This window comes from Pedobacter cryotolerans (genome assembly GCF_005116475.1).
In the GTDB taxonomy this organism is placed as follows: domain Bacteria; phylum Bacteroidota; class Bacteroidia; order Sphingobacteriales; family Sphingobacteriaceae; genus Pedobacter; species Pedobacter cryotolerans.
Genome location: NZ_SWBO01000001.1, coordinates 519042 through 576712, shown reverse-complemented (window position 1 = coordinate 576712; position 57671 = coordinate 519042). Strand labels below are relative to the sequence as shown.

At 36.1% G+C, this 57671-nt stretch carries 57 protein-coding genes (2 of these 57 cut by a window edge); 21 read left to right on the top strand and 36 right to left on the bottom strand.

From position 1 onward, the window contains the following. From FA045_RS02620 to FA045_RS02610, 3 genes are all read right to left on the bottom strand, one after another. A protein-coding gene (locus FA045_RS02620) for a hypothetical protein (RefSeq protein WP_136874141.1) crosses the window boundary here: on the bottom strand, nt 1–452 show its 5' portion. The gene continues 307 nt to the left of window position 1, outside the view; only the first 452 of its 759 coding nucleotides appear in the window; the start codon lies at nt 450–452; the stop codon falls past the left edge of the window. A 360-nt stretch (nt 453–812) separates the two neighbouring features. Next, complete coding sequence (locus FA045_RS02615) at nt 813–1001, bottom strand: hypothetical protein (RefSeq protein ID WP_225871245.1); 189 nt, start codon at nt 999–1001, stop codon at nt 813–815. 218 nt (nt 1002–1219) lie between these two features. Continuing rightward, a complete protein-coding gene (locus tag FA045_RS02610; RefSeq protein ID WP_136874139.1) occupies nt 1220–2125 on the bottom strand; it encodes a hypothetical protein in 906 nt (301 codons plus the stop codon). Nucleotides 2126–2394: 269 nt separating this feature from the next. Here FA045_RS02610 and FA045_RS02605 point away from each other — a divergent pair, with 269 nt between their 5' ends. The 3 genes from FA045_RS02605 (at nt 2395) to FA045_RS02595 (ending at nt 4135) form a co-directional block, all read left to right on the top strand. Then, nucleotides 2395–2775 carry a hypothetical protein gene (locus tag FA045_RS02605; protein WP_136874137.1) on the top strand — a complete coding sequence of 127 codons (381 nt, stop codon included), beginning with the start codon at nt 2395–2397 and terminating at the stop codon, nt 2773–2775. A gap of 91 nt (nt 2776–2866) precedes the next feature. Next, nucleotides 2867–3430: a cyclic nucleotide-binding domain-containing protein gene (locus tag FA045_RS02600; protein WP_136874135.1), complete on the top strand. Its 564-nt coding sequence runs from the start codon at nt 2867–2869 to the stop codon at nt 3428–3430. Nucleotides 3431–3754: 324 nt separating this feature from the next. Continuing rightward, nucleotides 3755–4135 carry a DUF6520 family protein gene (locus tag FA045_RS02595; RefSeq protein WP_136874133.1) on the top strand — a complete coding sequence of 127 codons (381 nt, stop codon included), beginning with the start codon at nt 3755–3757 and terminating at the stop codon, nt 4133–4135. Between the two features lie 44 nt (nt 4136–4179). Here FA045_RS02595 and FA045_RS02590 read toward each other — a convergent pair whose 3' ends face one another. Continuing rightward, a complete protein-coding gene (locus FA045_RS02590; protein WP_136874131.1) occupies nt 4180–5547 on the bottom strand; it encodes a RagB/SusD family nutrient uptake outer membrane protein in 1368 nt (455 codons plus the stop codon). Between the two features lie 10 nt (nt 5548–5557). Next, nucleotides 5558–8620, bottom strand: coding sequence for a SusC/RagA family TonB-linked outer membrane protein (locus FA045_RS02585; protein WP_262709601.1), 3063 nt, complete (start codon nt 8618–8620; stop codon nt 5558–5560). On the opposite strand from FA045_RS02585, the gene FA045_RS19025 reads away from it, so the two are divergent. Further along, nucleotides 8556–8762 (top strand): hypothetical protein, encoded by a 207-nt coding sequence (locus tag FA045_RS19025; protein ID WP_225871258.1) that lies wholly within the window; start codon nt 8556–8558, stop codon nt 8760–8762. The genes FA045_RS02585 and FA045_RS19025 overlap by 65 nt on opposite strands. Before the next feature lie 23 nt (nt 8763–8785). Here FA045_RS19025 and FA045_RS02580 read toward each other — a convergent pair whose 3' ends face one another. Further along, on the bottom strand, nt 8786–9430 hold the full coding sequence (locus FA045_RS02580; protein ID WP_136874127.1) for a TlpA family protein disulfide reductase: 645 nt from the start codon (nt 9428–9430) through the stop codon (nt 8786–8788). 627 nt (nt 9431–10057) lie between these two features. On the opposite strand from FA045_RS02580, the gene FA045_RS02575 reads away from it, so the two are divergent. Next, nucleotides 10058–10333, top strand: a complete 276-nt coding sequence (locus tag FA045_RS02575) for a helix-turn-helix domain-containing protein (protein ID WP_136874125.1) — start codon at nt 10058–10060, stop codon at nt 10331–10333. Nucleotides 10334–10406: 73 nt separating this feature from the next. Here FA045_RS02575 and FA045_RS18800 read toward each other — a convergent pair whose 3' ends face one another. Beyond that, the gene (locus FA045_RS18800; protein ID WP_169305005.1) at nt 10407–10553 is read right to left on the bottom strand and encodes a hypothetical protein; all 147 of its coding nucleotides are present in this window, start codon (nt 10551–10553) and stop codon (nt 10407–10409) included. A gap of 307 nt (nt 10554–10860) precedes the next feature. Between FA045_RS18800 and FA045_RS02570 the strand changes: the two genes are divergently transcribed. After that, nucleotides 10861–11955, top strand: coding sequence for a hypothetical protein (locus FA045_RS02570; protein WP_136874123.1), 1095 nt, complete (start codon nt 10861–10863; stop codon nt 11953–11955). Nucleotides 11956–12143: 188 nt separating this feature from the next. Continuing rightward, nucleotides 12144–13970, top strand: a complete 1827-nt coding sequence (locus FA045_RS02565) for an AAA family ATPase (RefSeq protein WP_136874121.1) — start codon at nt 12144–12146, stop codon at nt 13968–13970. Between the two features lie 281 nt (nt 13971–14251). On the opposite strand, the gene FA045_RS02560 is transcribed toward FA045_RS02565, so the two are convergent. Together FA045_RS02560 and FA045_RS02555 are read right to left on the bottom strand one after the other, a co-directional pair. After that, nucleotides 14252–14602 carry an asparagine--tRNA ligase gene (locus FA045_RS02560; RefSeq protein ID WP_136874119.1) on the bottom strand — a complete coding sequence of 117 codons (351 nt, stop codon included), beginning with the start codon at nt 14600–14602 and terminating at the stop codon, nt 14252–14254. A gap of 31 nt (nt 14603–14633) precedes the next feature. After that, entirely contained in the window at nt 14634–14843 is a 210-nt protein-coding gene (locus tag FA045_RS02555; RefSeq protein ID WP_136874117.1) for a DUF6965 family protein, read from the bottom strand. Nucleotides 14844–15144: 301 nt separating this feature from the next. On the opposite strand from FA045_RS02555, the gene FA045_RS02550 reads away from it, so the two are divergent. Together FA045_RS02550 and FA045_RS02545 are read left to right on the top strand one after the other, a co-directional pair. Next, entirely contained in the window at nt 15145–15330 is a 186-nt protein-coding gene (locus FA045_RS02550; protein ID WP_136874115.1) for a hypothetical protein, read from the top strand. An 87-nt stretch (nt 15331–15417) separates the two neighbouring features. Then, the gene (locus FA045_RS02545; protein WP_136874113.1) at nt 15418–15744 is read left to right on the top strand and encodes an MGMT family protein; all 327 of its coding nucleotides are present in this window, start codon (nt 15418–15420) and stop codon (nt 15742–15744) included. A gap of 83 nt (nt 15745–15827) precedes the next feature. Here the strand turns inward: FA045_RS02545 and FA045_RS02540 are convergent, their stop codons facing one another. From FA045_RS02540 to FA045_RS02530, 3 genes are all read right to left on the bottom strand, one after another. Continuing rightward, entirely contained in the window at nt 15828–16355 is a 528-nt protein-coding gene (locus FA045_RS02540) for a 4'-phosphopantetheinyl transferase family protein (protein WP_136874111.1), read from the bottom strand. 12 nt (nt 16356–16367) lie between these two features. Continuing rightward, nucleotides 16368–16580 (bottom strand): hypothetical protein, encoded by a 213-nt coding sequence (locus tag FA045_RS02535; protein WP_136874109.1) that lies wholly within the window; start codon nt 16578–16580, stop codon nt 16368–16370. Nucleotides 16581–16981: 401 nt separating this feature from the next. After that, the gene (locus FA045_RS02530) at nt 16982–18415 is read right to left on the bottom strand and encodes a hypothetical protein (protein WP_136874107.1); all 1434 of its coding nucleotides are present in this window, start codon (nt 18413–18415) and stop codon (nt 16982–16984) included. A 212-nt stretch (nt 18416–18627) separates the two neighbouring features. Between FA045_RS02530 and FA045_RS02525 the strand changes: the two genes are divergently transcribed. The 3 genes from FA045_RS02525 to FA045_RS02515 are packed head-to-tail and all read left to right on the top strand — an operon-like array spanning nt 18628 to nt 21028. Then, a complete protein-coding gene (locus FA045_RS02525) occupies nt 18628–19047 on the top strand; it encodes a LexA family protein (protein WP_136874105.1) in 420 nt (139 codons plus the stop codon). Nucleotides 19048–19050: 3 nt separating this feature from the next. Next, complete coding sequence (locus FA045_RS02520) at nt 19051–20295, top strand: Y-family DNA polymerase (protein WP_136874103.1); 1245 nt, start codon at nt 19051–19053, stop codon at nt 20293–20295. A 4-nt stretch (nt 20296–20299) separates the two neighbouring features. Then, nucleotides 20300–21028, top strand: a complete 729-nt coding sequence (locus FA045_RS02515) for an SOS response-associated peptidase (protein WP_136874101.1) — start codon at nt 20300–20302, stop codon at nt 21026–21028. 1131 nt (nt 21029–22159) lie between these two features. Here the strand turns inward: FA045_RS02515 and FA045_RS02510 are convergent. From FA045_RS02510 to uvrB, 22 genes are all read right to left on the bottom strand, one after another. After that, on the bottom strand, nt 22160–23440 hold the full coding sequence (locus FA045_RS02510; RefSeq protein WP_136874099.1) for a nucleotide sugar dehydrogenase: 1281 nt from the start codon (nt 23438–23440) through the stop codon (nt 22160–22162). Between the two features lie 283 nt (nt 23441–23723). Then, the gene (locus tag FA045_RS02505; RefSeq protein ID WP_136874097.1) at nt 23724–25832 is read right to left on the bottom strand and encodes a PAS domain S-box protein; all 2109 of its coding nucleotides are present in this window, start codon (nt 25830–25832) and stop codon (nt 23724–23726) included. Nucleotides 25833–26537: 705 nt separating this feature from the next. Continuing rightward, on the bottom strand, nt 26538–27398 hold the full coding sequence (gene rfbA / locus FA045_RS02500; protein WP_136874095.1) for a glucose-1-phosphate thymidylyltransferase RfbA: 861 nt from the start codon (nt 27396–27398) through the stop codon (nt 26538–26540). 106 nt (nt 27399–27504) lie between these two features. Then, nucleotides 27505–28362, bottom strand: coding sequence for a dTDP-4-dehydrorhamnose reductase (rfbD, locus tag FA045_RS02495; RefSeq protein ID WP_136874093.1), 858 nt, complete (start codon nt 28360–28362; stop codon nt 27505–27507). Then, nucleotides 28359–28904 (bottom strand): dTDP-4-dehydrorhamnose 3,5-epimerase, encoded by a 546-nt coding sequence (gene rfbC / locus FA045_RS02490; protein ID WP_136874091.1) that lies wholly within the window; start codon nt 28902–28904, stop codon nt 28359–28361. The genes rfbD and rfbC overlap by 4 nt, the downstream gene beginning before the upstream one ends. After that, nucleotides 28904–29956 carry a dTDP-glucose 4,6-dehydratase gene (gene rfbB, locus FA045_RS02485; RefSeq protein ID WP_136874089.1) on the bottom strand — a complete coding sequence of 351 codons (1053 nt, stop codon included), beginning with the start codon at nt 29954–29956 and terminating at the stop codon, nt 28904–28906. Before rfbB ends, rfbC begins: the two co-directional genes overlap by 1 nt. A 308-nt stretch (nt 29957–30264) precedes the next feature. Next, nucleotides 30265–30828, bottom strand: coding sequence for a DUF3109 family protein (locus FA045_RS02480; RefSeq protein ID WP_136874087.1), 564 nt, complete (start codon nt 30826–30828; stop codon nt 30265–30267). 81 nt (nt 30829–30909) lie between these two features. Next, nucleotides 30910–31680 carry a DUF3108 domain-containing protein gene (locus FA045_RS02475; RefSeq protein WP_136874085.1) on the bottom strand — a complete coding sequence of 257 codons (771 nt, stop codon included), beginning with the start codon at nt 31678–31680 and terminating at the stop codon, nt 30910–30912. Between the two features lie 88 nt (nt 31681–31768). Continuing rightward, nucleotides 31769–32284 (bottom strand): DUF2480 family protein, encoded by a 516-nt coding sequence (locus FA045_RS02470; protein ID WP_136874083.1) that lies wholly within the window; start codon nt 32282–32284, stop codon nt 31769–31771. Nucleotides 32285–32755: 471 nt separating this feature from the next. Then, a complete protein-coding gene (locus FA045_RS02465; RefSeq protein ID WP_225871255.1) occupies nt 32756–34834 on the bottom strand; it encodes a peptidylprolyl isomerase in 2079 nt (692 codons plus the stop codon). Between the two features lie 145 nt (nt 34835–34979). Then, complete coding sequence (locus tag FA045_RS02460) at nt 34980–35555, bottom strand: LptA/OstA family protein (protein ID WP_225871244.1); 576 nt, start codon at nt 35553–35555, stop codon at nt 34980–34982. Continuing rightward, the gene (locus FA045_RS02455) at nt 35555–36883 is read right to left on the bottom strand and encodes an outer membrane protein transport protein (RefSeq protein ID WP_225871243.1); all 1329 of its coding nucleotides are present in this window, start codon (nt 36881–36883) and stop codon (nt 35555–35557) included. The genes FA045_RS02460 and FA045_RS02455 overlap by 1 nt, the downstream gene beginning before the upstream one ends. Next, nucleotides 36864–37601, bottom strand: a complete 738-nt coding sequence (locus tag FA045_RS02450) for a type III pantothenate kinase (RefSeq protein WP_136874079.1) — start codon at nt 37599–37601, stop codon at nt 36864–36866. The genes FA045_RS02455 and FA045_RS02450 overlap by 20 nt, the downstream gene beginning before the upstream one ends. A 96-nt stretch (nt 37602–37697) precedes the next feature. Beyond that, nucleotides 37698–38678, bottom strand: coding sequence for a DUF6427 family protein (locus tag FA045_RS02445; protein WP_136874077.1), 981 nt, complete (start codon nt 38676–38678; stop codon nt 37698–37700). Nucleotides 38679–39202: 524 nt separating this feature from the next. Continuing rightward, the gene (locus tag FA045_RS02440) at nt 39203–40189 is read right to left on the bottom strand and encodes a glycosyltransferase family protein (protein WP_136874075.1); all 987 of its coding nucleotides are present in this window, start codon (nt 40187–40189) and stop codon (nt 39203–39205) included. A gap of 73 nt (nt 40190–40262) precedes the next feature. After that, nucleotides 40263–41114 carry a UDP-2,3-diacylglucosamine diphosphatase gene (locus FA045_RS02435; RefSeq protein ID WP_136874073.1) on the bottom strand — a complete coding sequence of 284 codons (852 nt, stop codon included), beginning with the start codon at nt 41112–41114 and terminating at the stop codon, nt 40263–40265. A gap of 590 nt (nt 41115–41704) precedes the next feature. After that, nucleotides 41705–43225: a DUF4394 domain-containing protein gene (locus FA045_RS02430; protein ID WP_136874071.1), complete on the bottom strand. Its 1521-nt coding sequence runs from the start codon at nt 43223–43225 to the stop codon at nt 41705–41707. Nucleotides 43226–43269: 44 nt separating this feature from the next. Then, the gene (locus FA045_RS02425) at nt 43270–43566 is read right to left on the bottom strand and encodes a hypothetical protein (RefSeq protein ID WP_136874069.1); all 297 of its coding nucleotides are present in this window, start codon (nt 43564–43566) and stop codon (nt 43270–43272) included. A gap of 133 nt (nt 43567–43699) precedes the next feature. Then, entirely contained in the window at nt 43700–46186 is a 2487-nt protein-coding gene (locus FA045_RS02420; RefSeq protein WP_136874067.1) for a glycosyltransferase family protein, read from the bottom strand. A 144-nt stretch (nt 46187–46330) separates the two neighbouring features. Then, the gene (locus FA045_RS02415; RefSeq protein WP_136874065.1) at nt 46331–46594 is read right to left on the bottom strand and encodes a DUF4834 family protein; all 264 of its coding nucleotides are present in this window, start codon (nt 46592–46594) and stop codon (nt 46331–46333) included. 231 nt (nt 46595–46825) lie between these two features. Then, nucleotides 46826–47029 (bottom strand): YwbE family protein, encoded by a 204-nt coding sequence (locus FA045_RS02410; RefSeq protein ID WP_136874063.1) that lies wholly within the window; start codon nt 47027–47029, stop codon nt 46826–46828. A gap of 80 nt (nt 47030–47109) precedes the next feature. After that, complete coding sequence (uvrB, locus tag FA045_RS02405; protein ID WP_136874061.1) at nt 47110–49146, bottom strand: excinuclease ABC subunit UvrB; 2037 nt, start codon at nt 49144–49146, stop codon at nt 47110–47112. Nucleotides 49147–49444: 298 nt separating this feature from the next. Between uvrB and FA045_RS02400 the strand changes: the two genes are divergently transcribed. Continuing rightward, nucleotides 49445–50569 carry an ATP-binding protein gene (locus tag FA045_RS02400; protein WP_205943080.1) on the top strand — a complete coding sequence of 375 codons (1125 nt, stop codon included), beginning with the start codon at nt 49445–49447 and terminating at the stop codon, nt 50567–50569. Between the two features lie 98 nt (nt 50570–50667). On the opposite strand, the gene FA045_RS02395 is transcribed toward FA045_RS02400, so the two are convergent. Then, entirely contained in the window at nt 50668–53076 is a 2409-nt protein-coding gene (locus tag FA045_RS02395; protein ID WP_136874057.1) for a M1 family metallopeptidase, read from the bottom strand. A gap of 10 nt (nt 53077–53086) precedes the next feature. Next, nucleotides 53087–53671: a HupE/UreJ family protein gene (locus tag FA045_RS02390; protein ID WP_136874055.1), complete on the bottom strand. Its 585-nt coding sequence runs from the start codon at nt 53669–53671 to the stop codon at nt 53087–53089. Between the two features lie 86 nt (nt 53672–53757). Between FA045_RS02390 and FA045_RS02385 the strand changes: the two genes are divergently transcribed. The 8 genes from FA045_RS02385 to FA045_RS02350 form a co-directional block, all read left to right on the top strand. Continuing rightward, nucleotides 53758–54279 carry a DUF6702 family protein gene (locus FA045_RS02385; protein ID WP_136874053.1) on the top strand — a complete coding sequence of 174 codons (522 nt, stop codon included), beginning with the start codon at nt 53758–53760 and terminating at the stop codon, nt 54277–54279. Nucleotides 54280–54354: 75 nt separating this feature from the next. Beyond that, a complete protein-coding gene (gene upp, locus FA045_RS02380; RefSeq protein WP_136874051.1) occupies nt 54355–54999 on the top strand; it encodes a uracil phosphoribosyltransferase in 645 nt (214 codons plus the stop codon). Nucleotides 55000–55007: 8 nt separating this feature from the next. Continuing rightward, nucleotides 55008–55325 (top strand): low molecular weight protein tyrosine phosphatase family protein, encoded by a 318-nt coding sequence (locus FA045_RS02375; RefSeq protein WP_136874049.1) that lies wholly within the window; start codon nt 55008–55010, stop codon nt 55323–55325. A 129-nt stretch (nt 55326–55454) separates the two neighbouring features. Beyond that, nucleotides 55455–55667, top strand: a complete 213-nt coding sequence (locus FA045_RS02370; RefSeq protein ID WP_205943079.1) for a hypothetical protein — start codon at nt 55455–55457, stop codon at nt 55665–55667. 2 nt (nt 55668–55669) lie between these two features. Beyond that, entirely contained in the window at nt 55670–55912 is a 243-nt protein-coding gene (locus FA045_RS02365) for a DUF2442 domain-containing protein (RefSeq protein ID WP_136874047.1), read from the top strand. Between the two features lie 31 nt (nt 55913–55943). Then, nucleotides 55944–56633: a YjjG family noncanonical pyrimidine nucleotidase gene (locus FA045_RS02360; protein WP_136874045.1), complete on the top strand. Its 690-nt coding sequence runs from the start codon at nt 55944–55946 to the stop codon at nt 56631–56633. A gap of 198 nt (nt 56634–56831) precedes the next feature. Continuing rightward, nucleotides 56832–57347 carry a DinB family protein gene (locus FA045_RS02355; RefSeq protein ID WP_136874043.1) on the top strand — a complete coding sequence of 172 codons (516 nt, stop codon included), beginning with the start codon at nt 56832–56834 and terminating at the stop codon, nt 57345–57347. A 37-nt stretch (nt 57348–57384) separates the two neighbouring features. Then, nucleotides 57385–57671: the 5' end (the start) of a hypothetical protein gene (locus FA045_RS02350; RefSeq protein ID WP_136874041.1), read on the top strand. 289 nt of this gene lie beyond the right edge of the window; 287 of the gene's 576 nt are visible here — the first part of the coding sequence; the start codon lies at nt 57385–57387; its stop codon lies off the right edge, out of view.

The window sequence follows — 57671 nt, the reverse complement described above, 5'->3', positions numbered from 1 at the left end:
ATCTCTGGCACATTCAATTCCACCAAACCCGATATACGATCAATATTAACCTGGCTTGCTACAAATAAGGTGTTGTTCAATGGTGCTGCTTCGTTAAAGTTGAAATCTTTCAACAACTCAAAGCTTGTAATCAATACCTTTCTTTCTCCACGTAGGGAAACCGTATCGGCCTTGATCATCTTAAATACCCTGCTTGATAAACGTGTTGCCATTTTTGGATCGTGGGTAAGCAAAATCATGCTACGCAGTACATCCCTGATTTTTTTTGAAGCACCGCTCACCTCCGTAAACTCAGCATTGTTTTCTCTGGTGCGCTGATAACCGGGATCATTCTTGATACGGTCTGCACTCACACCACCTTTGGTTCTCACTTGGTAACCATCTTTTGATTTGAAAAAGGACAAGTCCCCGACTTTTCCATTTAGCTTGATAAAGCTGTCTTGTTTTGCCATAATAATTTATGTTTTAAATGAAGACCAAAAATGCTGCTTAGCTAAAAAATGCTAGTCGTACTTTGACAATCCAGACGTTTAAATACGCCTATACACCTTAATGTGTGCAAATCGACACCTCAAATTTCCTTCAGCATCACAGGGATTATTTAATGCAGAGTTAGGCTTTAGCCCATGTCCCTTGCTTTGCTATTGGGTGATCATTGCTTGATACTTGCTTGATACCACGGTAAAACTGTGTTTTAAGCGGACTATGCCGAGACCCCATGGGCTAAGATGGGATATGGAGGGTGTATTAAAGCATGAAGGGCTTACATTAGGAAGGTTAAATAAGAAGTTGTAAAATAGGGATGATTGTGTTTACTTACAAACTGCAACAATCAAATGCAGTTCTATGCCCATGTAATCTGCAAACTCGCTGATGGTGACATATTGGTGCTCGCTTTTATTGAGTGCGAATTTGATGTTTCTAAGTAACCTTTGTGACCAACGAAGACCTTTGCCTGTAATGATGCTCACGTCTTTTGGGTAGATGCATAACCTGTTCATAACAATGAAGATTAGGGTAAACAAATTAAATTGCTGGCGTGTAGATCCGAGTGGTAGCCAAAAGATGTTTGTTAACTCAGCCTAATCATAGGCAAGCGTTGTTTGATAACCTACATTTAGTGCTTGTGCTGAGGGCAACAGTAAACAAATGTAGCTAAAGGTTTAAGGTAAATCAAGGTATGGAGAGGTATATCGGCGTACTTTTGCGACAAACCATGCTATCCCTTCATCCATTTTTTGAAGTAAACAGCAACACCTTGGCTAACGATACGCTGGTAGTCGTGCGTAAAGTGATTGAACGGGTGTCGTAGGGTGAGGTATAATCTTCTCGATGGAGCAATTTCCTTAAAAGAAAATATCAGCAAACGATGGTATATACAATAAGGATTAATCTTGGTGTATTCATTAGGATCAAGGCCTTCCATAAGTTTGGTAATTGGTGTTGTGGTGTGTTCAAATGAATTGTTAAAGTAATGAATTGTGATCAGCTCATTGAGCTTATAGATACAGGCAATTTGGCCAGAGCCAAGAGCTAAGTCTTTTAAATTAATTTCGTTTAAAGAAACCGGAGCGTTTTTTATCAGTGCCAAGCGGTGCAGTGAACGTAAGTTAGAAAGGTCTTTTAAGGCTGGAATTACTTTATGCTTATACCGCTCCCTGATTTGCAATCTTTCCTTACGGTTTTTGTTCGCAAAACTATAAACCGCGTTTACCAATAAAATAAAAGTAACCACCAAGATAAAATCTATGCTGAAAAAGTTGTTAGTTAAAATGCTTTCATCCTTCAAATAAAAATAAAATTCGACCGATACCAACTCTAAACCAATAGGCAACATTACACCCCAACAAAATTGGTAAAAAATCAATTTCATTCGGGCTGTTGACCCATACTTCAGTACCAGTTTGGCATTTAACTCATGGGCATAAATTGCGAAGCTGGTTGCCATGAAAAGTGTAAATAAAAAGGCAGGAAAAAAATCAGGTGCTAAAACGACGCCCCAAAAGCCCCATTTTGAATTGATGGCAATCAATACATAGGAAAAAACAAACAGTACAAGCGCAGCCTGCCCTTTTGAATGAAAAGGACTGACCATAAAATTCCCTATGATGCGTTTGAGTTTCATCTTTTAAATTACAATCAATAAATAGGGAATAAACCAAGTTTAATAAAAACCAATAAAAAATACAAAACAATTGGATAGATATTTCACAGGATACTGATAGTGAAAGTCATACATTTTGTATCGCTTCTTAAATTTTGAAGCGTATATCTAGAAAATGTGATCAATTGCAAACTAAAATTTAAAAAATGGCGCAATGGGTATTGTAAGGGTAGTTTAGGCTGAATAGTTTAGCTGGCAATTAACCAATTTTACAACCTTAAATAATGCTTATGAACAAGTTTCCATTTACCCCAACAGGGGTAGCAGAAATGTGTAAACATTTTTACGCAATGAACGATGAAGCGCTTTATGCAGTTGCACGCGAGTTAGGCAGTGATTTAAACTCATGGTTTAAAAACACCTTCATCTTAACCGAAAGGCAAATCATTTATTTCGACAACATCAATCCACAGGTACAACGTTTTATGGCAGCCAATGGGGAGTTTGCCTTGGCCAATCGCTTGCCAATCATACTCCTCAAAGAGGGAGAGCCAGAACCAGAACCAGTTGATAGCAAGGTCGCAAACCCCAAGCCTAAGTTAGCCGCTAGGATTTTACCCAATGGCCAATTTACCCCAACGGGAGAATTTGTAATTGAAATCACCTATTAATCTATCTGTTTGATCCGAAACAGGTAAACAAATTCAGGTTGCTTAGTGCTTGGGCAACCTGAATATTTTTTCATCTCTATCGCCCATGGCTATGAACCCACACAGCACAATCTCTACCCTGCAATTAACTTTGCAAACCTATGGAGCACTTCAGCCGCTTGCTTGGCAAAAGATTAATCAATTGAAGCAAGAACAAATCTTAAAAATTCACCAAAGCTTTATCAGAAAAGAAGGTTCCATTGCTTATTTGGCTAATGGAGCGCTAAAAGAATATGATGCACAATACCGTAAAAGTCCTTCCATCATCAATTTCATATCAGCCAACCAATGCTTGGTAACCCGCAAATATAACCAAAGCCTTTACCTCAAGGCCTGTATGCCATGCACCATCTATTTTTGGGATTTCGAAGATTTACAATCACTTTATCAGGAGTTTAAAGAGTTAAAAAAGATTTACGATTCGCTCTGTGCAAACTATGATGCAGCAATCGCATTTAGACTGTTCGTTCTAGAAAACTCATCAACTGCACAAAGGATCGAATTATTTAGACAGAACTTTAAAGCACTACTCCCATTTCTCAAAAAGAAAGATATTGCCAATTATCTCCAGTTGAACTACACCCATTTTTTGCATATCAATAACAAAATACCTTAGCAAGAGCCTTTGCTAGCCAAGTTATTTTCACACGGTTGCCTAAGCGCCATCACACCCTCGATGGGCCTAGTTTTGAATAGTGATACGCTGCTAGTGTATCCCACCCATCCGATGGCCATTGCGTGGTTTGTACTGCTCAATTAGTGGTGCAAATTAAGCATCATGCGATGTGCCGTTGGGCTGGGATGAGCTGAACCTAAATCGTGTTTAAAACTTGGGAGTTGAAAAACACAGGTATGATGCCTACCAAAGTGGCGTAGATAATTAAAATTTAAACCAACTTTTTCGGCTGTTTTTTCAAATGCAACAAAGCAGTCATTTACAATGAAAAGAAATAAATTATTTGTAGGCCTTGCAGCGCTATTGGTAGCGTTCGGCGTAGTTTTTAGCATGAGTGCTTTTAAAGGTGAAGCCAAAGGCAAAAGGGTGCAATACACTTTTCGCTACAATGGGCCAGACCATAGCAAGGCAAATGTAGAAAATGAAAGCAACTGGATTTACACTACCGATCCAATTACCTGTGATGATACACCAGAACAAGCGTGTTCGATTGTAGTGGATGAAGCATTTGTAAATAATCCTTTGTATACACCTACTTTAAAATCAAGCTTAAACCTAGCTGGAACACCATTTTCTAGTTCGTCAGCTTTTGTTTCGGGTTCTGATGATGCAACGATGGAAATTGTAAATCGTGCTGAACAATAGGTATGACAAAACAGCAGGGTATAAATGATACCCTGCTGTATGTTTTAGTTTTGCGGCATCCCCGAAACTCTAATCACATCATCTGGCAAAGAGAGTGCATAATTTCTGCTGTTGGGTAAAATCGTAAAGGTCTGCCCGTCAATCACCCTTTTTAAAATCAGGTTCGCACCTTCTTTGTTGTAACGCTTGATGTCCTCCCACCGCAAACCTCGGTACAACAATTCTTTTCTGCGTTCTGATCGGATCTTGTTCAACGCATCTATTCTATCCATACCCACTAGAGGCACATAAGCCACCGTATTTCTCCATCTTGTTTTCAGCAGCAGATTCAAATCGGCCATGCCTCCTTCCACATCGTTAAGGAAAGCTTTGCACTCTGCCCTGGTGATGTACAATTCATCGGTAGCCAAACCCGAAAAATAAATGTTGGCTGTTGCCGTATAGTTGCCCTTAAATTGTTGATAGGGAGCTATCGCCCTGAAATACGCCGTTTTTCTTAAGTCATTGTTTGCATAACTCAGATACAGTGCCGTATCTACCCTGGCTCTGGTGGTAGAATTTGCGCCAAAACCGCCCGACATTTCTGCATACCATATCGTTTCCTTGTTGAATTTTTTGATGGGCACCGTACTGGTCAAGGCCAACAAATCTGGATCGCCATTATAGTTTATCAATTTGTTATTCAGTAACAGGGCATCTTCCGCATACTTTAAGGCCAGCTCATATTGATGCATGTATAGGTAACAGCGGGCAAGCAGTGCCAGCGCCGCTCCCTTTGATGGGCGCATTAAATGCTGGGGATAATCTGGCAGCAAGCCAACTGAAGTTTCTAAATCATCGATTACCTGTTGGTAGCATGCTGCAACAGTTGCTCTTACCGAGGGCTTGTCAAACTGGGTATCCAGCCTCAACGGAATTCCCAAATCCTGTGCTGAGGAAGCCTCATCATAGGCCAAACCAAATTGTGAGGTGAGCATTAAAAAATAGTATGCCCTGATAAACAAGGCACTTCCTTTAATATTGTCCCAAGGCGCAGCATTTACACCGTTACGCTCAACAGCTTTTAACAAATCTAAGCTTAGATTGGTGTTATAAATGGCATTATAGCCCAAGGCATAATCATTACCATGATTATAAACTGTCGGCTGCCAGGTATAGATCGGCTTGAAAGCCGGGTTATAAGAAGCGTAACTTGCCGGCAGCATAAAAAAGTCGTCGCTAGAATGTTCGTTATAAGATGGTGTAACCCGTAGATTAATAATGGCTGCATCATCCAATATGCCCTGAATATCGGTTAACGATTTTGGTACTACCAAACTATCGTTTGATTTTTGATCAAGGTATTTTTTACAGCCTAAAAAGGGTAGCATAAACAGGCCGAGTATCAATAGTAATTGTTTGCTGTTTTTCATAAAAATGTTTTTAAAATGAAGCTCTTAAACCAAATGTGAATTGACGTGTTGGTGGAATAACCCTTGCGTAATCCGGATCGTAACCATAGGGATTGGACCGCCAAAGGATGCCTGCGTTCTGTACTGCTGTGAAAAGGGTCAGCTCTCTGAAGGGGAACTTCCATTGCGCTGTAGACAAACCATAGCTTAGTTTGATATAATCGAGCCTTAAATGACTACCAGACATGGTATTGATGGCTGCATTATAAAAGAAGGCATCCCTGTTTGCTATATTCGGATAGCTGAATGATGGAATATTAGTCTTTAGTTCATCCCCAGCTTTTTGCCACCTGTTTGCAAAGTCTATGTGCCCTACGCCATAGTTGATCAGCTGATCATAGGAAATGGCAGGTTTACGTACCTGATAGCCCAATTTGTAATTGACATTGATGGATAAGCTCAGGTTTTTCCATTTAACCGTGTTAATGAACGAACCAAAATAAAGCGGACTGGCATTACCCATGTATTGTAGATTAGCGCCAGTGGTTGCCGCTTCTGCAGCCATCGCATTATAGTTTGTACTTAATTCGCCATTCAGATAACCCTGGGGATTGCCATTTGCATCAAGCCCACCCCATTTGTAGGCAGCTATGGCATACAACGGCCAACCCTCTACTGGACTGATCATATCGCCACCCGAAATTAGACCGTATAGGCCTGCCCCTGTAATGTTGTAGTATTTTTGGGTTTTGCTCAGGTTATAGCTTACATACAAGTCAGTATTCCAACTCCAATTTTTGCCACTTAGATTTCTGCTATGCAGATCAAGATCGAAACCCCTTCCCTTCATGTCTGCCACATTCACAACAAGTTCACTTCTACTCCCCCATTTGGTATAATCAAATGGTGCGTTGCCATACAGGTCTGTTCCGTGTTTGATATAGTAAGCGAATGAACCGTTTAGGCGTTGGGTTGCCAATTCAAAATCGAGCTTTACATTGACCTGCGAGAGTTGTTCCCAGCGCAGATCGGGGTTGTTAATGGTTCTAATTCTGGTAAATGGTAATTGGGTAACTGCTTGCGTAGCGTAAGAAACTACTGGCAAGGCCGTTCTGCTCATGTCCACATTTCCGCTCTGCCCATAATTTACCGATAGGCGGAGCACGGGCAACCAGGGGATGTCATAAAAAGGTTCATCAGCAATTTTCCAGCCTAAACCTGCAGACCAGAGTGGTTTCCATTTATCGTTGGTATTGGCACCAAAAATGTTTGATCCATCACGCCTGACACTTGCAGACAGGATATATCTGCCCTTATAAGTGTAGGCTAGGTTGCTGTAAAAAGAAACGAAACGGTAGCGGGTACTGCTCAATGCGCCATCGCCCCCAAGCTCGCCAAAGTTGCCCGTTAGGTACTGCGGATAACTGTTCAGAACATCAACCAGGCCATAATTTAGTGGATCTGCAACATAACCGTATCTACTGAAGGCACTTGCCCTGGTATCTGCCCCTCTTTGTTCTGCTCCCAAAATTGCATTTACTGAGTGTACCCCGATTAACTTGTTAAAGTTAAACTGAGCTCTAGCGGTTTGGGAGCTTACCGTTTGAAAGTTCTGTTTCATTATACCTCCCCTGGGCACAATATACTTGACCACCCCAGTACTGGTATTGTACTGGCTATAGGTATTCACCAGATTTCTTGCTGCATAACTTTCTTCATCAGATACATTGTCTGTATTCAGGTCCTGTTTTTGGTACTGATAACTCAGTTGCAGGTTCAAGCCCTCCATCAGCTGGTATTTGAGCCCCACATTGGCAAAAAATTCCTGATTTTGCGTTTTACTATAACTGTGTTTATACTCCTCTGTTGGGTAGTATTTCCAATCCAAAAACTTGCCTTTGGCAACTGTATCGGTATAGGCGCTACGGTATGATCTTGCCAGCCCGGACGGATCGGCAAAGTTTAAGTAAGCGGGATATCTGTTACCTACCGTTTGGGTGTTGTAGGCTGGTCTGCCACTTTTGTTAACAGCATTTGTATAGTAAATATTGGTACTCAGCTCCAGGTTTCGGATGAGCTTAAAATCATTGGCAAAGTGGAAATTGACCTTGTTGTTCATGCCGTAGGTTTCATCCTTTGCACGGTCATAAGCCGCCGAAAAAAGATAGCTATTTTTCGCACCACCTCCTCTGACGTTCATGCTGTACTGTTGGGTAAGGGCATTGGTGTAAAAATGATCAAGATAGGATTGGCGGGTATTGCCCTGTGCCAACAGTCCCAACTGCCGATCGGCCGTGGCTTGATTGATCTGGCCATTCTTTAAGGCCGAAAGTAGCTCTACCACTGGTGTTAATGCCGCATAGGGTGTTTGGGTGATGATGTTGTTGAAATAGCCTTCATCAAACAATTGTCGCTCTACATTGATATAGTCATTATTGTCCATCTGGTTAAGCAGACCAATGTTGGGCAGCTCTTGCCATACATAGTTTACATTAACCGACAGCTGTAGGGGCTGATTGAGTTTGCCCTTTTTGCTCGTAAGCACGATAACGCCATTGCCTGCCCTCGCCCCCCAGATGGAGGCAGCGGCTGCATCTTTTAAAATGGACACGTTTTCGATATCATTTGGGTTGATGTTCGCGATATTGCCCTCATAGATAAAACCATCCAACACGATTAATGGATCTAAGGGACCATTAATGGTACCCAGACCCCGTACAGACAGGTTAGTGGTGTTTTGTGGATTGCCATTGCTCTTGCCTACGTTGAGTAATAGGCCGCTGCTTTGTCCAATCAGTCGATCAAGGATGTTTGTTCCTGAACGTTCATTGAGCATCTTTTCATCTATTACCGCCACTGTTCCATTAATTTCATTGGGTTTGGCAGTCTGGTATCCTGTTTCTACCACCACCTCGTTCAGTTCTTTAATGGCTTCTGTCATTTTTACGTTCAGCAGTTCATTTTCATTTTTTACCAAACGGTATATCCTTTGGTAGCCCACCGCACTAAACCAGATCGTATCAGACAATTTGAGAAGCTTAATCTCAAAAGCACCATCCGCATCTGGAACCGCCATGCCAGCACTAGAACGAATGCTTACCGTGATACGTTTACCGTCTAGATCAGTTACCCTGCCCTTAATGCTAAACTTGGTTTGGGCAGATGTTTGCGCAGTAAATAATAAACCCAGTACAAAAAGAGCACAGGTTAATACGATTGGCATTTTGCCAAAATAGTTAAATTGCATATTTGCCATGGTCTATCTCTCCTTCAGTTTAAGATTAAGCGATAAACCTGCAATAAACCGTTTGACTTGCAATTCGGTCACAGCCTCCGCATCGGTAATGGCCTTAATTCTTCCATCTGCACCTACCCAGATGTAATGGGGTATGCTTTTAACAGCAAACATGTTCTTCAATGCAGCATCACTGGCTACTAAGCTTAGCGAAAAGCTCTTGATGGCCTGTTGCTGTTTTTGGTAAAACTGCTCCAAAACTGGCAGCGTATCCTTTTCATAGGTATTTACCATCAGTATATTTAGGTTTTTGCTGTACCTATTTTGCAAATCCTGCATTTTCGGAAAGCCTTTTAAACAGGCGCTGCACCAGGTTGCCCAAAAATCTAGTAAGAAGGGCTTACCTTTTAGTTGCTTAAAATTTGATGTAGTTGTTTTTCCATTTTTAAGGATGCTGTGTTCTTGTTGCCAAAAGGTTTCTGGAAGTCTTTCTCCTATTTTAAAAGCCTTTATCTCTTGCGCCTTTAACTGCCCAGTACAAAGCACTAATGATGTAGCCAGCAATAAACAAGCTTTCAGCTTTAGTCCCAGCCACGGCTGGCAAGTTCCAGCTTTAGTCTTTTTTAGGCATAGCAATGCCATTACGCATAAAATCGTTGTTTTTTTCATAAAATTTAGATGGTTTAAAGCCCCACGCCAACTCCCGAAACTAGTTCGGGATAAACTCTCCCCGAAGGAGAGGGAATAGCATGACGCAAAATGTAAGAAGAGAATAAGAATGGGTGGTAACTAGGCTCGAATATATTAACCAATAACAACCTAAACGCTAGCACCACCCAATATTTTGTTCAGACTGGTGATTTAATGATGAGGGCAAACAATTGTTTGGGAGTGATTGAGGGAAATGGCAATGATGAAAAAAACACGGTAAACCTAAGCGCTTTGTTAAGGGCTTTCAAAATTGGGTTTACTTTTTTGGTTAGTTTTTTCATTGCTCGTTATTTGATAAACGAGTCTTAACTGATATTTAGAACACTATAGCTGGGCTCTATTTACCGGACTGCAGGTTTCTGACGACCTTGGGAATCGATATTCAATAGAGCCCACAATGCTATAGTGTATACGAAAGTACACAAAATATCATCATGAGCATTAATCTATTGTCCCTCCCAGTTGCACTTGTCAGAATTTGCAGTCAAGACTCTTTATTAACACCTTTTACCAAATGTAAGTAACAAACAACAATATTCCAAATTTGGAATAATAAAAGTATATTTAATAAAGTCATTTTGTAAAGTGGCGGAACAGTTTATAGATAAAGAATCTTTAGGTTTAATTAGAGAACGTCTTTGGGAAATCTCAAATGCTAAAAAAATCACTTTAGAAGATATTCAAGATAGAACTGATTTTAGTTATAGCCAAGTCTATCGAATAGTTAGGGGTAAAAATAATATTTCGATCAGTGGGTTAATCGAAGTTTGCAGAGCATTAGAAATTCAACCCATTGAAGTTTTCAGTTTCAAAGTGAAAATACCAAATTATCCACCTTTACGAAAAGAGCTAAAACGGTAGTATAAGAAACCCATATACATTTTGTTACAAAATGTTTACGCAATGTATCAAATTTCCCAAAACAATCCAATCATTAATTACCAAAAAGCGTAAATGCAAAAGCAAGCATCCCAATTAGTACAATACCAATAACCAATTCACCCCAAGAGTAAATTCCGTTGTTTTCTTTTGGCACTAGCAGAGAAAACAAATCTGATAGCGCATTTTTTAGTTTATTCATTTTAATCTTGTTTAAAATTTGTTTTTAAACAATGGGTATGATATAGCAAAGTATAAAGTGAATTTACCTTAAACTGGTGATAATTACTAATCACCATCTGTTTTTTTAATATATTCGCCTTACTAAAAACTCAGAGGTCAGCCCATACACCTAGGCAAATATTTTATATAATTGGAATTGGGTTTGAGATAAACGTTGGCATGAACACTTCGCATAGAGTTTTTTATATTACTAGGCTACCATTACTGCAGTCCATCTTTTACAAAAAGCTAAAAGGTGATCAGATTAAGACATTAAATTGAAAAATATGGCACATTGGGACGTACCCCTCACAACAGAGGAATCAGAATTTAATCAGGTTTTTGCGAAATATGGGGGTATCTATATCACTGGTACAAATACAAAGCAGTTAATTGAAACTTGCCTAGAAATTGGTGTCTCAGTTATTACGTCTTTAAATCAGCAAACTCATAGAGATATACCTGTTATTTTTAATGTAATTAAGGATACAACTATTAGTGCAAAAAGCACCCTAATTAATGGTAAATTTTTTATTGGTGTTAATATTGGTGCAATATTGGGCATTTTTAGTTTGTTTTATCGAATGCTGTCCCATCCAGAAATTCTCCCTCATTACGGTAATGTAAAAGCAGAACAATATGATGAAAAGATATATGATGCAAAAACAGGAGATTTGAGAACTATAATGGACTATTCCGAAGAACCTATTTTCCCACGTTGTGATATAAGGCGTGCCCTAGCTGAAACCTTATTTTTTAGTTTTTTACGCATGACCATATTACACGAATATGCACACATATCAAAAGGCCATCTAGCCTTTAAAGAAAAGTATTTTATGTTCAAAAATGCTGAGACGGTAAAATTAGTTAATCCTAATGATGAAAATATTATTTTACAGGGCTTTGAAATAGATGCTGATGCCTTTGCAATTTATGGCTTGTTCTCTCACTTAACGCATTTGTTAGAGAACAAGGGTAAATTAGGTGAATTAACAATTTGCTACACTAACAATCAAAATGCTATCTTTTTAACCTGTTTTGCTATAAGTTGTTCATTTAGAATCTTCGGAAATTTTGATTGGGATATTGATAATTTATCCGAGAAAAAAAATCCGCCTGCCCATGTACGTTTATATGCTGCTTTAGTATTTATAAATAATTATATTAAAGAAAAAAGCATGGTTCCTGAAAATGAGGTGAGAGAGATATTTTTTCATGCAAATAATGAGGCTGAAATAGCATTTAGTAAAATTTCTTTACAAATACCTTCTTTTGAACACGATACTAAAGCCTTAGATCCAGGGACTATGGAACACTATGGCAATATTTATCACAAGTTTTTAGAAATAGAATCTTTGCTAAAAAAAACAGAACCATATTAATGATTTAAAAATTGCGATATCAGCGTACATATTTCACATCTAATAGTTATGTATATTCAATTTGATGTTTTAAATTAATGTGTGGCATTTGTGCTTATAAAAAAGATAACTATATTTACTTACGCTCATCTCTATAAAACCGGAAAAGGTTAATAAAATTCAAAATCAATTCTGATGAGCGCCTTTTTATGGAACTTAAATTAGCATCTAAACTCATCTCCGATATTTATCATATATGTCTAGAATTAAAGCCAGAAAATATTGAATTTGAAGCAATAGATAATTGGCGTAAGGTTATTATGGACTTACACCTTATACGTGCAAAAAATAGTGAAGAGTATAATTTTATGCAAACAATTATTTCCTCATATCATATTTTTCTTGAATCTTTACCTATAATCCAAAAACCCCTTGAAAATCTCAACAATGAAGAAAAAAGAATATTTATCGATCAATTCATTGAGCAATATGAAGTTATCATTTCTAGATTAAAGCAGCTTGAGTTCAATATTTCTTTCTACGAACAATTTGGTTATTTCAACAATAACGTCGTAGCAGTTGGCGCAAATGGAAGCGGAAAAACCTCTCTTGCAGATAATCTAAGAAGCAGTCTGAACAACAATGGCTTAGTAATATCTGCGCAACGTGTGTTATTTATTCCTGAAATTGATAATATACCAAGTCCAGAAAAAAGTGATAAACGATGGACAGACATGAATAAAAAGTCTAGGACATTCAAAGATATTGACGACTTTTTAGAAATAAAAGAAGAATTTGGTTTTGTATTAGGAAACCTCGTGGCTAAACATTGCAATTATGCTGTTAACAGACTTAATGATGCATCAGAAAGTCGTGTTTTATCAGAACTTGAAATAACATTACAAATATGGAATGAAATTTTTGATCATCGTTCATTAAGATTGGTTGATGGCATAAAATTAAAAGTCTATGATCAGGAAGAATCTTATGATCCTTTAAAACTAAGTGAGGGTGAAAAATCTGCTCTTTATTTAATATCACAGGTAATCCAAGCACCCAAAAATGGGTTCATTATAATTGATGAACCAGAAATGTACTTGCATAAAACAATTATTTCTAAAATTTGGAATATTTTAGAAATATATAGGCAAGATTGCACTTTTATCTATCTAACTCACGACTTAGACTTCGCAGTAACCAGAAATACGGCAGCAAAAGTTTGGCTGAAGTCATTTGTATACCCAAACCTATGGGATATAAAAAGAATCCCAGAGAACCTAATACCAGAAAAGCTAATGCTAGAACTTTTGGGGAGCAGAATACCTATTCTTTTTTGCGAGGGAACAAAAAATAGCATAGACCAAAACATATATCAGACACTATTGCCCAACTTTACAATTATGCCAGTTGAGAGTTGCTTAAATGTAATTAATTTCACAAAAGCTTATAATACGATCCCTAATGTTAATACAAAAGCTTACGGTATTATTGACGCAGACCATCATTGTTTTACTAGGCTTGAGAAACTTAAGCTAGATAACATCTTTAGTCTTAAGTTAGCTGAGGTTGAAAACCTGTTCCTTCATGAAAAACTTCTCTTACAACTGGCACCTATTTTCTTTAAGGAAAGCAAAGTCTTACATATCATGGATGAAGTACTAAAGGAACTTGAAAAAGAAAAAATATTACAAGCATCAAGATTCGTTAGTTGTAAGATAAATAATTTCTTTAATGAATCTCATGTAAGTAAAGCAAATTCTTTAGAAAGTATTGAAGTGAATTTCATAGATTTTAACACCAAAATTGAAATTAAACGATGGTTCGAAGAACGTTTAACTTACATTGAAGATATTATCAAGCGTAATGATTATAATGCAGCTATCTCAATTTATAATAACAAAGGGCTAAAACGTATTGTAGAGCGAAACTTCTCAAAGCCTGAATACACTGACTTTGTACTTAAATATTTATCAAAAAACAATGATATAAAACAAATTGTCCGAGATTTACTACCGCAAGAATTAGTGAATGCATAAATAATTTTTTGGCTTTGATTAAAGTTCGCTAATGCAATCTTGTTGCTTGTAAAAACAAACCTAACTTTTATTAATTAGTATTTGTCTATGCTGTTTGGTATAGCCTGTATTATACCCGCTGTAAAATGGGTAAATTTATTCACCAGATTGATTTATCATTTAATAAAGGTTGCTTTGTCTTAATAATTAGGCTGTTTGAGATGTTCTAAAAGGCATTTCGTACTCTCTATCAAGGGGCTTTGCAATCCCCTTACAAACCCTTTCTAAAGTTTTATATAGTGTTATTTATCAACATTAATTTGCTTAACTTCATTCAAAACAATTTGAGGTTTATCATTGTACAAAACCAATTTACCCGTAACACAAACCTTTTTGTTTAAATAGGTTTTTTCCGGTTCATTAAATTTCGCTAAGTCTGCTTTATAAATTACAACGGTTAATAATTGTTTAGGAAAAGCAGCGCCCATATTAATGAGCGTTAAGCCACCAAGCGCTCTGGTGGTGTACACAGAATCGCAAATCGTTACAGTTTCGCCAATGTATTTATCAACCGCTACAATTTCAATTTTGCTTTGGCTTTTAGCTGCTATGCAAATCAATTGTAGAAGTGCTAATGAGTAAAGTTTTTTCATAGCTAAATTTAACAATTAAATATGAGGTTAACTACAAGTTTGATTCAACCAATAATTTGAAAGCCAACAAACGATCTAACAATGGCTGGCTAATCGTGGTGATTTGTTCGTTACGTAACGGCGAGAAATGACTTTCCAAAAATAATTCCACATCGTTAATTTTGGTGGCAGGATTTAAATATAAGGGTGCAGTTGGTAATTCTACATTTTTAAACCATTGCTCTAATTCATCAATTTTCATGGCGCAATTTTAGCATATCCTCTATGATTTATCACTAGGCATCAACGAGTAAATTCCTCCACAATCCCACTAAATTCTATTGCACAATTCCACATCAAATAAGCTAAAACTAGGTTTAAGAGCCAATACATCAATCGGCATCATATTCTCATAGGTTGTATTACCTAAATGAAAAACCATTTACAACATCTTACTTTGTGCTTTGCTATTTTGTAGCATTGCAAACAACCTCAATGCCCAAAAGAAATATAAAGTTTATCAATATTTTACGTATGGCAACAAAAAGAAATCAATTACAGGTATGATCACCAAAATAACAAATTCTAACTACAGGGGTGAAAACTTAACATGGGTGTATATTGGTGAGACCATTATCCATGTTTGGAAAAAAGATTTAAACCCAAAGATAGCAGTTGGTAATATGTACAAATTTACAGGGATCAGGAGGCTTGCTGGCTATAAGCACATCATCAAAAAAGACCCATAATACGTGCAGTACATTAAGTTGTTAATAATATAAAACGCTCCTTTAGCTTGTTTAGGTATTAACCTTTTCTTGAGGTATATTTGCATTATGCAGCCTTCATTCTATGAACAGGTCCACCAGATTACAAAATTGATCCCAAAAGGTAGAGTTACTACCTATGGTGCTATTGCCAAGGCACTAGGCGCAGCACGTTCTTCAAGAATGGTTGGCACCGCAATGATGCATGCTCACGATCCACGATTAGATGTGCCAGCCCATAGGGTCGTTAACCATATTGGCCTACTTACAGGCAAACACCATTTCGATAACCCAAACCAAATGCAAGTGCTGTTGGAAAGCGAAGGCATCATAATCATCAACGATCAGGTAAAAGATTTTAAAAAATTATTTTGGAATCCCCTAGAAGAAATCTGACCAAGGGATATAGTAGCTTCCCCTAATTTGAGTAAAGCTACAACACATGTATATCATTGCATTTTAAAGAGTTGCTCGTTTTTTCATGAGCAGTTCAAGTAAGCAACTGCCAGGTAATGCCCATGATGGCTAACTGAAGCTAAATGTTTTAATCCGTCTTGTTTAGTCAAAAGTAAAGGGAGGCCATTCTTATCTTTTTTTAATTCCAAATCACAATGCTTTAAATTAAAAGCCGAAAGGTAATCAGTTGTATTAGGCAATAAATGGGTGCAAATCTTATCAAGGTACTGTTGGCTGTTTGCGGCAACCGTATGCAGGTTAGTACTATCCATAACCGTTTTTGAATAAAATCTTTCTTCCATGTAATCAACCTCCCCATTTAACGCACAATTAAACAATAATGGATTAAACAACAAATTGGTATTTCTACCTATCGCTTTATAAGCTGCCTCCTTCATACTCCAGAATTGCCAAACTATTACATTAAGGTCTTTTGAAGAAAAAATCAATTCTTGTTCACCCAAGGTAAACACCTTTTTCAAATAACCTTTTCTTTTCCAATTGCTGTCTTTAGCAGCCTTGGCCAAATCAACAATATCATTTCCGATCATTTTAATTATTGATTACATTTCTTTTTCTTCAATGAGTTCACCCAATTGGTTTGCAAAATCGGCACCCATTAAATCTGCCGTTACCCATTTTACCGAAGTATCATCATTTATGATTGGTTCAATCTCTCCTAAATAATTTGCGCCATCAAAAATTTTAAAGTTCCCATTTTCTTGGGGTTGTACGGTAAATAAAACACCTGTTAATTCTATTTCAAATGGCTCCATAGTTTATAGTTTTTACATTATATGGTATCGGCTTCATTACTAGCTAACTTAGTTTTATTAACTATAAATAAATATAATCTTTTATTCTGAAAAAAGTAAAGGATTTGTCTGTGGGTCAAATTTATATGCATCAAATATTTATACGTTATGTTAAACATCATTCTTACAAAATTCTGCATGACATTGCGGATGTTCATCAAAGGATTTTAAAGCCCACTTGAAAAACCTTTACAAAACGGCATGCTTGCATTAATTTATGAATGAAGCAAAAATAAATATCACTGATTGGCATCATTTGTTGTAGGTTCAAGCAAGGTAGACTGCATCCAAAGATGAAAATAATTGGAAACGCAAAGAGCTAAGAATGCCCCTTAGAATGGCAAAAATTGAAGTCTATTTTTTTATTTTGTTTTTGAAAGTTTAGCCACTTTGTTGTAACTCTTAGTTAAAGTTTCCTCGCTGTGAGCACGCCCCTCATTTAAAAAAACATTCTTAATAACTATACTTTCCTTATTGTTATAGTTAATTTTAATATCAAATAAATGGTATGCTGCTACGCCACTAAAAAAAGAAAGGTTTAATTTTCCAGCTGAATTTGGCGCTATACTAGCATCAACTGTTGTAGTTAAATTATATTCCTTTTCTGTTGGCCTAATTTTGATGTTGTGCACTGTCTGATAGTCAGATGCATAATCACCGCCAACTTCCAATTGATATAAAAGTGTAATAAAATTGAATTTAACGGTTTCTCGTTTCCAAGTACCATCTGGCAATTGCCCTTCGAATGACATTAAACCTACCACTCTTCCTTCGCCTCTTTTAAACTTACCAAAAACTCCCATTTTGTAATATTTGTCTAAACTATCAAGATCATAAACGTATTTTTCTAATCTATCTATATCCAACTCCTTCCTAAAGAATGGTCTCATTGTCTGCTCAACGCTGTTTCCATAGAAATGGGAGTCGTCATCTGTTGGTTTAACTTCAGCAATTTTGAGCATGTGTTTAAATGGACCTTTAAAATTTAGGGGCTCATCAATACTTTGCAGATTAAATGTCATCTTGATATTTCTAGCAATGCCAAAACCTTCATTAAAAATCGGCAGTTTTAATGCAGTACCCAGTCCAAACACCAAATTTGGGTACAAATTTTTTCTGCTTTTTTTAACAACTACACTTATATCATGAATGAGCATATTCCGTCCAGAATTATTATTTATCTTTACTACAAGAGTAGGATTGTCTACTTTAAAAGTTTCCACCCCCTCACCGTCATCGGCTTTTATAAAACATTTATCATTTACATTTTCTTCAAAAGTTAGGTTTGTCAACTCGTTTTGGTTTAGATATTTCGCTGGATCTGAAGGTTGATATGTTTGCACTGGTAAAACTTGATGAACTTCTACACCAGAACCATAGTTAACATTTTGAATAATATATTTAGTTCCACATGGATTTGTCAAGGGAGATATATTAATATCAATCTCATCATTACTCATTTTGATATAATCTATGGCTTCTTCCTCTCCCATTACATCACCACTCTGTGGCCTGTAATATAGATTACTTGTAGAGAAAATGGTATTCAGATCTTTATTTAAAATGTTTTTCTTTGACAAGCTTAAGGTCTCAAATTCATTAGACTTAAACTTGCTCCAAACACTCATCAATACATCTGGATGAATAATACAAAAACCTAAGCATGGCAATACAAAAACTATAAATATTGCGTAATATTTGTTTTGATTAAGAAAAGACTTTTTTTGTTGCAATAATGCTCTATAATGTTCAACAAAATTTTTAGTACTTTTTTGGGGGATAGATTGCTTTGCCATGAAATATCAGTGAGTTAGTTAATCTTATATTAGTAAAAATAATTTTTTATTTGCCTAATTTCAATTACTTTAACAAGTATATTCACATACTAGCCCTTAAGTACTAGTTCTTTAGCAGTATATCGACCATAAGTTACTCACATTTTGTGACTAATTTAGCTTAAACATTTTACTAATATTTTTAGTAATATTGCTAACTAATTTTGTTAGCTATGATACGTGAAATTGAAATCCCAAGAAATGAATTTGTAGATACCTTGGCCAACCCAGGTAAGGTTTCGGGTTTTGTTAGTCCGGCGGAAGATTACGCACAAAAGCGCCTACACATTGCCCAGAGATTAGTAAACGATCCTATTAACACCTTCTATTTTGAAGCCGATGATGACCAGATGCGTTATTTCGGAATCAGGAAAGGAAGTATCATTGTGGTAGACAAAAGTGTAAATGTAAAAAGCGGAATGTTGGTTGTTTGTTGCGTGGATGAGGAATGGCTTACGAGAAAACTTTGCATTCGGGGCAACAGCCAATTCTTATGCATTAATGATAATTTTGAAGCCTGCTTAAATATTACTGGCCGCCAGATCACTATATTTGGTGCAGTGACCTGGACTTGTTTACCGCATAGCAATTAGACCATGTTTGGCTTGGCAGATTGCAATAATTTTTACGCCAGTTGTGAAAGGCTATTCCAACCGCAGCTCAATGGGATGCCCATTGTGGTATTGAGCAACAACGATGGTTGTGTAATTGCCCGCAGTAATGAGGCCAAGGCGCTGGGCGTAAAAATGGGTGCTGTATTTTACCAGATCAAAGACCTGATTGCGCAGCATCAAATAGCGGTATTTTCTAGTCATTATACTTTATATGGCGATATGAGCGCAAGGGTAATGACCAACTTAGCTCGCTTTACGCCAGAAGTAGAAGTTTACAGCATTGATGAATGTTTTTTGGGTTTGCAAGGTTATAGCAATTTGGAAGCTTACGGACATTTGGTGCGCAATACAGTAATAAAAAATACGGGTATCCCAATTAGTCTTGGCATCGCACCAACTAAGGTATTAGCAAAAGTAGCTAACAAAACAGCTAAAAAAAAAAATGGTGTAATGGTATTGGATACCGATGATAAAATTAAACAAATCCTCACTACATACCCTGTTGAAGATTTATGGGGCATCGGGCGGCAGTATGCACACAAACTGATTGCCATGGGAATTGAAACAGCCGAGCAGCTGCGAAACCTGCCGATTGATTGGGTACAAACCCACATGACCATTGTTGGGGTGCGCCTCTGGCGAGAACTTTGGGGTGAAAGCTGTATACCATTGGAATTAACATTAGACCGCAAAAAGGCGATGTGTACCAGCAGGGCATTTGGTAAATTAACTGGAGATTATACTGAGTTGAGAGAAGCAACAGCAAGTTACATGAGCAGATTGGCGCTTAAGCTGCGGCGTGAGCAATGTTGCGCTACAGCCATTACTGTAAAGCTGCAAACCAACCGTTTTAACCCTAACCATCGGCAAACTTTTCCATCTATAACCTTGGCCCTGCTTCATCCTGTAAACAACACGCATGATTTGGTAAAGACAGCGTTGGAAGGTCTAAGGAAAATTTACGTAAGAGGTTATCTTTTTCAAAAAGTAGAGGTAATGGCTACAGGCTTAATTCCCGAAACAGAAGTGCAATTAAATATGTTTAGTGAATATAAAGGTGCAGCACATGATAAATTGAGCAAAATAATGGATAACTTAAACGCTCATTTTGGAGCTGGCACTTTAAGAATGGCTACTGAAGGCCAGAAACAAAGATGGACATTGAGAAGGGAGTTTTTAAGTCCTGAATACACCACCAATTGGAACGATATTATAAAAACAAAATGATAATATGTGCGCAAGGTATACCTTAACAGCAGAAGACAAGGAAATTTTAAAAGCACATCCTTTAAAGGGGTTGGAGGGTTATCAACCAGATCCAAATATTGCAATTACAGACAAAGGCTTGATCATCACTTCAGATGAACCAGACCGCATACAACATATGCACTTTGGCATTGTACCGCACAATGCGCTGTCTAACAAACTTACCTATGATACTTGGAACATCCGTTCGGAAGAAGTAATGGATAAAAAAACCTACCGCCCATTATTGGTAAACCGCAAAACCTGCCTAATCATCAGCGATGGTTTTATCGAATGGAAAGAAGAAGCGGATGGCAAAGACCCCTATCATTTTACCTTGCTCGGTCGAAAAGAAAAAACATTCTGCTTTGCAGGGCTGTGGAGCCAATGGATGGATCCTGAGACAAATGAACCTTACAGAACTTATGGAATAATGACCACTACCTCCAACGAAACTGTTGGCAGGGTACATACAAAAAAAAGAATGCCGGTGATTCTGCCCCGTAATCAAGAACTGAAATGGTTAGATAAAAATAAGAGCATCGATGAGCTCTTGGCCATGTGTGTTCCCTATCCCGATTCTTTGATGGTAGCTACTAAACTCAACCGTGATATCAATGCTGTTTCTACCAAGAAAAAACCCAATAAAGGGATTGATTTATTGAAACCTTTAAATACTGATGAAGAGCCTAAGCAGGGAGATTTGGGTTTGTGATATTAAAATTACAAATAGCAGTCAAACCTATAATCCGCGTCATCCTCACGCAGGTGGGGATCTTAATGCGGTAGCTATTATGCATATTCCCTCTATCCTCCTAGTGCATTACGATGCCCAGAAAAACCTGTCTCGAATTTACTTCGCGAAGCTGAGCATGACGAACTCTTTTTTCTTCCGCGTCATCCTCATGCAAGTGGGGATCTTAATGCGGTAGCTACTCTGTATATTTCCTCTATCATCTTACTCCATTACCAGGGCAAGAAAACTTATCCCAAATTTACTTCGGAAAGCTGAGCATGACGGATTTTGATTATGAAGTGGGGCATCATGAAATCCTCTTGCTAAATAGATTGCCGCGTCGCTGCGCTTCCCTCGCAATGAAGAAACCTTCTTATTTCGCGTCATCCCCAAGCAGATGGAGATCTTAATGCGGTAGTTAGGTCAGCGATTTCAACCGCCCACTCATAGCATCCGATTGCCAGTCGCGTGTTCCGAATTTACTTCGGAAAGCTGGCAATGACGAAACCCTCTTATTCCGCGTCATCCCGATACAATCGGGATCTTAATGCGGTAGCTGTGGTGTAAATTCCCTTTATCCTCTTAGTTGACGCAAACCTAAGCAAATGGGTTAAAAGCACAACCCTTCAGTCCCTCTCATTTGGAGAGGGAGGCAATGCATTAACATACCACAATTGCTTTCACAGGGTGAGGCCTATTAGAAATATTTACACTTACAACAAAGAATAAAAAGTAGGCATCACGAAATCCTCTTGCTAGATAGATTGCCGCGTCGCTGCGCTTCCCTCGCAATGACGAAACCTTCTTATTTCGCGTCATCCTCACGCATGTGGGGATCTTAATGCGGTAGCTGTGGTGTAAATTCCCTCTATCCTCCTAGTTGCCGCAAAACCTAAAGCAAATGGGTTAAAAGCACAACCCTTCAGTCCCTCTCTTTTGGAGAGGGAGGCAATGCATTAACATACCAAAATTGCTTTCACAGGGTGAGGCCTATTAGAAATACCTACACTTACAACAAAGAATAAAAAGTTATAAATGAACTGCTAGCTAGATTGCCGCGTCGCTGCGCTTCCCTGGCAATCACGGATAAATTAAGGACTTATCTTCTCCTTACAACCTTGCATCCACTAAATCCCTATCTATAAAGGATTTTGTATCAAAAATTATTGCGCCTTTATCTTTATACGTCTTAAAATCAATGGTTAAAAACTGTTGGTGAGCAACCGCAAGTACAATTGCATCATAATGATCCTCGAGTTCATCCCTCAATTGAAATTGGTATTCTTTAAACACTTTTTTTGGATCAGCCCATGGATCAAATACATCAACTCCCATCGAATAAGATTTAAGCTCATGGTAAATATCTATTACCTTAGTATTCCTCGTATCTGGACAATTTTCCTTAAAAGCAAAACCCAAGATCAAAACCTTCGCCCCTTTAATCATGATGTCTTTGGCAATTAACATTTTAATTACCTTTTCGGCCACAAATTTCCCCATATTATCGTTTACACGCCTGCCAGATAAAATCACTTCTGGTTGGTAACCTAAAGTTTCAGATTTATAAGCCAAATAATAAGGATCAACCCCAATACAGTGCCCACCTACTAAGCCGGGTTTATAGGGTAAAAAATTCCATTTTGTGGCAGCAGCTGCCAAAACATCGGAAGTGTCAATTCCCATTCGATCAAAAATCAGGGCCAATTCATTTACAAAAGAAATGTTTACATCTCTCTGCGCATTTTCAATAGCTTTTGATGCCTCGGCAACTTTAATGCTTGGTGCCAAATGGGTACCTGCAGTGATAATGCTTGCATAGAGTTCATCTACAGTTTGTGCAATTGCAGGAGTAGAACCAGCGGTAACCTTTTTTATTGTAGTAAGGGTATTTACTTTATCCCCAGGATTGATTCGCTCAGGCGAATAACCACAGTAAAAATCTTGATTATAGCTTAAACCCGAATGTTTTTCTAAAATAGGCACACAATCTTCTTCGGTACAACCCGGATAAACAGTTGATTCATAAATGACTAAATCGCCTTTTTTGAGCAACCCACCAACCATTTCAGAAGCTAGTAACAATGGTTTTAAATCAGGCATTTTATGCTGATCAATGGGTGTAGGAACGGTGATGATAAAAACAGTACAAGCTGATAAATCGGCTAACTGCGCCGAAAGAGTTAAGCCTGTACTTAAGCTGTGAGTAGTTAAAACACTTGCTAAAGCTTCTAAATCTGCTTCTAATGTTTGATCGATTTGCTCTCTAAGCTCTTTTATTCGGTTTTTGTTGATATCAAAACCAATTACTTTATATTTTTTTGCAAATTCTATAGCCAGAGGTAAACCTACGTAACCTAAACCTATAATTGCAATTTGTTTTTTACTAGTCATTAAAGCTTTAAAAGCTACAAATATATTTATATTATTTCGATCGTTCAGGCTTTTTAAATTTGCATCCTTTACGAGGATCGGGGACATACATACATTGTCTTGTATTAAGGAGTTCTGAAACCTTTAAAACTTCGAGGCAAAATTGAAGTATAGATCAAGCATAGATGAAGCATAGATCAAGTATAGATGAAGTATAGTTGATGCGTAGTTAGGCCTTTTAGCAATTTAGATTAAAACGTTAACAAAGCGCAAGCTAAATGAGCTCATCTTATCTTATAAGTTATTATTTATCTATTTTTGTTTTAGCGGTTATTTCTTTGATGATCCCATCTAATTCATCAGCGCTTGAAGATATCTTTTCTAACACCCACTTTTGTTCGGCTTGATTTGCTGAACTTTCTACAATAGAAACCAAGCCCTGTATTCGTGCCAAGGGCGCCCTAAAAATGTGAGATTGTATCCAAGACACTTCTTTTAGCTTTTGATTTTGTTTCTCAATGGCCAGTACGTATTTTTCTTGTTCGGTCACATCATCAGCAATCACAATTTTTGCTGGTCTGCCTTTAAATAGTATCGTGGTGCTTCTTATCTCTACTCGTATCAGTTCTCCATTCTTTTTTTTATGGGTAAATAACCCTTTTGAGGTAAATCGATTACCCCTATTTTGTTTATGAATTAAATTTTTAGTTCGATCAAACTCCTCTTCCGGCCGGATATCAAAAATCGACATCTTTAAAAATTCTTTTAAACTGTAACCGTAATGTTTTACTGCAGCTCTATTTACCGCTAAAAATTTAAAGGTATCCATATCAAATACCCATTTCGGAATTGGACTAAGCTGAAAGAGGTCACTGTAACGTTTTTCTGAATCGATAATTTCCTTCTCATTTATTTTCCGCTGCGTAATATCTTTGAAATATACCGAGAGCCCATTGGCAGAAGGATAAGCACTGATCTCATACCATGTTTGTAAGGCCTCATAAAAAGCCTCAAAATGTACCTCTTGCTGGTTATTTACTGCCCAATGGTATTTTTCATAAAAATCTGTCTCAATGGTATCTGCATATACATCCCAAAGATTTTGCCCCAGTATTTCTGCTCTAGTTTTATGCAGTAAAAGTTCGGCTCTTCCGTTCCAATACGTTACATTCCAATTTACATCTAGTGCAAAAAAGGCATCGCCAATGCTTTCTAATATTTCTATTTTTTCACGCATGGTAGCCAAGGCGAGTAGTTCAGATCTTTTTCTGGCATCAATATCCTGAAAGCTGCCCCTTATCCGCGTACAAGCTGATCCGTTAAACTCAGCCTTACCAATTACCCTAACCCAACGAACATTATTTTTGGTGGTTAAAATTTCTAATTCAAAATCGAAAGGCTCACCATCATGCATTGTTTTTTGAAGGTTCTGGTAACAATCATTTAGTGCATCCTTATCCTTAAAAAAGTTCGATAAATTTGCTATTGTTGGTATTTCATCTTCTTCATTAAATTCAAAAATTTGTCTGGTTACGGTAGAACAGCTAATTTTGTCATGAACATAATCATAATCCCAGCCGCCAATACCAGCAAGGTGAGTGGCACTCTGCAATAAATTCTCCAATTCTTTTTGTGCTGTTACATCTCTTTCAATTGCAATCCAATGGGTATAATTTCCTTGATGATCTGCCATTGGCGAAATGGAAAGATCAACCCAAAACTCTTCGCCATTTTTTTTGTAATTCACAATCGTAATCTCGCAAGACTCCCATCTACTCATACACTCACTAAGCCGGTCAATTTCTGATTGTGCTGTATTAGGCCCTTGCAAAAACCTGGGCGATTTACCTATAACTTCGCTAAGTGTATAGCCAGTCATTGCGGTAAAAGCAGCATTTACATAAATGATTTTAGAGCTCGGTGGGTTGTAGCTAACTTCAGTAATCACTACCGCATCCTTAATATTGGTAACTACCGATTCAAACCATACCATTTTATAGAGCTGATCTTCGGCAAGTGTTTTAACCGCTTCAACTGCTTTAGCCGCTGCAAAATGGACGGTAATTGCTTGCACATCTTCATCTTGCAATAAATTAATTAAGGTACAATCTATGCTAACTTCATGTCCAGATAAATGTAAAATTTGGAGTTTTACTTTTTTTGCCTGAGCAGGTGCTGCATATACTTCATCTAATGTAGATTGGAGTTGCTGTGCAGATTCTTTGGCACATATAGATAGTAAGTTGAAATGTTGGTTGCTAAGTATATAGCCAATAAGCGCTGTTGCAGATGAATTAAGGAAAATGACCTGCATTTTTTGATCAACCAGCATCATTCCCTCTAAGCTATTCATAAACAGCTTGGCAAGCAGTGCATGGTTTTTAGATAAGTTTGTGTAGTTAGAGATTGCCATATTTTCCTAAAATCAGTACTATTTTCTACTTTACACACGATGGCGTTTTTGATCAAAGATATAGGTATAAAACAATAATCCTATAGTTTGCCACACCATTTATCATACTTATAATTAAATTTTTTAATTGAAACGACAACAAGTTACAATAAATTTTTCATAACAGTTTTGTTGCATAGCACTATTTAAATTAAAAAGTTGAGTTTGATGAATAAAGTGAGCTTAGATGCTATTTAAAAAGTCTATTAAGGATTATAACCACCCCGCCTTTCAGGCACCCCTCCAAAGGAGGGGAATGGAAGGTAGCAATTCTCTCACTGAGGGCTGTCTTGCATAACAGACCCTGAAATAAATCCGATAGCTTTGGGATTAGGGCAACGTAACTCTACAGAAAGAGCCTAAATTTAATGTTATGACCTGAGTTCTATAATTAATCTGTAATTGGGCTTCACATAAGCAGTTTATTACGGGTTTAACCACCCCGCCTTTCAGGCACCCCTCCAAAGGAGGGTAAGGGAGGTCGCAATTCCCTCCGACACGTCGGAGGGTGGTCGCAGACCAGGGTGTTATTTAATGTTAAGGAATAATTGAACCCTAGATTATTACCTAAAATGAATAACAAAAAAGCACCAGCAAGGCATATTATTTAACCTTTGCTAGTGCTTTTAAATTACCAGCCTATTGGTTGGCAATGCTATTTTATAGTTATTTAATTATCCTTAATAAATATTCTCCATAACCACTTTTAACTAAAGGAGTAGCAATTTTTTTAAGTTCTTCTGCTGTAATGAAACCCATACGATAAGCAATTTCTTCTATACAACCGATTTTTAAGCCTTGACGTTCTTCTATAATTTGTACAAACTGGCCTGCCTGCATTAAAGATGTAAATGTTCCAGTATCTAACCATGCTGTACCTCTACTCAAAACACCAACTTTAAGTTTACCTTGCTCTAAATACACTTTGTTTACATCAGTAATCTCATATTCGCCACGTGGCGATGGTTTGATATTTTTAGCGATTTCTACTACAGAATTGTCGTAAAAATATAAACCTGGAACCGCATAATCTGATTTAGGCGCCGTTGGCTTTTCTTCAATCGAAATTGCCTTTTTGTTTTCATCAAACTCCACTACACCATAACGTTCTGGATCATGAACCTGATAAGCAAATACCACCCCTCCATCTGGATCTGAACTAGCTTGCAACAATTTAGCCATTCCATCACCATGAAAAATGTTATCGCCCAATACTAAAGCTACTTTATCATTACCAATAAAATCTGCTCCAATTACAAATGCTTGAGCTAAACCATTTGGCTCATGTTGTACTGCATAGCTAAATTTACAACCAATGTTACTTCCATCACCTAATAATTTTTCGAAATTAGGTAAATCATGCGGGGTTGAAATGATCAATACCTCTTTAATACCCGCTAACATTAAGGTAGACAATGGATAATAAATCATCGGTTTATCATAAACCGGCATCATTTGTTTACTGCATGCTAATGTTAATGGATGCAAACGTGTGCCACTGCCACCTGCTAAGATTATGCCTTTCATATTTATATAGATTTGAGTATGGAGATATGAAGTTATTCATATCAGATCAATATTTATGTTTATTTATTTGATGAACCAACGACTAAACAACTCGCCGACTACACAACTAATTTTTCAATTTCGCTATACATTCAACCAAACTATCTCTCCAATAAGGGATGCTGATATTAAATGTACTTTTGATTTTGCTCTTGTCCATTACTGAAAAAGCTGGACGTTTTGCTTTAGTAGGATATAAAGCTCCTGGTATAGGATTTACCTTTACAGTTGTATCACTAATTGCAAAAATTGCAGTTGCAAAATCATACCAAGAGGTTACCCCTTCATTACTATAGTGGTAAGTTCCGTATTGGTTATTATTCACAGCAATGACATCAAAAATAGCATTGGCTAAATCGATGGCATACGTTGGTGTACCTACTTGATCTGCTATGATATTTAACTCATCTCGCTCTGCTCCTAACTTTAGCATTGTTTTTACAAAGTTATTGGCATACTCGCTATACAACCAACTTGTTCTGATGATGTAATGTTGAGGAAGCATTTTCGCTAATACCAATTCTCCATCTAGTTTGGTTTGTCCATAAACATTAATCGGATTTGCAACATCGTCTTCCTTTAGCAACTTCACTTCATTACCTTCAAATACAAAATCTGTACTTACATGAATTAATGTTGCCGCGGCATTTAAACATGCCTCTGCTAAATTTAACGCACCAGTTTCGTTTATCGCTTTGCAAAGCTCAACTTCATCTTCCGCTTTATCAACTGCCGTGTAGGCCGCACAATTAATCACAAAAGCTGGCTGCTCTCTCTCTAGTAATTGGCTAAGCAATTCTTTGTTTAAAATATTGGCCTCTTGTTCGGTTGGGAATACTATTTCATCAATACCACGTTTAGCGGCAACCGTTTTTAGGCATTGCCCTAATTGACCAGCAGCGCCAATCACTAAAATTTTACTCATGGTTTAAGGGAAGAAAAGGTATTTAAAATTAAATCTTTCTCTGAAACTGATTGCTTACCTTCTGGTATCAACCAATCGATATTTAGCTCACTATCATTGTACATGATACCCACTTCAGATTCCTTATGGTAAAAGTTATCACATTTATAAAAAAACTCTGCAGTTTCGCTTAACACAGAAAAACCGTGTAAAAAACCACGTGGCACATATAATTGTAATTTATTTTCTGCACTTAACTTCACCGAAATATGTTTACCGAAAGTGGGAGAATTAGGACGAACATCTACGGCTACATCTAATACCTCACCTTTTAAAACCCTAACTAATTTCGCTTGTGCATGTTCACCCGCTTGCGCATGTAAACCTCTAATTACACCATAAGAAGAATAAGATTGATTGTCTTGAACAAATTTACCCGACAAACCTGTTTTTTCTTCAAATGATTTTGAATTAAAACTTTCGAAGAAATAACCTCTTGGGTCTTCGAATATTCTTGGTTTTATAATTAAACAGTCTTTTAGACCTGTTTCTTGAATTTCCATTATTTATTGTCGTATTGTTTAGCGTAATAAGATTGATAATTACCTGAAGTAACATTTTCTAACCATTCATTGTTTGTCAAATACCAATCAACGGTTTTAGCTAAACCTTCTTCAAACTGTAAACTTGGCACCCAGTCTAATTCATTTTGCAGTTTTGTAGAATCAATTGCATAGCGTAAATCATGCCCTGCTCTATCGGTAACATAAGTAATCAATTTAGCTGATTCACCTGCTTCACGACCTAATTTTTCATCCATAATTTGGCATAATAAATTGATCAAGTCGATGTTTTTCCATTCATTGTGGCCACCAATATTATAGGTTTGACCAGTTTTAGCTTGATGAAAAATCACATCAATAGCTCTTGCATGATCTTCTACCCAAAGCCAATCTCTAACATTTTCTCCTTTACCATAAACTGGCACTGGTTTATTGTTTTTAATGTTATTGATAGCCAAAGGGATTAATTTCTCTGGAAAATGATGTGAACCATAATTATTTGAACAATTTGAAATTACGCAATCTAAACCATAGGTGTCATGATAAGCTCTAACAAAGTGATCTGAACTTGCTTTAGAAGCTGAGTAAGGACTATGTGGATCATAAGAAGTGGTTTCTGTAAACATCCCTTCCTCTCCTAATGCGCCATAAACTTCATCGGTACTAACGTGATAAAATCTTTTTTTATTATAATCACCTTTCCAGTATTCTCTGGCAGCATTTAACAAATTCACTGTGCCAATTACATTCGTAATTACAAATGCAGTTGGATCTGTAATTGAACGATCTACGTGGCTTTCAGCTGCCAAATGAATAACCGAATCAAAATTTTCACTTTCAAAAAGTTCATTCATCGCTGTTGCATCAGTAATGTCTGCCTTTACAAAACGATAGTTTGGACTGTTTTCTACATCAGTTAAGTTAGCCAAATTACCTGCATAGGTTAATTTATCGAGGTTAACAATTTGATAGTTGGGATAGTTATTTACGAAACGACGCACAACATGCGAGCCAATAAAACCAGCTCCACCGGTGATTAAGATTTTTTTCAAGATATTTCAGTTATAATTCAATTTGCTAAGTTAACAGAGATTAGGCGATTAAGCAAAATTTTTACTCATAAATCCTTGATAAGGAACATTTAGTAGACAAATAATTTTATTTATAAGTTAAAATTAGGCATCGTGTTTAATTTAAACGAAAATTTAGCACTCAAATGAGACACAATTTAAGAAACTGTTTAAAAAATGGCTAGATGATTTTAATAGGATGATACTTGAGGACACCTATCATGGCTATGTGTCCTGATTGATGTCTCTACAAACCAAAGCGATTTATTCTTTCTAAATTTAAACCTTTTCTAAGTATTCTTAACACTTTCTTCTAATTCTGTATACCATTCTAATCCGTATTTTCTAATCAATGGATCTTTTAGAAATTGGTAAACTGGCACTTTTAATTCTCTACCAAATGTACAGGCATCACTACAAATGTGCCATCTGTCGTAGTTTAGCACATCAAATTCTGGGTATTGGGTTATTCTGATGGGGTAAAGGTGACAAGAAATGGGTTTTTTCCAATCTACCAAACCTTGTTCATAAGCTTTTTCTATAGCGCATTTGGTAATCCCACCTTCAAAAGTAACATAAGCACATTCCTTATTGCCATCTACACAAGGTGTAGTTAAATCGCCATCTATATCAACAACAGAAGTACCTTGTTCTTCAATTGCTATAATTCCTTTTGGCGCCAATAAATGCTTAATTTTGGGATAAATGTCTGCTAAAATGGCGGTCTCGGCATGATCTAGTGGAGCTCCTGCATCTCCCTCAATGCAACAAATTCCTTTGCATTTATTTAAATTGCAAACAAAACTTTCACTAATCAAATCTTCATGCACTAAAGTGCCCTGTACTTCTATCATTTTTTAATATTGTTGAGAGGTGAAGGTGTAAAGTTGTAAATTTGAATAGACAATTCCACAAAAAACGACTTTACAACTCACCTATTTACCTATCGGATATTTTAAGCCTTGTGCAGATTTGATTTCTAATGTTACAGAACCTACTAAAATCTCTACCTCAGCTTTCACAGGAACTCTATTTCCATCATCGGTAATCCAAAGATACAACTTACTATCTTTTTTAAAGATACGACCAGGTTTTATCGAGGGACTAAATTTTAAGCATCGAATTGTTCCTAGCTTGGTTTTAATGGTTTCTTTGCCAACGTAGGCAATTTCTAATTGAGAAATTTCATCCCCTAAAAAGTAATTCAATTTAAACTGATCACCAATTTTCAGCTTTGCGATATCTAAACTTCTAGAAAAATAGTAGGCAGAAACTAAATCAAATGTTTGCGTAGTTGGTGTGGTAAATGTACCTCTGTTGGCCACCACCTTTTTATTGTCTTGGTAAAATCTCGCTTTATCTGTTCTTCTGTAACTGGCCTCACGAATATTTTCTTGATAAAAATAAGGTGTTAAATCTTTTTTATCGATGTAAGAATCGTAATGATCTCTGATTTTATAAAATACATCAAAAGTGCCAGAGGTTTGTGCATCAACCACTAAACGATAGGTTGGCTTATTATCAAACTTTAAATCGCTATTCAGCACTTTAATGGTGGCTTCTGCAGCTGTGATAAAACCGTATTTTAACTTGTACTGCAAAACCTCTCCCTCCTGAAAGGCTGCATCTTTTTTAAGGGGAAGTTCTTGCCCAAATGCCAGTAGACCACTAATGGCAAGCGTAAATAGAAGGATTATTTTTTTCATTTATGTGTGCTTCATTTTGTGTGTATCGCTAATTTATCAAATGTAAATAAGCAATATCATTGTGCAAACAAAAAGCAATCCAAAGTTGTTAATCTTTTCTTTTAAAGATAGGAACAGTAGAACAAGGCTCACCGTACATGATGCTTTTAGCCACAGGGGTAAGCAATGCCGTAATCTCTACATAGGCAGATACGGGAACATCTAAATCTGCGCAGCCTTTAACCACAACACGTTCTCCGGCAAAAGAATTAAGGTCTATTTGTGCAAGCGCTTTAGTATACAATACAGTCTCTAAAATTTCTAAATTACCGAAAACTACCTCATTTGCGAAGGGCTTCATTCTATTGGCCAAAAGCATATAAGCCCAGGTTGGCACAATTGCATCTGCACTGCAGGTAATTGCGATGTTTTTCCCGGCATACTGACCAAAATCATGTTCTTTGATAAAAGCTCTAAAATCTTGCTCTTTGAGGATTAGTCCGTGAAATAAATTGTCTTTTATATCATACACCAAACGCTCACCTTTATGGAAATAATCTTCCAAGTTTAGGGTAACTAAACCACTACTAGCAACTTTATTGACAATGTTTTCTTGAATATCCATTTTACACAAAATAAATCCTGATGATTCAGAACTATGGCAAAATTACACAAAATATCGTATGCATAATCAGCCGTTCAGGTTAATACGAATTATTACCTCATCTTTTTACGATGGAAAAACAATTAAATTGATCCGCGTCAACCTCACGCAAGTGGGGATCCTCATGCAGTACCTGTATTACTCAATTACCTTACAAAAGCATTACGATTGCCAGTCACGTGTTCCGAATTTACTTCGGAAAGCTGGCAATGACGATTAGACTTAGGTCTAACCATTAACAATTCTCAACTTCCGCGTCATCCCCACGCAGGTGGGGATCCTAATGCAATAGCAATATTCACCTGCAAGAGCATTACGCTCGCCAGTCGCGTGTTCCGAATTTACTTCGGAAAGCTAGCAATGACGAAACTACGTAACACAAAAAAGGGCTATGAATTATTTCACAGCCCTTTCTCTACTCTATTAATAAACTTAATAGAACTTTACTCTATTATCTTTAATCTCGCTTTTTTCTTGTAATGCTTGGAAAGCCGCACCTAATGAACGTTGAGTAACGCCCAAAATCATGGTTTCTTTTTGTTTATAAGTGTTTCCTATCGGAGCAGGGTTTGTAAATCCATCAACAGAAATTACATAAACACCTTTATCGCCTTCAATTGGTTTAGATAATTTACCAACCTGTGAACCAAATACCGCACCAACAACTTTATTTTCTTGTGACAAGCCTGGTATAATTGGATTAGCAAATACCAAGTTTTGAACTGGAGCTGCTGCTTTCCCAACTTTTTGTGCTACCGCTTCGATGTTTGAAGATCCATTTAAAGCTTTTTCTAATTTTTCTTTTAACATTTTAGCTTTAACGGCATTCATCACCATTGGTTGAATTTGTTTTTTAACATCTTCTAATTCCAACTGCCCTTTTGGCTGTACACCTGTTACATGCGCTACAACAAATGCATTATCCATCGTGTAAACTGTTGAAAGCACATCACCTTTATCTGCCTCATAAGCATCCTTAATTAAAGGACGAGGGTTATCTAAACCTGGAGCAAAACCTTGAGTAGGTGTTACTTTATCTGCTAAACCAACGGTATAACCATTTCTTTGCGCCAATGCAGCAAAATTATCTCCTTTTACTTCATTTAAAAATGCTGAAGCTTTTTTATAGGCAGCATCTTTAGTTTTTGTACTTGGCAATAACGATTTTTCGATGTAAGCCAACTTAGCTACTTTAGCTGAACCAATTTGTTTTTCTATTTTAAGAATGTGTACCCCAAATTGAGATTTCACAACTTTAATATCGCCAGTATTGCCATCAAATGCTGCATTTTCAAATTCTGGCACCATAGCACCACGTGCAAAAGTACCTACATCACCGCCCGTATCTTTTGAACCATCAACACTGTAAGTTTTAGCTAAAGTAGCCATGCTACCGCCTTTTTGCAATAATGATTTTAACGAATCAGCTAATTTCATTGCATTTGCCTCACCCCCAATTTTACTTGGATCTAAAAGGATATGACTTGCTTTAACAGAATCTGGAGAAAATTTATTAGCAATAACTTTAATTAACTTATAAGAATTATCTGAAAATACTGGTCCGTAGAAACTTCCTGCTGGATAATTGAAAATTACTGAATCAACTGCTGGAGCTAATTTACCTTTAGAAATATAAGTGAAAGGTACTTTTACATCAGAATTGTTTGCAGCAAATAAAGAATCATTTGGTGTAGTTTTAAAATCTGCAGCTAATTTTTCTACCTGAGCTTTTACAGCAACACTATCAGCTTTTGTAGGCTCAATACTGAAACTTACATATTCAAGACTTCTAGTTTCTGTTGGGTTTTCAAAACGTTTTTTGTTCGCTTCGTAATATTCTTTGTAATCAGCATCAGTAATTTTTACATCCTTATCTAATACCGAACTGTAATCTAGGTTTACATATTTGAAGTTAGCCAACTTATTACGGTTAATGTATTCGTCGTTTGCTTCAACTGAAGTTACATATACAGAATTACGAATCAAGTTTGCATATTTCTGTTGCAAAGCTTGTTTTTCGATCTCAGCTTGCAACATATCCCACTGTTTTTTTAAGTTAGGATCTTTAGATTGAGATTTTAATGAAGTTAAAACCGCAGCTCTATCTACCTCGCCAGTTTGTTGGTTACCAAAATATTGTACAATTAGTGGACTAGGGTTTTTACCTTGCAATAAATCGAAAAGTTCAACATCAGAAATAGTTAAACCTAAACGATTGTATTCTTTACCTAAAAGGATAGCACCAACTTCTGCTTGCCATGCATTATCCATAGCCATAGCTTGCATTTGGGCATTTACATTGCCACCATACTGTTGTTTAAATTGCGCCAAACTTTGCTCAACTTTTGGATTGAACTCTGCATACTCAATATCTTCTCCATCTACTGAACCAACCTTGCTTTGTGAAGAACCATACATTGCTGTACCTTGTGTAAGCAAAGGCTCTAAAACAAATAATGCCAATACCACTGCGATACCTCCTACTAGAAAATATCCCATCTTGGTACGCATGAACGTCATTACTCCCATATTATTTCTTATTTATTATTTTTTTAAGAGGGCGCAAGATACAAATTTGCAATTAATATGGAAACATTAAATTGAATTTGATATCCCCCATGAAAATTAGATAGATAGCTTGCTTAAAAACACTTAATTACTGTGTTAAATCGCCTTTAATTGATGTTGTACCAGCAGCATCAATAATCTCATAAGTACTAAAATCTTGTGGCGCAAAAAATTCAGTTCCTGTAATTACATCTCCATCTTTGGTAGTTACGGTGCCGTATGGCGAATAATACATCCTTTTATTTTCATCCCAGGTAAGCTCTTCGGTGGTAAATGTGATGTTATCACTAACAACAATTACATTTTTTCTGAAAATAGTAATCTTCTCCGTTTGTTTTTGGATGGCATAATTAGACGTAATGGTACCCGTTTTTTTAAAGAATTTATCGAAAAATTCTATTTTAACGCCTTTTGGCATTTCGTTATAGATAGCCCCTACAGATGGAGTTACTTTATCTAATATTGGCGCAAAACCTATTGCCTTTACATAAGCCGAGTCGCTGTAAGTCACAGCTACACCGATAGACCTATCTTTACTAAGTGTGATTTTTTTGGCCGAAATGGTAGCCGTATTCTTTAAATCATCATCATTACATGAAGATAAGCTAATTACAGCCAGCATCAAGCAAAATAAAAACTTCAATTTAACAGCCAAAGTTTTCATTAATCGAACTTAAACCTACGGAACCAAGAACCATCATTTAAGGTAAATGCTAAATGTAAGTTAACAAACTTTTCTTGCAGTAAACCATTACTCACGGTACCTCTTTTGCCTAATTCTGCGGTTAAATTCATCTTGTATATTGAGCCTCTATTTATAGAAGACAATGGTAAGCCTAAACCTAAAGTAATGGCGGTCTGTTTAATATCTTGATTATTTACTTGGATATATGTTTTATCATGCGAGAAACCCAAACGGTAATCTACTCTTTTAAAGTAACCATTAATAGCGTTAACATCTGGTGTATACTGACCACCTACAGAAACACCGTAGGTATCCTGCAATCCTTGATTAACATTGTCAATTGTTAGATTTGACCATTTGCCCATTCTATAATCAGCACCTATTAACCACTTGTTGTCTTTTTGAATACTAATACCAAAATTATGCACCAATGGCAATTTTAGATTGGTTTTTCTATTTTCTACGATTGATAAGGTATCAAAAGCAGATTGTTCTTCGCCATTTATAATGTTATATTGAGTTACCACATTACTTATTTTAGAATTGATATTAGAGTTTGAAGAACCAGAATAACCAAATACTAACGAAGTTTTATTACCTAAACGAAAATCATATTGTGCACCATAAGTAAAGCTTACACCACCTACACTATTTTTGGCTTGTAAGCGAGAATTAATTGCTCCGGGATCATTAGCGTATTCAGTTGATCTGTTTTCTAATAAATTACCAAACAAATACTCTACGTTAGCACCCACTCTAAAATGATCTCCGAACTGCATACCATAACCCAAATAAGCTTTGGTTAAGCCACCTTCGCCTGTATATTTGTAATCAACTGTTTTGGTATTTGCAGCTGTTGTACCTACTTGTACCGTGTTCTTAAAATCGTAACCCAACTGCGAGTAAGGTAAAATACCAAAACTTAAAGCAGATTTACGAGTTATTGGAAAAGCCATTGCTACATGGCTTAATGAAGCATTAAAGTTTTGTTCAGACTGTGTGCTATTGCTCAATTCGTTTATTACACCCGTTAAACCAATATCTAATGTTGTAGAATTAATACCTGCATAACTTGCCGGATTTTGTATATTGATGTTATTAAAGAAACTAGGCTTATAAACTGCTGTAGATATGCCTCCCATGGCACGATATTGAGGTAACAATGATCCTCTAACATTTCCTAAACCAAACTTTGAATAAGGAGATTGTATGGTTACTTGAGCATTTACCATCAAGCTTGTTAATAATAAGCAAACTGCAAAAGTGTATTTCAATTTATTGTACATGTTATAATGTAATGACTTCATTTAATCCTTTTAAAACCAAATATGGCTCGTGTATAATTTGGGGGGCAAAGATGCTGTTTTTTAATTGTTTGTTCAAAAAATCTGCATCACCACCAGTTATAATTATTTTTAGGTCTTTATTTTTGCTGCTTTCTAAAGTGATAAATCCTTCCACTTCATTCACAACTCCTTGTAAAACACCGTTTTTTATCGCGTTTTGCGTATTACTTCCTAACGGGATATTTAAATCGCCTTTATCCCAAGTTATTAGTGGCAATCTACCTGTAAAGTGATTTAAGGCCTTAAAGCGCATGTTTATTCCTAAACTAATGCTGCCCCCAAAATATGCTCGCTCTGCGGTTAAAACATCATAAGTAATACAAGTACCAGCATCAATTAATAAACAGCTATTACTCGGGTATAAAAACCTAGCTGCAATCACTTTTGCCCATCTATCTAAGCCTAAAGTATCTAGCGACTGGTAATTATTTTTTATCCCTGCTAAAATTTTAGTGCTAAAAGGAACATAGTTTACTGATTTAGCTAAAAATTCGCTTAATTCTGTACTATCCTTGTTTACACTTGAAACCGTAGCATTTTTAATGTGATACTTTTCAATTATCTCAGTTAAACTTTTATTGTTTAAGATTAATAATCGCTCAAAATGAACCAGCTCTTTATTTTTAAAAACGGCCAATTTATGCGCTGTATTCCCTATATCAATTACCAGATTATGCATTAACGTTTTAAAGTATGACTAAAATTTTCATCAAACTTTACGGCACAAAGCTATTAATCTTTAGCAAGTTTCAAGGTATCAAATTGTTAAAAAAGGTTAAACAAACAAAAAGTACTGAATACTTACCACTAAAACTGCAAACAATGATTCGTAAAACCAACGCTTTTTGGCATTAGAAAAATAGTAAGCCAAAAGCACTGCACCGGGCGGCACACTTAAAATAAAATGATAAACTCTGAAATCTGGTTTAGTATAAAAACTGATTAAGGCAATAATGAACATGAAAAATAGCATTTGAAATGCTTTTCTGGTGCTAATGAAACTCCTAAAAAAGTTTTCTCTTAGTTGCAATGTAGCCAATACAATGATTACACTAACTGGTATTAGCACTAAATAATCATCATACTTAATTCTCAATTTAGAAGGAAACGTATTAACTAATGGACGCCAAATTCTATAGAATTGAGAAATATTATCATTCCAATAATAAAACACGGCAATGATAAAAAATATGGTTAAAAAACCAACCAAACCCGATAGCCATTCACGCCAGTTAAAAGGGCGATAAAGGAGTAAACTTAACCATAACATGGCTAAAAAAACGATATAAGGAAAATAAATTAAGCTACCAAGGGCGATAATCATTCCAATGTCGAACATCATCATCATCGCATTTGGCGCTTTGCCTATTTTTAAAAATTTATCCATTATCCAAATGAGCAGAAAATTGCAAATTAAGGGTGGACTTAAGATTAAAAATTGAGTAAATAAACTTGCTCCTGTAATGTATAATAGCGCTGGTAAAAAACTTGGCTTAGCCATTAAACCATGGTTATTAATTACCCGATTAAAAATAATGGCTTGTAAAAAAGTTAATATTGCTGCCAAGGCTAAGTTAGCAGTTACCGAAAATGAATTTTCTAAAGGAATTTGAATGAGCAGTTTTGCATAAGGTTCTAAAAACTCGAAATTAAGCTGATCGGGTAGATTTACAAAGATGGCAATACGCATAAATAGCGTATATGCTGCCAAAACAAAAAGGTTTACCGGGTTTAAATTTCTGAATAGATTAATCATGCCTGCTATTGACAACAAAGTAAAGAAATTTTGAGCAATAATTTTTTGAATAAGACTTGATGATTTTTTTGAACTACCTAAGGCAATACAACCAAATAAACAGATAAAACACCATCGTTAGGTTTTAGGGAGAAAATTATGCAAGATTTAATTGAACCACCTAAGAAACCTAAGTAGCCCAAAGTAATACTTACAACCTTAGGTTTTCTTAGTTATATAAGGTGCTAAAAAGGGACAAGATTTAATTGAACCACCTAAGAAACCTAGCACACCAAAGTAATACTTACAACCTTAGGTTTTCTTAGGTTTATAAGGTGCTAAAAAGGAACAAGATTTTATTGAACCACCTAAGAAACCTAAGCACACCAAAGTAATACTTACAACCTTAGGTTTTCTTAGGTTTATAAGGTGCTAAAAAGGAACAAGATTTTATTGAACCATCTAAGAAACCGAAGCACACCAAAGTAATACTTACAACCTTAGGTTTTCTTAGGTGACTTAGGTAGTAAAAATAGTGAACAATTTTACCTCGCATATTTTTTAACCATATCATCAATAATCATGGCTGTTTCATCAGGAAAATTAAATTGATGCTCTTGCGGCTTAGCAACAAACTCTTTTAAAATGGGCAACCAATTATTATTACTAGACCAAATAACTGGTAAACCCAATAATTTTAAAGCATAAGCATTACATTGTTGCTCATACTGAAAACGCATTGGGGCAACCAATAATTTTTTACCCAAAAACAAAGCTTCTGCTGGACCTTCGAACCCGCCACCCGTAAATAAACCCTCGCAACTTGCCATACTTTGGTTAAACTTTTCATTATGTACTGGGGCTACAAATACATTTCCATCTTGGTAGCTAGTTTGGGTATGTTTAGAGAAAACTTCCCACCTGATGTGAGGAATTTGTTTAAAAACTTTAACCAAATGTTTATCATCAATGGCTGGTAAATAAACGGTATAATGCCCTAAATTGCTTACTAACAAGTTTCTAATTTCACTTCTAATAACTGGCGTATAAATAAAACTATCATAGCGCTCAAAATGGAAACCAATGTGATGTGTGGTCGGGGCATATCTGCTTAAAATAAGTTTACCCCAATCTATGGTGCGGGGGCGAGGTACTTTTTTAGATTTAAACGCAGCTTGGTGACTTAAAGAAACGCTTTCTAAACCTTGCAGTTTACAGGCCCAAGCTGTAACAGGCTCAAAATCATTAACTATTAAATTATAATCATTTAATGGAATGGATTTCATGTCTTTCCTAAACCGAGGTAAATTCATGTTATGCCATGTTTTGTAGTGGTCCACACCTCCCTTTTTACCAAACACAAAGCTAAACCCATGCAATTGGTATTTAATGTCTTGAGTTAATTTCACATCTGCTTGCGTACCCGAAATCAGGATATCTAACTCGCCGTATTTTTGTAAAAGCGGAACTATTTCTCTCGCTCTGCTCACATGGCCATTTCCCGTACCCTGAATTGCATAAAGTATTTTCATCCGCTCCTAATATCTGTATTTTTAAGCAGTATTTATATTTTTTATGGAAATGAAACTGTTAAGATTATGGGCTTTAGCCAACTTCTAATTTTATTTTTTGCAATAACATTTGGATATCCAATTTACTATGCAAATCTTCACTATCTGATAATAATCCAGATTCTACCTCATCATCTTGATAATCAATAGCCTTAAATTTCATGATGTTCCATTGGTTATTATGGTATTCTAATGCGGTTAAACTCTCTACCCAGTCGCCACTGTTTAGGTAAGTTACCTGACCTTCTTCAGTTAAAATCTCTCTAATTTCTGAATGATGAATATGCCCGCAGACTACAAAATGATAACCTTTTTCTATGGCCAGTTCTGCAGCTGTTTGCTCAAATTGGTTGATGAATTTTACAGCATCCTTAAATTTAGCCTTTATTTTTTGCGAAAAACTCATTTTAGGCCGACCAAACAATGCTAAACACCAATTTACGAAACTGTTAATTAGAATTAAACTATCATAACCTACCGCTCCCATTTTTGCCAACCATTTAGAGTGCTGCATGGTTACATCAAAAATATCACCGTGAAAAAACCATGCTTTTTTACCGTTAATTTCTAAAACCAGTTTATTTTGTAAATGAAACGTACCCAAATGCATATCGGCAAATTTGCGCAACATTTCATCGTGGTTGCCTGTTAAGTAGTAAACTTCTACACCTTCTACTACAAATTTCATGATTTTACGCAAAATTTTCATGTGGCTTTCTGGCCAGTATCTTTTGCTAAACTGCCAAATATCAATAATATCACCATTTAAAATGATAGTTTTTGGTTTGATACTTTTAAGATATTTAAGGAGTTCTTTGGCGTGGCAGCCGTAAGTGCCCAAGTGGACATCAGAAATAACAACAATTTCTACTTCTCTTTTTGCCATTTTTAATCTTCTTCTTCGCCAACTGTTAATTCGTATGGACTAAAAAAGAAAGCGATGATGACCACTAAACAAATTCCAAAACCTAATTCTACCATTTGGTTAAATTTATACTACAAAAATGCAATAGACAGATTAATAAGATGTTAAGTTGATGTTATTAAAATCATTTGTAAAAAACGATTTCATCGCTCTTATCAAACATCCTCGTTGCAAGAAATTCTGTATGGTAAAACTTACGAAGTCTTTTATGTCGCACTTTTAGACTTCGTAAGTTTAAATGGATTTGAAAATGCACCACCAAGCAACCTTAAATAGCAGCAAAAACTTTTTTTATCTAAACCTGATAGCAGTGAACATGTAGTCCCGACCTTTAGTTTGGGCCGAAATAAAACGGATAGCAGGACTAAATTAAAAAATGTGATGCTATTGCTTTTCTGATAAAGTAAATGTTTTATTAGTTAAAATTTATTTTACCAAAATCCTCCCCTACCCCCTCTAAAGGGATAATGGATGCTTAATTGAAAGTTTAAACAAAAAAACCGCAGACCAGCTTAAAGCCAATCTGCGGTTTTTATAATTATATATTTAGCTTAAAAACCTAAACCTAAAGTAAAGCCTCTTGCTGCTGTTGTAATTGTTGCTCCAGCTGTTGCCGCACCAGTTGTTAAGTTAACTGAGTACAATCTTTGCGTGCCAGCGACTGTAAAAATACCATAAGCCATATTGCTGGTTGAACCAATATCGAAACCATTTGCAGCTTCAACATTTACACCTAATGCACCAACACTTACAATACCACCGCTATTTGGTGGATCTTGTCTAACCAAAAGATCATTAGTCGAGTCAATATCGAATAATACTGTAGCTGTTGAGCCAGCAAAGTTATTGGTATAGGCTGCACCAGAAATTTGACCAGTGGTAGTTAAAGGGCCATCAGTAATTGCGATACCATCTGCAGGGTTAAATCTTAAGTTTTGACCAGTATTACTTACAATTCTAATTCTATCTACAGTTGGGTTAAAATCGAAACCGAATGATGTACCAACTAATAATGGGCTAATTAATGAAGTACCAACTGCAACTGCAGCACCAGAAGAGGCATTAAGTGTATAAATTCTACTTGTGCTACCTAATGCATAAAGCTGACCGTTTAATGGTCTCATGTCGATACCTAAAATGGTCTCGCCAGTAGCAATACCAGTAATTGCTTTAGCTACAACTGTTGGTGTAGCGGCCATTGGGTTAAAAATCAACAATTCGTTGTTAGCAGAAATTGCATAAGCAACTGGTTCTGTTGGAATAGCTAAACCAGTAATGTTTTGCGCAAAATCGCCAATTTTAGCAGCTTTACCAGTATTGATATCGATCGTAAATAAAGCAGATTTACCCGCTACAGACATCGCTGCTAAAGCAGTAGTTCCATCTGGATTGATATCAAAACCACCTGTATTGTCTACATCATAACCTAAAGCACCAACTTCAATTAATCCGCCATCATTTGGTGGATCTTGTCTGTGTAATTTGTTATTTACCACATCAATATCAAACAATGTTGTTGTTGCAGCGCCAGCTCTGTTCATGCTGTAAGCAGCAGAAGTTACACTTGCATTAGCTACACCTTTTATTGTTCCATCTACAACTTGTACTGTTCCGTTTTCTGGATTTAAACGTAAGTTTTGACCACTCGAAGTAACCAATCTGATTCTATCAACAGTTGGGTTAAAATCGAAAGCTACACTACCACTAGCTATTGCTGGCGTAAATGGAGTTGCAGAAATTGCTCTTGAAGCACCTGTTCTAGGATTAATTACGTAAATTCTGCTTGTGCTACCAACTGCGTATAACTCGCCAGTTGATGGACGAAAATCGATACCTAGAATATTCTCTCCGCTTTGCAAACCCGAAATGGTTACTTGAGAAGTAACTGTTGATGGAGTTTTTGCATTTAACATTAACAATTTATTATCGTCTGTTAACGCATAAAAATTTAAATCTGGCCCAGGAGTTAATACTTCTGGCATCATTGGCATCCTGTCTTTTCTACAAGAGCTTATCGAAATGGTTAAGGCAACACCTAGTATTGCAACTAACAAGTTGTACTTTTTTAACATGCTTAAAATTTTATTTGAAAAATTGATTAAAGTTCGAGTTGAAATTATCCTCTGGGAGGACGGTCTGGAAGACGTTGATAAGAATTTGGAAGACTAAACTTAAAGATGTAAAGTTTTAAGCCTGCTGGGATATACGTTGTAAATGATTGCGCTTTTAAAGTTGGTTGAGTTAGCGAAAAAGATTTTTCTTCTATATCTAACTTTTTCTCGGCACCGGCATTTTGTTTGTTCTCACTTGCAAATAATTTGCCCTTCGCTAAAGGAGCGGCAAAAACCACATTGGCCGAAAAGCTACAAAGCAAACCTAAAGTGATTAATATTTTAAAGTAGAGATTTTTCATTTAGCAATTGGCTATCTGTTTATATGCTCACTTACGGGAATTTACTTCTTATGGTTTTAAAATTTTTTAATAAAACAAAAAAAGGCCGATTTCATTTAAGAAATCGACCTTTTGATTGAAATTTTATAATCAGCTATGCTGTTTTTTTCTTCTTGTTCTCCGTATAAAAACCAAAACCTAAACATAAAACCAATAAAATTGATCCAGCTAAAGATATTTTTTCGCCTGTGTAATAAGATTTTGGTTCGAACTTAAATTCTACTTTGTGGTTACCAGCCACCAATTGTGCTGCCCTTAAAACGTAATTTGCCCTAAAATAAGGTTTCTGTACATCATCAATGTACATGTTCCAGCCTTTATCGTAGTAAACTTCTGAGAAAACTGCAATAACATCTCTTGGCGCACTATAAGAATATTCGATATGATCTGGATGATATTTTTCCATTTTGATAAATGCAGAAGGATCAGCTCCTAAACGGGTGGTATCGATCTGATTTTTGAATTGCTCATCAACAATAGCTTCTAATTTAGGGTCGAAACTACTGATGGCTTTCATTTCCTCATCGGCATTTTTTACAAACTGAACACCCTTTACCAACCATGCATTACCTAAAGCTGTATTATTTCTCGACATTTTAAAAGAACCATTCTGAGGATCTTGTGTGATGAAATATTTAGCATTTAGCATATCCAACACATCTTGGTTAACACTTTTAGAGAATTGATTTTGGATCAACTCATCGTATCTTTTCAGCTTTGCTGCGTGGTAACCACCGATGGTTTTATGGAATGAAGACGTACTCGCATCAGAAAATGTGTTTACCGCCTGATCATAGACCCTAAAATTAGGATCGGTATCTGCCGTAATAAAAGTATCTACATCACGCGGTTGGAAATAATTGGCCAAAGTGTTTTTACTTTCGAAGTTTGCATTATTTAAGTAACGACGATCAACTTGCCACATGTCAATTAAAACAGCTAATGCCAATAATCCAAAGGCCAATTGCGTGTTTAACTTTTTAGTGATGAAGGCCCATACAATTCCAAATCCTATTGCGATAAACAAAAACGAACGGAAAGCATCTGCTCTTGCGATACTGATACGGTCTTTAATTAATCCATCGATAATTTTTTGTGCCAAACCTGCATTGTTACCCGTAGTTTGGGTTAATCCTTGAACAATTTCTAAATGATTTGAAGTTTTGAAACTGAAAAACAAAGTTGGCACTAGCGCAACCAACAAGGCAAATCCGCCAGTAATACCAGCCGACCAAGTTAATTTTTTAACTAAAGTTTTTTGATCGATGTTTCCTTCTTGAGCTTCTTTAACTGCTAAGAAAGCTAAAATTGGCACCATTAAACCCACAACAGCTAAAATAGATTCTACTGCTCTAAATTTATTGTATAACGGAAAATAATTAAAGAACAAATCTGATACAAATGGGAAGTTTTTACCATAAGACAACAACATAAATAGAATGGTTGTTGCTAAAACCCACCATTTTAAACGGCTTTTAACGATAAATAAACCGAATACAAATAGGAAACACACGATAGCTCCAAAGTAGTACCCCCCAGAAGTACCAGGTTTTTCGCCCCAATATTGTTGCATATTTAAGCCAGAACCCAACTGCTGTATGGCTTGTGTTGTTTGTTGTGGATCGCCACCGGTAACTTCAGTAAGCGCCTTGTACATGTTACTTTCTGGTTTTACCAACTCATCTATACTGGTAGCGCCACCATATAAATTTGGAATTAAAAAGGTAAAGCTCTCTCCAACACCTTGGCTCCAGTTGTAAGCATAATCTTTAGTCATGCTTTCTTGTTTGCCTTCTGCATTGGTTAAATTAGATTTACCTCTATTGGTTTCTGCAGCGTATTCTGTGGTTGTCCACAATAAACTGGCGTTTACCATCACTGCTAATATTACTCCTGCTGCCAAAAACCCTATAGCTTTACCTAAAACAGGTAAAGTTTTGTTTTTATAAGCCTGATAAACTTCTATCCCTATAAAAATCAATAAACACAAGAACAAATAATAAGTCATTTGTACGTGATTAGCTCTAATTTCTAAAGCCAAAAATAATGCTGTTAAACTTGCCCCTAAAATAAGTTTGCCTCTTAGGGTTAAAATGATGCTGGCTATAATTGGCGCAAAAAAGCCAATTGCCAATGCTTTATTGCTGTGACCTGTGGCAATAAGCACAAAGTTGTAGGTTGTAAAAGAGAATGCTATTGCTCCTGCCGCAGCCAGCCAAGGATTTATTTTTAATACAATAAACAAAAAGTAAGAACCAATTAGCAATAATAAAACCGTACCAACGGGATTTGGGAAAGTTTTGGTAATTAAAGCGATACCATAAGTTGCACCATTGTATGCATATTGTACCCAAATTTGATAGGCCGGCATACCACCAAACATCTGGTTAGTCCAAAGTGGGCCTTTGCCATCTAACTCTTTGTACTTCATAATCTCCGTCTGCATTGCTTTAGACTGTATTACATCGCTTTGCGCAGGTATTTTACCTTGCAAAACTGGACTGAAATACACGAAACAGATGACTAAAAATGCTGCTATGATGGCTAAATGAATGCCATTTTTATTAAACCAATTGTTCATTAGGCTATATTAAAATTTAAACTAAGCCCAAAAATAGAAAATTGATGCAGATTAAGAAGTATTATTTTTTATTACTGAAGACAGAGCGAATGGCGTTTACCGATTGTCAACCGAAAATTGATAACTGAAAAACTTAGCTGAAAACTACTTCACTTCTTCGTAATCTACAAAATCGCCCAATTTATCTGCATTGCCCTTTTTTTCCTTTTGAGGCATGTAATCTATAGAAATTGAGCCTTCTGGCTTAGTAGATTTTGGATTAGTTTGTTGGTATTGCTGATTACCACCAGCTTGATTCTGCATATTACTGAATGCTTTTTTAAGCACCATAGGGAAAATCAATTTAATTAGTACACGAATAAGCCACAGTACTAAAATGGTAATTATAATGAATTTTACAAGTATCATATCGTTTGTATTAACACAAATATAGACGAGAGATTTAATTTTTTGTTACTTCTGGCAAAATTAATTGCACTTTAATTACAATTTAATGTAACTATTGTTTGAATAGATAAATCACCCAAGTACAAAAAACACATAGGTTTCCCAAATTTACCTCAAAGCATTATGAGGCTGTATTTTTACTTAAAGACTTGAAGAATGTCTTCGACTACGCTCAGACTGACAAGTTGAGACCTAGTTATTACTCTCTACAATTTCGCAAACCCTACCTATTTGTCCATCTTCTAACCTTACTTTTATCCCTCTAGAGTGAAAAGCCGAAGAGGTTAAGAGTTTTTCTACGATACCATAAGTGATATTTCCGTTTCGTTGGTCTTTTTTAAGGATGATGCCTACTTCTAATCCTGGGTAAATGTCTTTTCTATTTTGTCCTTGCATATTTTGAGATATGAGAATTGAAATGTGAGAATTTAGATTTGTTTCAAAGTCTTCGACAAGCTCAGACTGACATCGATTAACTATTTCCCAAATCGCTCTGCGAAAACTTTTTCTAAAGCATACATTTCATCACGCATACGGGCTGCCATCAAGAAATCCATTTCTTTAGCTGCTTTTTGCATGTCTTTTCTGCTTTTTTCTATCGCTTTTTGCATTTCTGGCTTGGTCATGTATTGTACCACTGGATCGGCAGCAATGCTTACTTCATCAATTTCAACATAAGCTTTATTTCTAGCTTTACTTTCAGAGAAATCCAATACCGAGCTTTGCTCAATAATTTCTTCACGGGTTTTACCAACTGTTTTAGGCGTTATACCATGTTCTAAATTATAAGCAACCTGTTTTTCTCTTCTTCTGTTGGTTTCGTCAATGGTTCTCTCCATCGATTGCGTTATACTATCAGCATACATGATTACCCTACCTCTATCGTTACGAGCTGCTCTGCCAATGGTTTGTATCAAAGCTCTGTCAGAGCGCAAAAAGCCTTCTTTATCAGCATCTAAAATAGCAACCAAACTCACTTCAGGTAAATCTAATCCCTCACGCAGTAAGTTAATTCCAACCAAAACATCAAACTCACCCAAACGCAAACCTCTTAAAATTTCCACTCGTTCCAGTGTTTTCACCTCAGAGTGGATGTAGCGACATTTGATATTTAACCGATCCATGTATTTGGTCAATTCTTCTGCCATGCGTTTGGTTAAAGTCGTTACCAAAATTCGGTCGCCCATTTTAATGGTTTTATCAATCTCGTCTAATAAATCATCAACTTGGTTTATCGCAGGGCGGACTTCAATTATTGGGTCTAATAATCCCGTTGGGCGAATAACTTGCTCAATTACCACACCATCTGTTTTTTCTAATTCGTAATCTGCTGGAGTTGCGCTTACATAAATAGTTTGTGGCGCTAAACGCTCAAATTCATCAAAGTTTAATGGTCTATTATCCAATGCAGATGGCAAACGGAAGCCATATTCCACTAAACTCATTTTACGAGACCGATCACCACCATACATCGCCCTAATTTGCGGAACAGTAACATGGCTTTCATCAATTACCATTAAATAATCGTCTGGAAAATAATCTAACAAACAGAAAGGACGCATACCTGGCGAACGGCCATCAAAAAATCTTGAATAATTTTCAATTCCAGAACAATAACCCAATTCCTTCATCATTTCTATGTCGAAGTTTACCCTTTCTTCTAATCGCTTAGCTTCTAATAATTGCCTATCGTTTAACAATTGATTTTTTCGCAGTTCTAGTTCTTCTTGGATACCCCAAATGGAAGAGTTAAATTTTTCTTTTGGTGTTACGAAAAGATTGGCTGGGTAGATGGCCATGTCAGTTAATTTTTCTAAAGTTTTACCAGTTATTGGGTCGATAACGGTAAGCTCTTCTATATCATCCCCAAAAAATGAAATTCTGTAAGCACTATCCAGATATGCTGGAAAAATATCTACCGTATCTCCTTTTACCCTAAAAGTTCCGCGTTTAAAATCGTTGATGGTACGAGCGTATAAAATCTCTACTAAACTATGTAAAAAAGAGTTTCTACTAATTCGTGTGCCTACCGCAAAGCGGAAAACAGATTTCGAAAAATCCTCAGGATTTCCCATACCATAAATACAAGAAATGGAAGAAACGACAATTACATCTCTACGACCAGACATTAGTGCCGATGTAGTTCTTAACCTTAGTTTTTCGATTTCTTCATTGATACTTAAATCTTTTTCGATATAAGTATTGGTAGTTGGCATATAGGCCTCTGGCTGGTAATAATCGTAATATGAAACGAAATAATTAACTGCATTTTCTGGAAAGAACTGTTTAAATTCTCCATAAAGTTGCGCTGCCAAAGTTTTATTATGACTTAAAATAAGTGTTGGTTTTTGCGTTTGCTCAATTACATTGGCTATGGTAAAAGTTTTGCCAGAACCTGTAACGCCTAATAAAGTTTGGTAATTCTCTTCGGCTTCTACACCTTGTACCAATTGTTTTATCGCGTTGGGTTGATCGCCGGTTGGCTTATAATCTGATACTAATTTGAAATTCATTTGTAGGTAAAGATAAAGATTAAAGATGGAAATGGTAAAATGGAAGACGGAAGATTTTGAGCAACGCGAAATCCCGACTTCTCGCGAGAAGAACAATGATAATAAGGGAAAGGTTTAATAAAAGCTAAAAGACTAAAACATCTAATATTTGGCATCTTGCGCTCCCTCCCTTCTGGGGAAGGTTAGGGAGGGACTTTAAAAAACAACCTAGTAAATCAAAAGTTTGATTTTGGATTTACTAGGTAAATTTATATATTTGCATATGGTTACGATTGATAGATTATTAGCAAAAGTGTTAATGAAGAGATTAAAAACATCTCCGGCGATAGCTATTTTAGGACCTAGGCAGGTGGGCAAAACAACTTTAGCGAAACAACTTAACAAAGATTTTATTTACTTGGATATGGAAAATCCGAGAGATACAGCTAAACTACAAGATTCATATTCTTATTTAGAAAGCCTTGAAAAGGCTACCGTAATAATTGATGAAGTGCAACTAATGCCTGAACTATTTTCTATTTTAAGGCCATTGATTGACGCTAAAAGAACCCCTGGCCGATTTATATTGTTAGGTTCTGCATCGCCAGAATTAGTTAAAGGCATTTCAGAAACCTTAGCCGGAAGGATATCTTACAATGAGCTAACACCAATAAACTTAACAGAAATAATAAAAATAAAAGATTACACCACACACTGGTTTCGTGGAGGTTTTCCAGATGCTTTATTAGCCACAAGCGATGAATTTAGCAAAAACTGGATAGATGATTTTATTAAAAGTTATGTAGAACGAGATTTAGCAAAGATGTTCGGCGTAGATTTAGCCCCTACTTTATTAAGAAATTTCTGGAACATGCTAGCGCATTCAAATGGAAATTTGTTTAACGCAGAGTTGTTTAGTCGATCGTTAGGTGTAAGCGCACCAACAGTTACGAGGTATCTTGATTTTTTAGAAGGAGGTTATTTAATCCGCAGATTGCAACCCTGGTTTGTTAATGCTAAAAAGAGATTGGTAAAATCGCCCAAAACCTACATTAGAGATACAGGTATTTTACATGGTCTGTTAAATATCCCATCGTATGAAGATTTATTTGGACACCCAATAATTGGTTCATCTTGGGAAGGCTATGTAATTGAGCAAATATATCAGTTGAAAAACCAACACACAGACCTGTTCTTTTACCGTACACAAGCAGGAGCAGAATGTGATTTAGTTTTAGTAAAAGGCATCACACCTGTGGCCTGTATAGAGATAAAATTATCTAACTCTCCTGTAATATCTAAAGGTTTTATAAATTGTACGGAAGATTTAGAGCCGAAATTTAAATATGTAATTACACCACAAAGTGATACTTATAAAACCACAAATGACGTGGTAGTTACTAATTTAAGAAACTTTTTAGAAGAGTTTCTGCCAAAAATTTAGCCTTTACTTCTATAAAAAAACCCGAAGTGTTTTAATGCTTCGGGTTTTATTTTCGCCCCTTCGACTACGCTCAGGGTGACAAATCTCGATACTCCTAACTACTTACTTTTCTTTTCTAACTGCATTGGGTTTGAGCCAACCGATTGGCCACGAGCTGGAGCGCCACCTGCACGCATTTTAAATAATTGGAATTTCGATGCTTTTGTTTCTCCACCCCAAACATTATTGTTTTCATCAATATCAGCAGTTTCACGCATTGGGTCTATTTTAATCGAAGCTACTTCTTTATCCTGCAAATAAAATTTAGATGTTTTTTGTTCATTTAACCTCCAAATTTGAGCAGGGATTCTATCAACTGATTTGGTTCCGTCTTTAAATGTAAACTCTACAATAATTGGCATTACCAAACCACCTTTATTGCTAAAATTTAATTCGTAGAAAAATTTGTTAGCGTATTTAGTTTTTTCTTCTTCCGTAAATTCTTCTATTGGTAATCTAGCTGGTTGAGTTTGTGGTTTTGCGGCTAATGAAGTATCAATAACCACCATCCCTCTACTGTATTTCCAATAAAAATCTCTCGCCTCTAAATCTCTATCTGTATAAAACTTAATACTACTATTTTCGCGATTTCTGACTTTAGAAATATCTTCAAATGCATTAACAGCTGGCGGATCTACTCTTGTACCACCTGCTCTATTACCTTGTCTCATCATTCTATTTGCATCTGCTGCTGTAGCAAAATATGGTTTTGAATATTTCACACTATCTAATGAAATGTCAACTGGATCAGTGCCATAAAACCATCCTCTCCAAAACCAATCTAAATCTTCGCCGCTGGCATCTTCCATGGTTCTAAATAAATCTGCAGGTGTTGGGTGTTTAAAAGCCCATCTTCTTGAGTATTCTTTAAAAGCATAATCAAATAACTCTCTGCCCATAATGGTTTCTCGTAAAATATTTAAACCTGTAGCTGGTTTAGAGTATGCATTCGGACCAAAATTTACAATGTTTTCTGAGTTAGACATAATTGGCTCTAACTGATCTTTAGGCAATTTCATGTAAGGCACAATGGTATAAGCAGGCCCTTTTTTGCTCGGAAATTTATTGTCCCAAAGTTCTTCGGTTAAATATTCTACAAAAGAGTTTAGTCCTTCATCCATCCAACTCCATTGACGCTCATCGCTATTCACAATCATTGGGAAAAAGTTATGTCCAACTTCGTGAATTACCACACCTAACATTCCGTTTTTGGTGCTTTCGCTATAAGTTCCATCAGCATCTGTACGACCGTAGTTGAAACAAATCATCGGATATTCCATACCGTTTGCAGCCTCTACACTTTGTGCAACTGGGTAAGGATAAGGGATAGTAAAATCTGAATAAGTTTTAATGGTGTGTGCAACTGCACGCGTAGAGAATTTACTGTATAAGTTGTAAGCCTCCTTGCCATAAAAACTCATACACATTACATTTTTACCTGCAATAGGTTGCGCCATGGCATCCCAAACAAACTTACGTGATGATGTCCACGCGAAATCTCTCACATTGTTGGCCTGAAAAACCCAGGTTTTTTTTGCGGTTGATTTTTTGCCTTCTGCAGCTTTAGCCTCTGCTAAGGTTACAATTTCTACCGGAGCAGTTGTGCTAGTTTTAGATTTATTGTAACGAGCCAATTGTGTTGGCGTTAAAACAGCGCTGTAGTTTAAACATTCTCCTGTTGAACCTACCATGTGATCTGCTGGCACAGTCATTTGTACATTATAGTTACCGAAGGTTAAAGCAAACTCGCCTCTTCCAGTAAATTGATGATTTTGCCACCCTTGAAAATCGCTATACACACACAAACGTGGGAACCACTGAGCCATGGTAAATAAATGATTACCATCTTCTGGGAAGAACTCGTAACCGCCTCGTCCGCCACCAGCAATTCTATCTTGAATCTTATAATTCCAATCGACATTAAAAACGAACTGAGCACCAGATTTTAATGCAGGAACTTCAACCCTCATCATCGTTTTATTAACGGTGTAGGTTAAGTTTTTACCCATCGCATCAGTTATTTTAGTGATATTAATACCGTAGCCATTATCTGGTTGGGCGCCAACTTTCATGTTATCAACCTGAGCAGAAGTAGCTCCTGTTGGCATTTTACTTGCATTCTGATAGTTCGCATTTTTATAATTATTATGCTCATTTTCATCCAACTGTAACCAAATGTAAGTCAACACATCTGGAGAATTGTTGTAATAAGTAATGGTTTCACTACCTTTTAGCGTCAGGTTTTTTTCATCTAATTCGCATTTAATTTTATAATCGGCTCTTTGTTGCCAATATTTTACGCCTGGTGCTCCACTTGCCGTACGTTGCTCATTTGGTGTAGTTAAAATGGTGCCCAATTGCTCAAACTTATTACCGTGGTTGCTACCAGGATTGTTTTGAATGTTTTGGGCAAATGCAACCTGACCAATAAAAGTTAAAAGTGCTAGAGATTTGTAAAATCTATTCATTGTATTTTGTTTAAAAAGGGATACGTTCTAAAGCCATTTTTAAAGCCAGGCTAAACACGGCTGCTGATAAAAATATAACCCACTCTCTTCTTCTAATTTTAAAAACAGATAAAGCAAGCCAAGTAAAAAATAAAATGATAATCACGAAAACGATCTGACCAACCTCTAAACCTACGTTAAAGCCAAGCAATCCCCAGCCAATATTTTGGTCTTTTGCTAACATCATTCTTACAGAATTTGCAAAACCCATTCCATGAATTAAGCCAAACAGCAACGCAAGATAGTAATTAGTATTGACAGCTTTTATAGAAAAATCCTTCTTGAAAAAATTACTCAATGCCGTTAAAAAAATGGTACATGGAATTAAAAATTCTACCCAGCTACTCGAAAACCTAATTACATCTAAAACACTCAATAATAAGGTTAGCGAATGCCCAATGGTAAACGCTGTTACTAAAATTAAAACTTGTTTGGTATTTTTTGAAGTATAAACCGCCACCAAGGCTAATACAAATAATTGATGATCTAATGCATCTAAACTTACAATGTGCGACCAGCCCAACTTAAAATAGAATAAAAAATCAGCTAAAGGCATGTATCTATCTGTTATTTAAATTCGTTTATTACTTTTGATGAGTAAAAATAGGATGTTTTATTTTTTTAAACGAAACTTAGTTGCAAATGATAACCTTCTTTTCTAAATTGTTACTTATTTCTTTCTTTTTAAGCATTTATTCGCCATCAAGGCTGATGAATAAAAGCAAACATCCGCTACATGTTAGTACAACCGAAGTTAATTTTAACCCAAAAGAAAAAGGTTTAGAGATTAGTTGCCGTATTTTTACCGACGATTTTGAAAACATTTTAGCGAAGAAATTTAAAACTAAAACTGATTTATCTAAGCCAAGTATGCAAAAAGCGATGGATGAATTAATTAAAAAATACATCGCAGCGCATTTAAGTTTTAATGTTGATGGAAAAGTTAAAAAAGCGAATTACATTGGTTTTGAAATAGATCACGAAGCAACCAATGTATATATAGAGATTGCAGACATCAACAGTTTTAAAAATTTGAATGTGAGCAATACTATTCTTTATGATTTGTTTGATGACCAAATGAACATTTTACATGTAGAAAATGGCGGATTTAGAAAAAGTGTGAGAGTAAACTACCCAACCGCTACCCAAGCTGTTAAATTTTAATTTCAAAAATTTTCCTGAATGTTTTCCTTATTTTTCAGCAATGCTGAATTGTGATCTTTTGCTTATCTTTAAGCTATGATCTTCGACCTAAGTAAAACAAATTCTATTGCCAATACATTTATCGCCGAGTTGAGGGATGAAAACATTCAGCAAGACTCGATGCGCTTTCGCAGAAATCTTGAAAGATTGGGCGAGTTTTTTGCCTATGAAATTAGTAAATCTTTAACTTACCAAGAAATAGATACACAAACACCTTTAGGTACTGCAAAAAGCAAAATTTTAGTAGCACAACCTGTATTGGCTACAATTTTAAGAGCTGGTTTACCCATGCAGCAAGGTTTATTAAATGTGTTCGATAAGGCAGATTGCGCTTTTATTACGGCTTACCGTAAAACCAAAAAAAATGGCGATTTCATCATCCAAATGGAGCATATTTCTGCACCAGACTTAGAAGGAAAAACAGTAATACTTGCCGACCCAATGCTGGCAACTGGTTTAAGCATGGTGCTTTGTGCCAAAGAATTAATTAATGTGCACAAAATAGAAAAACTACACATTGTTGCTGCCATTGCAAGTAGCGAAGGCGTTAAACATGTTAGAGCTAATTTACCAAAAGCAAATTTGTGGCTAGGTGCTATTGATGATGAAATGACGAGCAAATCTTACATCGTACCAGGTTTAGGAGATGCCGGAGATTTGGCTTTTGGTGTTAAAATGTAAACTTTAAAATGAACATTCTTTTTATTTGTAGCAGAAATAAATGGCGAAGTGCTACCGCGGAAACTATTTTTCAAAATCATCGATTTCATCAAGTAAGATCAGCAGGAACATCAGCGGTTGCTCGAATAAAAGTTAATGCAAAACTTATTAACTGGGCTGATTTAATATTTGTAATGAAAAAAAAACACAAGCAAATTTTAACTGAGAATTTTAGGGAAGAAATAGCTGAAAAAGAGTTGATTGTTTTAGCAATCCCAGATGATTATCAATATATGGATGAAGAATTGATTGCAGAACTTGAAACGAAGGTTAGTGGCTATTTTTAGTCATAACACCTATATTTAACCTCAATATTAAAATAAAATTATACCCAAATTATATGAGTATCTAGGCTTAATCATCTTATTCTACTCAAACGATCATGAGCCAATTAATGTGCAGGTAAATATCAGGCTATGGAAAGTAAGGCTGAAATAATTTTCGTTGATGGCATTTTTAAAGAAATTAGAATATCAGATGTTAAAGGCAAAAAACCATTGGATAATAAAAGCTTAAAGAATTTCAGTATTTTTGTTGAAGCATATAAGCTTGAAATTGTAAACAAATGGATTGAATTTTTCGTTTACAATAAAGCAATAGAACCAGAAATCATTACTAAAAAACTGTAGTTATGGTTGTAGAAATTATTAATGCAACATACCTCGAAAATTATAAAATAGAATTTGAATTTTCTGATGGTGAGAAACGCACAATTGATTTTATTAATTTTTTAAAATCATCTAAAAATCCCATGACCAAAAAATATTTGGATGGGGAAGAGTTCAAAAAATTTAAAATTGAATTTGGTGACATTGTATGGAATGATTACGAAATGTGTTTCCCAATATGGGATTTGCACGAGGGAAATATATAATAATTAAAATTCATCAAGTAGATATTAAAATTTGACTAAACACATTTTTTTCGACCTAGACCATACCATTTGGGATTTTGATCGCAACGCACAGGAAACACTTACAGAACTATATGACCATTATTGCTTAAAAGACCTTGGCTTACAATCGTGTTCGGACTTTATTGAATTATACACCAGCAACAACCATCGCCTTTGGCAACAATACCATTTAGGTGAAATTAGCAAAGAAAAGCTGAGGGAAGAGCGTTTTAGAAAAACATTTCTGGAGCTTGGGATTAAACCAGAGCATGTTCCACATCAATTTGAAGATGATTATGTGAGGATTAGTCCGACGAAAACCAACCTTTTTGACGGTGCAGAAAAAGTGCTTACTTATTTGAAAGATAAATACCATTTACATATTATTTCTAACGGTTTTAAAGAAACTACATTAACAAAAATGGATCTGTCTGGATTAAATCCTTACTTTAAAAATGTAATTATCTCTGAAGATGTTGGTGTAAACAAACCAGACAGCAAAATTTTCGAACATGCTTTAACCAAAGCATCGGCTACAAAAGAAGAAAGTGTGATGATTGGCGATAGTTTAGAAGCAGATATTCGTGGCGCACAAGCCTATGGTATTAAAGCCATATTTTTTAATCCGCTAAAAGCAGAAAAACCTGAAGATGTAGCACATCAGATTACCCACTTAGAAGAATTGCTAACGCACTTTTAGTGCTTTGATAATATTGTTTAGTTTCTTAAAATTTAAGACTTACCAAAATAAACTTCGTCAATCTATAGAAGATTGACGAAGTACCGAAAGTTGTGCCACCACTTTGACAATTTTTTTTCTTAGATTGTAAAAGTTTGAAACGCTAAACAAAACGAACTTTATACGATTTACAAAGTAGTAAACGTTTAATAAGCCAACATGAACACAACCAAGGTGTACCAATCTATTATTAAAATTGTAAATGCTTATCAAGCGAAATTACGCACCAAGGGCGAGGAAGATTTTGTGCTTACCCCACCAATTGGCGGCTGGAGTTACAGCGAGGTTTACTCGCACATTTTTGACTCGAGCTTACTTTCATTGATGGCACTCAATAATTGTATTATTGGAGAAGGAAAAATAAAACCTACCCATTTTATTACCAAGATGATTTTATTTTTTGGAGCATTACCTCCAGGAAAAAAGTATAAAGTGCCAAAAAGATTAGCAGACAGAGTGAAGAAAATAAATTTAATGGCTGCTCAGCAATTTATTACAGACTTTGAGTTGCAATTACTTAAACTACAACCATTGGTAGATCAAGCTAACCCACAAATCAAAGTTAAACACCCAAGATTGGGTTATTTAAATGCAAAGCAATGGCTTAGATTTATAGAAGTTCATTTAAATCACCATCTAAAACAATTGGTGCGTATCGAAAACAGTTTCAAATAGCCTTTAAATTTTGCATATTTGAACAAACCCTAAATCGATGAAAAATATATTATATATCTTATTAGCTATCAGCATTGCAAGTTGTAACAATAGCAAAAAAGTAGAAACTGCACAAAGTTATGCTGCAACGCCTAACGGATTAGCTGATTTACAAAACTCAACTGCTCCAACTAAAACCGCCACTGGTGCAACGAGTAATTTGTTAACCAATCCAGAACATGGACAGCCAGGGCATGATTGCAGTATTGCTGTTGGTGCCCCATTAAAAGCTGGCGCTAAAACAAGTACACCTGTAACACAACAAGCACCAGCAAATGTTGTTCA

Excerpts from the sequence above, each read along its gene's own strand:
- FA045_RS02615 (WP_225871245.1), bottom strand. The coding sequence starts at position 1,001 with ATGAACAGGTTATGCATCTACCCAAAAGACGTGAGCATCATTACAGGC.
- FA045_RS02610 (WP_136874139.1), bottom strand. The coding sequence starts at position 2,125 with ATGAAACTCAAACGCATCATAGGGAATTTTATGGTCAGTCCTTTTCAT.
- FA045_RS02605 (WP_136874137.1), top strand. The coding sequence starts at position 2,395 with ATGAACAAGTTTCCATTTACCCCAACAGGGGTAGCAGAAATGTGTAAA.
- FA045_RS02600 (WP_136874135.1), top strand. The coding sequence starts at position 2,867 with ATGAACCCACACAGCACAATCTCTACCCTGCAATTAACTTTGCAAACC.
- FA045_RS02595 (WP_136874133.1), top strand. The coding sequence starts at position 3,755 with ATGAAAAGAAATAAATTATTTGTAGGCCTTGCAGCGCTATTGGTAGCG.
- FA045_RS02590 (WP_136874131.1), bottom strand. The coding sequence starts at position 5,547 with ATGAAAAACAGCAAACAATTACTATTGATACTCGGCCTGTTTATGCTA.
- FA045_RS02580 (WP_136874127.1), bottom strand. The coding sequence starts at position 9,430 with ATGAAAAAAACAACGATTTTATGCGTAATGGCATTGCTATGCCTAAAA.
- FA045_RS18800 (WP_169305005.1), bottom strand. The coding sequence starts at position 10,553 with ATGAATAAACTAAAAAATGCGCTATCAGATTTGTTTTCTCTGCTAGTG.
- FA045_RS02570 (WP_136874123.1), top strand. The coding sequence starts at position 10,861 with ATGGCACATTGGGACGTACCCCTCACAACAGAGGAATCAGAATTTAAT.
- FA045_RS02565 (WP_136874121.1), top strand. The coding sequence starts at position 12,144 with ATGGAACTTAAATTAGCATCTAAACTCATCTCCGATATTTATCATATA.
- FA045_RS02560 (WP_136874119.1), bottom strand. The coding sequence starts at position 14,602 with ATGAAAAAACTTTACTCATTAGCACTTCTACAATTGATTTGCATAGCA.
- FA045_RS02555 (WP_136874117.1), bottom strand. The coding sequence starts at position 14,843 with ATGAAAATTGATGAATTAGAGCAATGGTTTAAAAATGTAGAATTACCA.
- FA045_RS02550 (WP_136874115.1), top strand. The coding sequence starts at position 15,145 with ATGATCACCAAAATAACAAATTCTAACTACAGGGGTGAAAACTTAACA.
- FA045_RS02545 (WP_136874113.1), top strand. The coding sequence starts at position 15,418 with ATGCAGCCTTCATTCTATGAACAGGTCCACCAGATTACAAAATTGATC.
- FA045_RS02540 (WP_136874111.1), bottom strand. The coding sequence starts at position 16,355 with ATGATCGGAAATGATATTGTTGATTTGGCCAAGGCTGCTAAAGACAGC.
- FA045_RS02535 (WP_136874109.1), bottom strand. The coding sequence starts at position 16,580 with ATGGAGCCATTTGAAATAGAATTAACAGGTGTTTTATTTACCGTACAA.
- FA045_RS02530 (WP_136874107.1), bottom strand. The coding sequence starts at position 18,415 with ATGGCAAAGCAATCTATCCCCCAAAAAAGTACTAAAAATTTTGTTGAA.
- FA045_RS02525 (WP_136874105.1), top strand. The coding sequence starts at position 18,628 with ATGATACGTGAAATTGAAATCCCAAGAAATGAATTTGTAGATACCTTG.
- FA045_RS02520 (WP_136874103.1), top strand. The coding sequence starts at position 19,051 with ATGTTTGGCTTGGCAGATTGCAATAATTTTTACGCCAGTTGTGAAAGG.
- FA045_RS02515 (WP_136874101.1), top strand. The coding sequence starts at position 20,300 with ATGTGCGCAAGGTATACCTTAACAGCAGAAGACAAGGAAATTTTAAAA.
- FA045_RS02510 (WP_136874099.1), bottom strand. The coding sequence starts at position 23,440 with ATGACTAGTAAAAAACAAATTGCAATTATAGGTTTAGGTTACGTAGGT.
- FA045_RS02505 (WP_136874097.1), bottom strand. The coding sequence starts at position 25,832 with ATGGCAATCTCTAACTACACAAACTTATCTAAAAACCATGCACTGCTT.
- rfbA (WP_136874095.1), bottom strand. The coding sequence starts at position 27,398 with ATGAAAGGCATAATCTTAGCAGGTGGCAGTGGCACACGTTTGCATCCA.
- rfbD (WP_136874093.1), bottom strand. The coding sequence starts at position 28,362 with ATGAGTAAAATTTTAGTGATTGGCGCTGCTGGTCAATTAGGGCAATGC.
- rfbC (WP_136874091.1), bottom strand. The coding sequence starts at position 28,904 with ATGGAAATTCAAGAAACAGGTCTAAAAGACTGTTTAATTATAAAACCA.
- FA045_RS02480 (WP_136874087.1), bottom strand. The coding sequence starts at position 30,828 with ATGATAGAAGTACAGGGCACTTTAGTGCATGAAGATTTGATTAGTGAA.
- FA045_RS02475 (WP_136874085.1), bottom strand. The coding sequence starts at position 31,680 with ATGAAAAAAATAATCCTTCTATTTACGCTTGCCATTAGTGGTCTACTG.
- FA045_RS02470 (WP_136874083.1), bottom strand. The coding sequence starts at position 32,284 with ATGGATATTCAAGAAAACATTGTCAATAAAGTTGCTAGTAGTGGTTTA.
- FA045_RS02465 (WP_225871255.1), bottom strand. The coding sequence starts at position 34,834 with ATGCGTACCAAGATGGGATATTTTCTAGTAGGAGGTATCGCAGTGGTA.
- FA045_RS02460 (WP_225871244.1), bottom strand. The coding sequence starts at position 35,555 with ATGAAAACTTTGGCTGTTAAATTGAAGTTTTTATTTTGCTTGATGCTG.
- FA045_RS02455 (WP_225871243.1), bottom strand. The coding sequence starts at position 36,883 with ATGAAGTCATTACATTATAACATGTACAATAAATTGAAATACACTTTT.
- FA045_RS02450 (WP_136874079.1), bottom strand. The coding sequence starts at position 37,601 with ATGCATAATCTGGTAATTGATATAGGGAATACAGCGCATAAATTGGCC.
- FA045_RS02445 (WP_136874077.1), bottom strand. The coding sequence starts at position 38,678 with ATGATTAATCTATTCAGAAATTTAAACCCGGTAAACCTTTTTGTTTTG.
- FA045_RS02440 (WP_136874075.1), bottom strand. The coding sequence starts at position 40,189 with ATGAAAATACTTTATGCAATTCAGGGTACGGGAAATGGCCATGTGAGC.
- FA045_RS02435 (WP_136874073.1), bottom strand. The coding sequence starts at position 41,114 with ATGGCAAAAAGAGAAGTAGAAATTGTTGTTATTTCTGATGTCCACTTG.
- FA045_RS02430 (WP_136874071.1), bottom strand. The coding sequence starts at position 43,225 with ATGTTAAAAAAGTACAACTTGTTAGTTGCAATACTAGGTGTTGCCTTA.
- FA045_RS02425 (WP_136874069.1), bottom strand. The coding sequence starts at position 43,566 with ATGAAAAATCTCTACTTTAAAATATTAATCACTTTAGGTTTGCTTTGT.
- FA045_RS02420 (WP_136874067.1), bottom strand. The coding sequence starts at position 46,186 with ATGAACAATTGGTTTAATAAAAATGGCATTCATTTAGCCATCATAGCA.
- FA045_RS02415 (WP_136874065.1), bottom strand. The coding sequence starts at position 46,594 with ATGATACTTGTAAAATTCATTATAATTACCATTTTAGTACTGTGGCTT.
- FA045_RS02410 (WP_136874063.1), bottom strand. The coding sequence starts at position 47,029 with ATGCAAGGACAAAATAGAAAAGACATTTACCCAGGATTAGAAGTAGGC.
- uvrB (WP_136874061.1), bottom strand. The coding sequence starts at position 49,146 with ATGAATTTCAAATTAGTATCAGATTATAAGCCAACCGGCGATCAACCC.
- FA045_RS02400 (WP_205943080.1), top strand. The coding sequence starts at position 49,445 with ATGAAGAGATTAAAAACATCTCCGGCGATAGCTATTTTAGGACCTAGG.
- FA045_RS02395 (WP_136874057.1), bottom strand. The coding sequence starts at position 53,076 with ATGAATAGATTTTACAAATCTCTAGCACTTTTAACTTTTATTGGTCAG.
- FA045_RS02390 (WP_136874055.1), bottom strand. The coding sequence starts at position 53,671 with ATGCCTTTAGCTGATTTTTTATTCTATTTTAAGTTGGGCTGGTCGCAC.
- FA045_RS02385 (WP_136874053.1), top strand. The coding sequence starts at position 53,758 with ATGATAACCTTCTTTTCTAAATTGTTACTTATTTCTTTCTTTTTAAGC.
- upp (WP_136874051.1), top strand. The coding sequence starts at position 54,355 with ATGATCTTCGACCTAAGTAAAACAAATTCTATTGCCAATACATTTATC.
- FA045_RS02375 (WP_136874049.1), top strand. The coding sequence starts at position 55,008 with ATGAACATTCTTTTTATTTGTAGCAGAAATAAATGGCGAAGTGCTACC.
- FA045_RS02370 (WP_205943079.1), top strand. The coding sequence starts at position 55,455 with ATGGAAAGTAAGGCTGAAATAATTTTCGTTGATGGCATTTTTAAAGAA.
- FA045_RS02365 (WP_136874047.1), top strand. The coding sequence starts at position 55,670 with ATGGTTGTAGAAATTATTAATGCAACATACCTCGAAAATTATAAAATA.
- FA045_RS02355 (WP_136874043.1), top strand. The coding sequence starts at position 56,832 with ATGAACACAACCAAGGTGTACCAATCTATTATTAAAATTGTAAATGCT.